General features: G+C 73.6%; 49 protein-coding genes (1 of these 49 cut by a window edge). 34 read left to right on the forward strand and 15 right to left on the reverse strand.

The features are described 5' to 3' along the window. The first annotated feature begins 148 nt into the window (after positions 1-148). The gene (locus RZ50_RS23580; protein ID WP_374199994.1) at positions 149-1,060 is read left to right on the forward strand and encodes a glutaminase; all 912 of its coding nucleotides are present in this window, start codon (positions 149-151) and stop codon (positions 1,058-1,060) included. Between the two features lie 168 nt (positions 1,061-1,228). Here RZ50_RS23580 and glmS read toward each other — a convergent pair whose 3' ends face one another. Further along, positions 1,229-3,055, reverse strand: a complete 1,827-nt coding sequence (gene glmS, locus RZ50_RS23585) for a glutamine--fructose-6-phosphate transaminase (isomerizing) (protein ID WP_196951655.1) — start codon at positions 3,053-3,055, stop codon at positions 1,229-1,231. A 107-nt stretch (positions 3,056-3,162) separates the two neighbouring features. Then, positions 3,163-3,438 carry a hypothetical protein gene (locus RZ50_RS23590; RefSeq protein ID WP_196951654.1) on the reverse strand — a complete coding sequence of 92 codons (276 nt, stop codon included), beginning with the start codon at positions 3,436-3,438 and terminating at the stop codon, positions 3,163-3,165. A 250-nt stretch (positions 3,439-3,688) separates the two neighbouring features. Between RZ50_RS23590 and asnB the strand changes: the two genes are divergently transcribed. From asnB to RZ50_RS23605, 3 genes are all read left to right on the forward strand, one after another. Continuing rightward, a complete protein-coding gene (asnB, locus tag RZ50_RS23595; RefSeq protein ID WP_196951653.1) occupies positions 3,689-5,539 on the forward strand; it encodes an asparagine synthase (glutamine-hydrolyzing) in 1,851 nt (616 codons plus the stop codon). A gap of 212 nt (positions 5,540-5,751) precedes the next feature. Beyond that, entirely contained in the window at positions 5,752-6,888 is a 1,137-nt protein-coding gene (locus RZ50_RS23600; protein ID WP_196951652.1) for a hypothetical protein, read from the forward strand. A 169-nt stretch (positions 6,889-7,057) separates the two neighbouring features. Beyond that, a complete protein-coding gene (locus RZ50_RS23605; protein ID WP_196951651.1) occupies positions 7,058-8,482 on the forward strand; it encodes a pyridoxal-dependent decarboxylase in 1,425 nt (474 codons plus the stop codon). A 254-nt stretch (positions 8,483-8,736) separates the two neighbouring features. On the opposite strand, the gene RZ50_RS23610 is transcribed toward RZ50_RS23605, so the two are convergent. Beyond that, positions 8,737-8,952: a hypothetical protein gene (locus RZ50_RS23610; RefSeq protein ID WP_196951650.1), complete on the reverse strand. Its 216-nt coding sequence runs from the start codon at positions 8,950-8,952 to the stop codon at positions 8,737-8,739. Between the two features lie 259 nt (positions 8,953-9,211). Here RZ50_RS23610 and RZ50_RS23615 point away from each other — a divergent pair, with 259 nt between their 5' ends. The 8 genes from RZ50_RS23615 to RZ50_RS23650 all read left to right on the forward strand — a co-directional run bounded on the left by RZ50_RS23615 (position 9,212) and on the right by RZ50_RS23650 (position 19,928). Further along, positions 9,212-9,928 (forward strand): GNAT family N-acetyltransferase, encoded by a 717-nt coding sequence (locus RZ50_RS23615; protein WP_196951649.1) that lies wholly within the window; start codon positions 9,212-9,214, stop codon positions 9,926-9,928. Between the two features lie 261 nt (positions 9,929-10,189). Further along, positions 10,190-11,452, forward strand: a complete 1,263-nt coding sequence (locus RZ50_RS23620) for a MurT ligase domain-containing protein (protein WP_196951648.1) — start codon at positions 10,190-10,192, stop codon at positions 11,450-11,452. A gap of 46 nt (positions 11,453-11,498) precedes the next feature. Continuing rightward, positions 11,499-12,227, forward strand: a complete 729-nt coding sequence (locus RZ50_RS23625; protein WP_196951647.1) for a type 1 glutamine amidotransferase — start codon at positions 11,499-11,501, stop codon at positions 12,225-12,227. A gap of 352 nt (positions 12,228-12,579) precedes the next feature. After that, entirely contained in the window at positions 12,580-13,605 is a 1,026-nt protein-coding gene (locus RZ50_RS23630; RefSeq protein WP_196951646.1) for a 6-phosphofructokinase, read from the forward strand. A 286-nt stretch (positions 13,606-13,891) separates the two neighbouring features. Beyond that, positions 13,892-15,004, forward strand: coding sequence for a hypothetical protein (locus RZ50_RS23635; protein WP_196951645.1), 1,113 nt, complete (start codon positions 13,892-13,894; stop codon positions 15,002-15,004). A 155-nt stretch (positions 15,005-15,159) separates the two neighbouring features. Then, positions 15,160-16,155 (forward strand): 2-hydroxyacid dehydrogenase, encoded by a 996-nt coding sequence (locus RZ50_RS23640; RefSeq protein WP_196951644.1) that lies wholly within the window; start codon positions 15,160-15,162, stop codon positions 16,153-16,155. A 406-nt stretch (positions 16,156-16,561) separates the two neighbouring features. After that, complete coding sequence (gene abc-f / locus RZ50_RS23645) at positions 16,562-18,196, forward strand: ribosomal protection-like ABC-F family protein (RefSeq protein WP_196951643.1); 1,635 nt, start codon at positions 16,562-16,564, stop codon at positions 18,194-18,196. 79 nt (positions 18,197-18,275) lie between these two features. Then, positions 18,276-19,928 carry an ABC-F family ATP-binding cassette domain-containing protein gene (locus RZ50_RS23650; RefSeq protein ID WP_196951642.1) on the forward strand — a complete coding sequence of 551 codons (1,653 nt, stop codon included), beginning with the start codon at positions 18,276-18,278 and terminating at the stop codon, positions 19,926-19,928. A 28-nt stretch (positions 19,929-19,956) separates the two neighbouring features. Here RZ50_RS23650 and RZ50_RS30200 read toward each other — a convergent pair whose 3' ends face one another. Continuing rightward, positions 19,957-21,051, reverse strand: coding sequence for a helix-turn-helix transcriptional regulator (locus tag RZ50_RS30200; protein WP_196951641.1), 1,095 nt, complete (start codon positions 21,049-21,051; stop codon positions 19,957-19,959). 131 nt (positions 21,052-21,182) lie between these two features. On the opposite strand from RZ50_RS30200, the gene RZ50_RS29950 reads away from it, so the two are divergent. Then, positions 21,183-23,594, forward strand: coding sequence for a LuxR C-terminal-related transcriptional regulator (locus RZ50_RS29950; RefSeq protein ID WP_196951640.1), 2,412 nt, complete (start codon positions 21,183-21,185; stop codon positions 23,592-23,594). Here the strand turns inward: RZ50_RS29950 and RZ50_RS23665 are convergent. Both RZ50_RS23665 and RZ50_RS23670 read right to left on the reverse strand, forming a co-directional pair. Beyond that, complete coding sequence (locus RZ50_RS23665) at positions 23,584-23,751, reverse strand: hypothetical protein (RefSeq protein WP_196951639.1); 168 nt, start codon at positions 23,749-23,751, stop codon at positions 23,584-23,586. The two genes, RZ50_RS29950 and RZ50_RS23665, sit on opposite strands and share 11 nt — an antisense overlap. Before the next feature lie 45 nt (positions 23,752-23,796). Further along, the gene (locus RZ50_RS23670; RefSeq protein ID WP_196951638.1) at positions 23,797-23,973 is read right to left on the reverse strand and encodes a hypothetical protein; all 177 of its coding nucleotides are present in this window, start codon (positions 23,971-23,973) and stop codon (positions 23,797-23,799) included. Between the two features lie 266 nt (positions 23,974-24,239). Here RZ50_RS23670 and lxmK point away from each other — a divergent pair, with 266 nt between their 5' ends. The 4 genes from lxmK (at position 24,240) to RZ50_RS23690 (ending at position 30,612) form a co-directional block, all read left to right on the forward strand. Continuing rightward, positions 24,240-25,421, forward strand: coding sequence for a class V lanthionine synthetase subunit LxmK (gene lxmK / locus RZ50_RS23675; protein ID WP_196951637.1), 1,182 nt, complete (start codon positions 24,240-24,242; stop codon positions 25,419-25,421). Beyond that, positions 25,418-26,500 (forward strand): T3SS effector HopA1 family protein, encoded by a 1,083-nt coding sequence (locus tag RZ50_RS23680; RefSeq protein ID WP_196951636.1) that lies wholly within the window; start codon positions 25,418-25,420, stop codon positions 26,498-26,500. The genes lxmK and RZ50_RS23680 overlap by 4 nt, the downstream gene beginning before the upstream one ends. A 5-nt stretch (positions 26,501-26,505) precedes the next feature. Next, a complete protein-coding gene (locus tag RZ50_RS23685) occupies positions 26,506-27,516 on the forward strand; it encodes an LLM class flavin-dependent oxidoreductase (RefSeq protein ID WP_196951635.1) in 1,011 nt (336 codons plus the stop codon). 159 nt (positions 27,517-27,675) lie between these two features. Further along, on the forward strand, positions 27,676-30,612 hold the full coding sequence (locus RZ50_RS23690; RefSeq protein ID WP_196951634.1) for an AfsR/SARP family transcriptional regulator: 2,937 nt from the start codon (positions 27,676-27,678) through the stop codon (positions 30,610-30,612). A gap of 33 nt (positions 30,613-30,645) precedes the next feature. Here RZ50_RS23690 and RZ50_RS23695 read toward each other — a convergent pair whose 3' ends face one another. The 3 genes from RZ50_RS23695 to RZ50_RS23705 form a co-directional block, all read right to left on the reverse strand. Next, positions 30,646-32,457, reverse strand: a complete 1,812-nt coding sequence (locus RZ50_RS23695) for a serine/threonine-protein kinase (RefSeq protein WP_217680808.1) — start codon at positions 32,455-32,457, stop codon at positions 30,646-30,648. Positions 32,458-32,741: 284 nt separating this feature from the next. Further along, positions 32,742-33,644: a UTP--glucose-1-phosphate uridylyltransferase gene (locus RZ50_RS23700; RefSeq protein ID WP_196952807.1), complete on the reverse strand. Its 903-nt coding sequence runs from the start codon at positions 33,642-33,644 to the stop codon at positions 32,742-32,744. A gap of 193 nt (positions 33,645-33,837) precedes the next feature. Next, complete coding sequence (locus RZ50_RS23705) at positions 33,838-35,331, reverse strand: MFS transporter (RefSeq protein WP_196952806.1); 1,494 nt, start codon at positions 35,329-35,331, stop codon at positions 33,838-33,840. Between the two features lie 194 nt (positions 35,332-35,525). Here RZ50_RS23705 and RZ50_RS23710 point away from each other — a divergent pair, with 194 nt between their 5' ends. Together RZ50_RS23710 and RZ50_RS23715 are read left to right on the forward strand one after the other, a co-directional pair. Next, positions 35,526-35,897, forward strand: coding sequence for a YciI family protein (locus tag RZ50_RS23710; RefSeq protein ID WP_196952805.1), 372 nt, complete (start codon positions 35,526-35,528; stop codon positions 35,895-35,897). Continuing rightward, complete coding sequence (locus tag RZ50_RS23715) at positions 35,894-37,114, forward strand: RNA polymerase sigma factor (protein WP_196952804.1); 1,221 nt, start codon at positions 35,894-35,896, stop codon at positions 37,112-37,114. The genes RZ50_RS23710 and RZ50_RS23715 overlap by 4 nt, the downstream gene beginning before the upstream one ends. A 17-nt stretch (positions 37,115-37,131) precedes the next feature. Here RZ50_RS23715 and RZ50_RS23720 read toward each other — a convergent pair whose 3' ends face one another. Then, on the reverse strand, positions 37,132-38,115 hold the full coding sequence (locus RZ50_RS23720; RefSeq protein WP_196952803.1) for an NAD(P)-dependent oxidoreductase: 984 nt from the start codon (positions 38,113-38,115) through the stop codon (positions 37,132-37,134). Between the two features lie 223 nt (positions 38,116-38,338). Between RZ50_RS23720 and RZ50_RS23725 the strand changes: the two genes are divergently transcribed. The 3 genes from RZ50_RS23725 (at position 38,339) to RZ50_RS23735 (ending at position 40,907) form a co-directional block, all read left to right on the forward strand. Then, entirely contained in the window at positions 38,339-39,352 is a 1,014-nt protein-coding gene (locus tag RZ50_RS23725; protein ID WP_217680961.1) for a cytochrome c oxidase assembly protein, read from the forward strand. 108 nt (positions 39,353-39,460) lie between these two features. Next, entirely contained in the window at positions 39,461-40,099 is a 639-nt protein-coding gene (locus tag RZ50_RS23730) for a YdcF family protein (protein ID WP_196952802.1), read from the forward strand. Positions 40,100-40,181: 82 nt separating this feature from the next. Beyond that, positions 40,182-40,907, forward strand: coding sequence for a hypothetical protein (locus RZ50_RS23735; protein WP_196952801.1), 726 nt, complete (start codon positions 40,182-40,184; stop codon positions 40,905-40,907). Between the two features lie 74 nt (positions 40,908-40,981). Here the strand turns inward: RZ50_RS23735 and RZ50_RS23740 are convergent, their stop codons facing one another. Beyond that, entirely contained in the window at positions 40,982-43,201 is a 2,220-nt protein-coding gene (locus tag RZ50_RS23740; RefSeq protein ID WP_196952800.1) for an NADP-dependent isocitrate dehydrogenase, read from the reverse strand. Between the two features lie 378 nt (positions 43,202-43,579). On the opposite strand from RZ50_RS23740, the gene RZ50_RS23745 reads away from it, so the two are divergent. Together RZ50_RS23745 and RZ50_RS23750 are read left to right on the forward strand one after the other, a co-directional pair. Further along, on the forward strand, positions 43,580-43,891 hold the full coding sequence (locus tag RZ50_RS23745) for an SAV_915 family protein (RefSeq protein WP_196952799.1): 312 nt from the start codon (positions 43,580-43,582) through the stop codon (positions 43,889-43,891). Further along, positions 43,888-44,235, forward strand: a complete 348-nt coding sequence (locus RZ50_RS23750) for a hypothetical protein (protein ID WP_196952798.1) — start codon at positions 43,888-43,890, stop codon at positions 44,233-44,235. Before RZ50_RS23745 ends, RZ50_RS23750 begins: the two co-directional genes overlap by 4 nt. Positions 44,236-44,278: 43 nt before the next feature. Here the strand turns inward: RZ50_RS23750 and RZ50_RS23755 are convergent, their stop codons facing one another. Together RZ50_RS23755 and RZ50_RS23760 are read right to left on the reverse strand one after the other, a co-directional pair. Then, positions 44,279-44,536: a hypothetical protein gene (locus RZ50_RS23755; protein ID WP_196952797.1), complete on the reverse strand. Its 258-nt coding sequence runs from the start codon at positions 44,534-44,536 to the stop codon at positions 44,279-44,281. Between the two features lie 71 nt (positions 44,537-44,607). Continuing rightward, entirely contained in the window at positions 44,608-45,465 is an 858-nt protein-coding gene (locus tag RZ50_RS23760) for a DMT family transporter (protein WP_196952796.1), read from the reverse strand. 459 nt (positions 45,466-45,924) lie between these two features. Here RZ50_RS23760 and RZ50_RS23765 point away from each other — a divergent pair, with 459 nt between their 5' ends. After that, positions 45,925-47,586, forward strand: a complete 1,662-nt coding sequence (locus RZ50_RS23765) for an APC family permease (RefSeq protein ID WP_256463758.1) — start codon at positions 45,925-45,927, stop codon at positions 47,584-47,586. Positions 47,587-47,649: 63 nt separating this feature from the next. Here the strand turns inward: RZ50_RS23765 and RZ50_RS23770 are convergent, their stop codons facing one another. Next, on the reverse strand, positions 47,650-49,275 hold the full coding sequence (locus RZ50_RS23770; RefSeq protein ID WP_196952795.1) for an FAD-dependent monooxygenase: 1,626 nt from the start codon (positions 49,273-49,275) through the stop codon (positions 47,650-47,652). Positions 49,276-49,578: 303 nt separating this feature from the next. Between RZ50_RS23770 and RZ50_RS23775 the strand changes: the two genes are divergently transcribed. From RZ50_RS23775 to RZ50_RS23815, 9 genes are all read left to right on the forward strand, one after another. Further along, complete coding sequence (locus RZ50_RS23775; protein WP_196952794.1) at positions 49,579-50,745, forward strand: SchA/CurD-like domain-containing protein; 1,167 nt, start codon at positions 49,579-49,581, stop codon at positions 50,743-50,745. 31 nt (positions 50,746-50,776) lie between these two features. Further along, entirely contained in the window at positions 50,777-51,202 is a 426-nt protein-coding gene (locus tag RZ50_RS23780) for a cupin domain-containing protein (RefSeq protein ID WP_196952793.1), read from the forward strand. Next, a complete protein-coding gene (locus tag RZ50_RS23785; protein ID WP_196952792.1) occupies positions 51,199-52,455 on the forward strand; it encodes a beta-ketoacyl synthase in 1,257 nt (418 codons plus the stop codon). Before RZ50_RS23780 ends, RZ50_RS23785 begins: the two co-directional genes overlap by 4 nt. Before the next feature lie 5 nt (positions 52,456-52,460). Continuing rightward, positions 52,461-53,702 carry a ketosynthase chain-length factor gene (locus RZ50_RS23790; protein ID WP_196952791.1) on the forward strand — a complete coding sequence of 414 codons (1,242 nt, stop codon included), beginning with the start codon at positions 52,461-52,463 and terminating at the stop codon, positions 53,700-53,702. A gap of 139 nt (positions 53,703-53,841) precedes the next feature. Then, positions 53,842-54,102 (forward strand): acyl carrier protein, encoded by a 261-nt coding sequence (locus tag RZ50_RS23795; protein WP_196952790.1) that lies wholly within the window; start codon positions 53,842-53,844, stop codon positions 54,100-54,102. 1 nt (position 54,103) lies between these two features. Then, the gene (locus RZ50_RS23800) at positions 54,104-54,559 is read left to right on the forward strand and encodes an SRPBCC family protein (protein WP_196952789.1); all 456 of its coding nucleotides are present in this window, start codon (positions 54,104-54,106) and stop codon (positions 54,557-54,559) included. A gap of 32 nt (positions 54,560-54,591) precedes the next feature. Continuing rightward, entirely contained in the window at positions 54,592-54,885 is a 294-nt protein-coding gene (locus tag RZ50_RS23805) for a TcmI family type II polyketide cyclase (protein ID WP_196952810.1), read from the forward strand. 425 nt (positions 54,886-55,310) lie between these two features. Then, entirely contained in the window at positions 55,311-55,847 is a 537-nt protein-coding gene (locus RZ50_RS23810; RefSeq protein WP_196952788.1) for a hypothetical protein, read from the forward strand. Positions 55,848-56,222: 375 nt separating this feature from the next. Then, complete coding sequence (locus RZ50_RS23815) at positions 56,223-56,711, forward strand: class F sortase (protein WP_308272133.1); 489 nt, start codon at positions 56,223-56,225, stop codon at positions 56,709-56,711. 80 nt (positions 56,712-56,791) lie between these two features. Here the strand turns inward: RZ50_RS23815 and RZ50_RS23820 are convergent, their stop codons facing one another. Continuing rightward, positions 56,792-57,671: the 3' portion of a methyltransferase gene (locus tag RZ50_RS23820; protein ID WP_196952786.1), read on the reverse strand. 155 nt of this gene lie beyond the right edge of the window; the window shows 880 of its 1,035 coding nt (coding positions 156-1,035); the start codon falls outside the window, past its right edge; the stop codon is at positions 56,792-56,794.

The raw sequence follows: 57,671 nt of genomic DNA on the forward strand, positions 1-57,671 counted from the left end.
AGGCGGGCGACCGCCTGTGCCCGGGCACCTCGTGGAACACGGATAATCACTGGTCGGACCGGGTGTCGCCGCACAGCGGCGGCGCCCGGTCCCGATCATGTCCGTACCGACCACGCGTGGAGGAAGAGCCTTGTTCGATGGGGAGATCCTGGACTACCCGGTGCTGCTGGAGGCCGCCGAGGCGGCCGCCCGGGCGACCACGGGCCGGGGCCGCGTCGCCGACTACATCCCGGCCCTCGCCACCGCCGACCCGGAGGCCTTCGGCATGGCCGTGGCCACCGTCGACGGCGAACTGCACGGCGTCGGGGACTGGGAGCGGCCGTTCTCCATCCAGAGCGTCTCCAAGCTGTTCTCGCTGGCCCTGGCGCTCTCCTACGGCGGCGACGCGCTCTGGCAGGGCGTGGGCCGCGAGCCGTCCGGCAACCCGTTCAACTCCCTGGTGCAGCTGGAGACCGAGCACGGCATCCCGCGCAACCCCTTCATCAACGCGGGCGCCCTGGTGGTCACCGACCGGTTGCAGTCCCTGACCGGCGACGCCTCCGGCGCCGTACGGGAGTTCCTGCGCCGCGAGTCCGGCAACCCGCTGCTCGACACCGACCCGGTGGTCGCCGTCTCCGAGGCCGAGCACGGCCACCGCAACGCCGCGCTCGCCCACTTCATCGCCAGCCACGGCAACCTGCAGAACCCGGTCGAGACCGTCCTCGACCACTACTACGCCCACTGCGCCGTCGCCGCGAGCTGCCGCGACCTCGTCCTGGCCGGCGCGTTCCTCGCCCGCTACGGCGTGCGCACCGACGGCACGCGCCTGATGTCCCGCAGCGAGGCCAAGCGGATCAACGCCGTCCTCCTCACCTGCGGCACCTACGACGCCGCCGGCGAGTTCGCCTTCCGGGTCGGCCTGCCCGGCAAGAGCGGCGTCGGCGGCGGCGTCCTCGCGATACTCCCCGGCCGCGCGGCCGTCTGCGCCTGGGGCCCCCGCCTCGACCCGGCCGGCAACTCCGTCGCCGCCGTCACCGCCCTCGACACCCTCACCACCCTCTCCGGCTGCTCGATCTTCTGACCGCCCGCCGGCGTCCACGTCCCCGAAGCGCCTGACAACCGCCAACGGTCCCCCAACATCCCTCCCGCACAGGACAATTGACAGAACGTTCGGAGAGTTCGAGCGGGCATCGGCGCGCCGCGGGCCCCGGCCGTCCGCACAGCGACCGGGGCCCGGGGAGCGGAACCGCTACTCGACCGTGACGCTCTTGGCCAGGTTGCGCGGCTTGTCCACGTCGCGCGCCAGGGCGACGGCGGCGTGGTAGGCGAGCAGCTGGAGCGGGATGTTGAGGAGCAGCGGGTCGAGTTCGGGCTCGCTCTTGGGGACCAGGATGCAGTGGTCGGCGAGCTTCTCCTCGGGGCGGCGGTGGGCGACGGCGATGACGCGGCCGTGGCGGGCCTTGATCTCGCCGAGGGTGGTGAGGTTCTTGTCGAGCAGTTCGTCGTCGGGGACGAGGGCCACGGTGGGGAGTTCGGGGCTGATCAGGGCCAGCGGGCCGTGCTTGAGCTCGCTCGCCGGGTAGGCCTCGGCGTGGACGTAGGAGATCTCCTTGAGCTTCTGCGCGCCCTCGCGGGCCACGGGGTAGCCGCGGACCCGGCCGATGAACATCATGCCCGCCGACTCGGCGTACTCGGCGGCGAGTTCGGCGATGGTCCCGCTCTGGTCGAGGATCTCGCGGATCTGGTCCGGCAGGGCCTGGAGGGCGGCGACGATCCGGCGGCCGTCGGCGGGCGAGAGGTCGTGGATGCGGCCGAAGTGCAGGGCGAGCAGGGCGAAGGCGACGACGGTGGAGGTGAACGCCTTGGTGGAGGCGACGGAGACCTCGGGGCCGGCGTGCAGGTAGATGCCGCCGTCACACTCGCGGGCGATGGCACTGCCCACGGTGTTGACGACGCCGAGCACCCGGCCGCCCTTGCGCTTGATCTCCTGGACGGCGGCGAGCGTGTCGTAGGTCTCGCCGGACTGGCTGACCGCCACGTACAGGGTGTCGGCCTCGATCACCGGGTTGCGGTAGCGGAACTCCGAGGCGGGCTCGCTGTGCGCGGGGATGCGGGCCAGCTCCTCGATCAGCTGGGCGCCCATCTCGCCCGCGTAGTAGGCGGATCCGCAGCCGAGGATCTTGACCCGGCGGATCTCGCGGAGCTCCCGGGCGTCCAGGTTGAGGCCGCCGAGGTGGGCGGTGTTGAAGCGCTCGTCGAGCCGGCCGCTGAGGGTGCGCTCGACGGAGGCGGGCTGCTCGTGGATCTCCTTGAGCAGGAAGTGCTCGTAGCCGGCGGTGTCGTAGGAGTCGATCTCCCAGTCCACGGTGGACGGCTGGCGGTGGGTGGTGCGGGCGTCGGCGGTGAAGGTGCGGAAGCCGTCGGCGCGTACGGTGGCCAGCTCGCCGTCCTCCAGGTGGACGACCTGGCGGGTGTAGCGGACCAGGGCGGAGACGTCGGAGGCGACGAACATCTCCTTCTCTCCGATGCCGAGCACGATCGGGCTGCCGTTGCGGGCGACGACGATGCGGTCGGGCTGCTCGGCGTCGAGCACGGCGATGCCGTAGGTGCCGACCACCCGGCCGAGCGCGGCCCGGACGGCGTCCTCCAGTTCGACGCCTTCGACGGCGTGCGCGGCGATCAGGTGGGAGAGCACCTCGGTGTCGGTCTCGGAGCGGAAGACGGCGCCGTCGGCGGTCAGCTTGGCGCGCAGTTCGTCGGCGTTCTCGATGATGCCGTTGTGGACGACGGCGATCCGCTCGGCGTTGTCCAGGTGGGGGTGCGCGTTGGCGTCGCTGGGCACGCCGTGGGTGGCCCAGCGGGTGTGACCGATGCCGGTGCCGCCCTTGAACCGGGCGGGTACGGCGGCGGCGAGGTCGGCGACCCGGCCCTTGACCTTGCGCAGCTTGATCCCGCCGGTGCGCCCGGCGACGGCGACGCCGGCCGAGTCGTAGCCGCGGTACTCCAGCCGGGCCAGTCCCTCCAGCAGGAAGGGGGTCGCGTCCTTGGGGCCGATGTAGGCCACGATTCCGCACATGCGTGGGCTCCTCTTCAGATGACTTCGGGGACGGCTTCGGGTGGGACCGGGGACGGCTCCGGGCTTGTCGGGCCGGGGACAGCTCCGGGTGCCTTCGGGGACGGCGCTCAGCCGTACACGATCCGGCGCAGCTGCCGCGCCGAGAGTTCCGGCGCCGCGACGCGGCGGGCGGGCAGTTCCTCGGCGAGCCGGGCGAAGATCCGTTCGTTGGTCAGGCCGCGTGCCTGGAGCTCGGTGTGGCGGCGGCGCACGTACTCCTCGGTGCTCTCGGAGAAGTACGCCAGGACCTCCGCCACGACCCGCGCCGCCTCGCGGGGCCCGAGCGGGCTGGTCCGGGTGAGGTGGGCGAGGAGGTCTTCGTGAGGGTGGGGTGAGCTCGGCACGAGTGAGGAGCCTAGGTCGGACCGGCCATCGAAGCCAAGGATCTTGCCCGAATTCGGGCAGACTTCGCCAATTTCGATCCACGCAGCCCCTCCACCCCCTCCCGCCCCCCTTCTCCCGCAGCTGAGAAGCGGCCCTCCGCACCCCTTGTAGTGGCACCGGCTCCACACGTAGCGTGACCCCCGGAACACGAAGCGGAAGAAAACGCGGAAGAAACCGAAGCGGAAGCAGCGGAAGACCGGAGGCTTGCGGATGTGCGGGATCACCGGATGGGTCGCCTTCGAGCGCGACCTGACCTCCGAACGGGGCGTCCTCGACGCGATGACGGACACTCAGCTCTGCCGCGGCCCGGACGCCGGGGGCGTCCACCTCCAGCCGCACGCCGCGCTCGGCCACCGCCGGCTCGCGGTGATCGACATCGAGGGCGGCGTCCAGCCGATGACGGTCGAGCAGGACGGCCGGCTGCTGGCCGCGCTCACCTACAGCGGCGAGGTCTACAACCACCGCGAGCTGCGCGCGGAACTGGAGGCGGCCGGGCACCGCTTCCGCACCCGCAGCGACACCGAGGTCGTGCTGCACGCCTACCTGGAGTGGGGTGCGGGCCTGGCCGAGCGGCTCAACGGCATGTTCGCCTTCGCGATCTGGGACGCCCGGAGCGAGGAGCTGCTGCTGGTCCGCGACCGGATGGGCGTCAAGCCGCTGCACTACCACCCCACCCCTGACGGCGTGGTCTTCGGTTCCGAGGTCAAGGCCCTCCTCGCCCACCCCGCCGTGCGCCCGGTGGTCGACCTGGACGGGCTGCGCGAGCTGCTCGGCTTCACCCGCACCCCCGGCCTCACCCCGTACCGGGGCATCCGCGAGGTCCGGCCCGGGCACGTGGTGCGGGTGCGCCGCGGGGGCCTCTCGGAGCACCGCTACTGGGCGCTGGAGGCGCGCGAGCACGCCGACAGCCTGGAGGCCACGATCGCCACCGTGCGGGCGCTGCTGGACGACATCGTCCACCGCCAGCTGGACTCCGACGTACCGCTCTGCTCGCTGCTCTCCGGCGGCCTGGACTCCAGTGCCGTCACCGCCATCGCCGCCAAGGCGCTGCGCGACGCCGGCGCCGGCCCGGTGCGCTCCTTCGCGGTGGACTTCGCCGGCCAGAGCGAGAACTTCCACGCCGACGGGGTCCGGCAGACCGAGGACGGCCCGTACGCCCGGCTGCTCGCCGACCACGTCGGCGCCGACCACAGCGTGATCGAGCTGGACGCCGCCGAACTCTCCGACCTGTCCCAGCGCTCCGTCGCACTGCGCGCCCGCGACCTGCCGAACGGCGTCGGCGACATGGACATCTCGCTGCTGCTGCTCTTCCGGGACGTGCGCCGCCAGTCCACCGTCGCGCTGTCCGGCGAGTCCGCGGACGAACTCTTCGGCGGCTACCGCTGGTTCCACGACCCGAAGATCATCGCCACCGAGGACTTCCCCTGGGTCGACGGCCTCACCAGCATCGCCGGCGGCGGCGCCGCCCCGCGCGAACACCTGCTCGACACCGACCTGCTCCGCAAGCTCGACCTGGACGGCTACCGCCGGGCCCGCTACCGCGAGGCGATCGCCGAGGTCCCGCACCTGGACTCCGCCGACCCGCTGGAACGCCGGATGCGCGAGATCTCCTACCTCAACCTGACCCGCTTCGTCAGCATCCTGCTCGACCGCAAGGACCGGATGAGCATGGCCAACGGGCTGGAGGTACGGGTGCCGTTCTGCGACCACCGGCTCGTCCAGTACGTCTTCAACACCCCCTGGGCGATGAAGAGCTTCGACGGCCGGGAGAAGAGCCTGCTGCGCGCCGCCGTCAGGGACGTGCTGCCGGCCGCGGTCGCCGATCGGGTGAAGAGCCCGTACCCCGTGACGGCGGACCCGCACTACCCGGCGGCGCTGCGCGCCGAACTCACCCGGCTCGCCGCCGCCCGGAAGTCCCCGGCGCTGGACCTGCTGGACGGGCGGCGCCTGGCCGACGCACTCGCCCCGACCACCGACCCGCAGTCCGTGCGGCTGGCCGTCGACCTCGCCCTGGACCTCGACCTCTGGCTGAGGGAGTACCAGGTGACGCTGGAGCTGTGAGCCGCCCCCGGACGGTGCGGCGAGCGGCAGGCCGCCGGGCCGCTGCGCCGTCCGGGTGAACACCGGGACCCCCTCCCGCCCCGTCGGCGCGCCACGCCGATGCGATAGCGTCGCCGACACCTCCCGAATGGCGGGCGAAAACGCGGCGTCAAGCCCCCGCGCCGTCACGATGGGAGTGAACCGTTCACGTCGATCCGCCGGGGGATCCCGTCATGCAGCCGCGACTGTTCGCGATTCTCACCGCCCTGCTCCTGGGCGTCCTGGGCCTCGGTTCGGTGGCCGTCACCGACTGGTCGCCCGCGGTGGCCACCGCGACCCCGGACGGGTCGGCCGTGCAGGGAACGCCCGCCGGAGCCCGGCCGGCCGTCGCGGGCGCCCCGGGCGCTCCAGGCGCTCCGAGCGCCACCCCGACCGGCGACCCGGCGGTGTGGACCCGCTCGACGCTGCGCAACAAGCTGATGGCCGAGATGGACGCCACCGACCCCGGCGTCGCGCTCGCCGACCTCGACCGGATCACCAAGGAGAAGCCGTACACCGTGCGCTTCTGCCACCCGATCGCACACGAGCTCGGCCACGCGGCGGTCAAGCGCTTCAACGCCGACTTCCAGAAGGTCATCTCCTTCCCGCACGAGACCTGCGCGGCCGGCTACCTGCACGGCGCGGTCGAGGAGATGCTCAACGCCTCCTCCCAGCCCGAGGTGGACCTGCTCAAGCTGTGCGCCCCCCAGAACACCGGGCCGTGCATCCACGGCGTCGGCCACGGCACGATGTTCGTGGTCAAGCAGGACGTCGCCAAGGCGCGCGAGCTGTGCAACAAGTTCCCCAGCGACCAGAACAGGATCCGCTGCTCCGAGGGCCTGTTCATGCAGTTCTTCGGCCCGGACGAGGAGGACGAGCAGGCCAAGGCCAACCTGCCCGCCGACAAGCTCGCCCAGGACCCGCTCTACCCGTGCAAGGACCAGCCCTCCCTGTTCCAGGCGGCCTGCTACTTCTACGCCCCGACCTTCTACCTGTCCTCGCACGACTACCCGAACCACCCCGAGGTGTACGCGGACGCCCTCAAGTGGTGCCTCAACGGCAAGGGGAACGGCGGGGCGGTGGACTGCAGCCGCGGCGTCGGCTCGCGGACCATGAAGTACAACCTGGACCGCGAGGACTGGGCCGCCCAGCAGTGCGCCACCGCCGCCGACGGCTGGCAGCGCAAGGCCTGCGCCGAGGGGCTGGTCAGCTACTACACGGTCAACTACACCGACGGCGGCGCGGCCGGACGGCTCTGCGCCAAGATCACCAACAAGGAGATGCAGGGCTACTGCCGCTCCGCAGGCGGACTGTCCAAGTCGCTGGACTGACTCACCCGACCGACTCACCCCGACTGGTTCACCGAACCGACCCACCGGACGGAGCCGTCCGGTCTCACGATCAGGGCCCGCGCCGCACGGTGCGGGCCCTTTCCGTAGGATCACCAAACCACGGTGCGCCAAGGAGGCCGCGCCTCCTCCGGCCGCACTGGAGCACGTCATGACCGCTGAGGACTTCCGCGGCGCCGCCCACGCCACCGCCGACCTCGTCTCCGACTACCTCGCCGAACTGCCCGCCCGCCCGGTCTGGCAGCCGATGGACGAGTCCGCCCGGCAGGCCCTGCTGGACGCCCCGCTGCCCGCCGAGGGCCGCCCGCTCACCGAGCTCCTGGACGCCATCGGGCAGGACGTCCTCCCCCACCCCATGGGCAACGGCAACCCCCGCTTCTTCGGCTGGGTCAACTCCGCACCGGCCCCCGCCGGGGTGCTCGCCACCCTCGCCGCCGCCGCGATGAACCCCAGCTCGGCCGGCGGCGACCACGCCGACGTCCACCTGGAGCGCGCCGTGGTCCGCTGGACAGCCGAGCTCGTCGGCTTCCCGCACCCGGCCGGCGGCGGGCTGCTCACCTCCGGCACCTCGATGGCGACCATCGTGTGCCTGGCCGCCGCCCGCAACCGCGCCGCCCGGCTGGCCGGCCGGGACGTCCGCGAGGACGGCCTCGCGGGCCTGCCGCCGCTGGTCGGCTACGTCACCGGCGAGACCCACTCCTGCGTCCGCAAGGCCGCCGAGCTCCTCGGCCTCGGCAGCCGGCACCTGCGCACCGTCGCCACCGGCCCGGACGGCCTCCTGGACACCGCCGAGCTGCGGGCCGCCGTCGAACGCGACCGCGCGGACGGGCTGCTGCCCTTCCTGGTGGTCGCCTCGGCCGGCACCGTCGGCACCGGCGCCGTGGACGCCTTCGACCCGATCGCGGACCTGTGCGAGGAGCAGGGCCTGTGGCTGCACGTGGACGGCGCGTACGGCGCCTTCGGCCGGCTCGACCCGGCCATCGCGCACCGCTACGCGGGCCTGGAGCGCGCCGACTCGCTCGCCCTCGACCCGCACAAGTGGCTCGGCGTCCCGGTGGACTGCGGCTGCGCGCTGGTCCGTGACACCGACGAGCTGCGCGGCACCTTCAGCCTCGTCCCGTCCTACCTGCGCGACGAGGAGGCCGGCTCGCTCGGCTGGTTCTCCGAGTACGGCACCGAGCAGACCCGCCCGTTCCGCGCCCTCAAGGTCTGGGCCACCATCGCCCACCGCGGCCGCTCCGGCCTCGCCCGCGACATCGCCCACTGCACCGCACTCGCCCGGCGGCTCGGCGAACTCGTCGAGGCAGACGGCGAGTTGGAGCTGCTCGCGGAGGTGCAGACCTCCATCGTCGCGTTCCGCCACCGCGCCCCCGGCCTGGACGAGGCCGCCCTCGACGCCCTCAACCGCGAGCTCCCGGTGGCCGTCCAGCGGCGCGGGCGGGTCTTCGTCACCGGCGCCCGCCTCGGCGGGCGCGAGATGCTCCGCGCCTGCCTGCTCAACGCCGCCACCACCGAGGAGGACGTCCGCCTACTGCTCGCCGAGGTCAAGGCGGCGGCCCGCGAGCTGCTCCCGTAGGAGCGGCGCCGATTCCGCCAACCGGCCTTCCGTTCATGGCTTCCGACTGACCGCCAGACCCACCTCCCCGGGTCGCTCGGGTGCGGCTCCAGCGCCGTCACGGCGGCCGTCGTCCAAGGCCAGAGCGGCGGGCCGCCGAGCGGCCTCTCGCGCAGCTCCTCCTCGTCCGCCCTCCGCCACCGCCGCGATCGAGCGCACGGCAACGGGCGCCCACCCCCGGGTGGACGCCCGTGCCAGCGGTTCTGACGCCCCGTTCAGCCCTTGCTCGGCGCCTGCGGCACGCAGGCCGTGTTCGCGAGCAGCGACCCGAAGCCCCCGAGCAGCGCACCGACCACGCTCCGGCAGGCGGCGGCCTGCTCGGGGGTGGTGATGTTGCCGTCGTCGGCGGCGGCCGGCTGGGCGAGAGCGATCGGTGCGGCGAGCAGCAGGGCGCAACAGGCGGTCGCCAGCGCGGAGTTCATCCTGGACATGCGGAGCCCCTTCGGACGGGAGGGAGGAGACGGGATCGGCGCGAAGCCGAGCCATCCCTATCCGAAGGGGCCGCCGCGCTCACGGAGGCTGGGCCATCCGTGAGCGTGTCCGCGTCAGCCGGTCGGGAGCCGGCCGGCCTCCCGACCGCAGGGGGCACCGGTCTGGACCTGTTCCGGCCACAGGCCCCACCACCCTGGGCATTCGCCCGTTCACGATCACGTAACCGGCCGGAAGCGAGCCGTCGGTAGCGTCGGCGGCATGACGGCATCACGCACTCGCCCGGAACGGCTCTGGCACCGGCCCTTCCGGAGGTCCGATCGCAGGTGCGCGGCGCCCGACGGCCAGGCCACCCGGCTGCCGGCGCTCACCGACGGCCCCTACCGCCTCGCCCGCCCGCACCCGGCCCCCACTGTCCCGGCCACCCCGGCCGACCCTGCCGGGCCGGCCGCCGGGGCGGTGTCCCGGCTGTCCCTGCCGGACGGGATCGAACTGCTGCTGCGCCCCGCCGGGCCGGGCGACAAGGCGGCGGCGCTGGCGATGCACGGCCGCTGCTCCCCCGCCGCGCTGCGGCTGCGCTACCACGGCCCGGTCCGCGACGCCGACCGCTACCTGGACCACCTGCTCGACCCCCGGCACGGCCACAGCCTCGCGGCGGCCGCCCCCGACGGCCGGATCCTCGCCCTCGGGCACCTGATGTGGGACGACGGCGAGGCAGAGCTGGCCGTGCTGGTCGAGGACGCCTGGCAGCGGCGCGGGCTGGGCCTGGCCCTGCTGAAGCGGCTGACGGCGGCAGCCCGGGCGGCCGGGATCGGCACGGTGTACGCGGTGACCCACGCCGGCAACACCGGGATGATCGCCTCGATGCGCGCGCTGGCCGCACCCCTGGACGTCCACGCCGAGGACGGCACCCTGGTGATCACCGCCACGCTCACCACGGGAACCGCGCCCGCCCCCGCACCCGCCCCGGGCCGCTGATCAGTTCTTCACCACATCCTCACGGGTCACCCGGGGAACCCGGCGACCCCGGCGGAGCGTCGTGAGTCGGTGAACGGTCCCTCCGTACACCGCCCTCCTTGACGGACTTTCAGCGGCTCCGGCGACCGCGTCACAGCAGGCGGCGTGGGGTCCGGATCGTCCGGTCGAGCGACGGAGTCGGTAGGCTGACCCCGTCCCCGCCGCCCGACGGCCTGTTATCCGGCCACCGGGTGGTGCCGCAGCAAGGAGGAACCACTGAGCATGGCAGGCACCGAATCGGAGCCCACAGGCGCACGCGACGCCTCGCTGCCGGCCCGCGCCAAGATCGCGGTCACGGCCGGCCGGGTCGCCGCCGCCGTGTCGCGCAAGGCCGGGCGCGGAAGCGGCTCGGTGATCGGCGGCAAGGTCGCCCTCAGGCTCGACCCCGATCTGCTCGCCACCCTCGCCGACCACCTCGACGTGGTGCTGGTCAGCGCGACCAACGGCAAGACCACCACCACCCGACTGATCGCCGAGGCGCTGCGCGCCGCCGGCCCGGTGGTCTCCAACGCCCTGGGCGCCAACATGCCGGCCGGCATCACCTCCGCCCTGGCCGGCGGCAGCGACGCCCGCTTCGGCGTCATCGAGGTCGACGAGAAGTACCTGGCGACGGTCGCCCGCGACACCCGCCCCAAGGCGATCGCCCTGCTCAACCTCTCCCGCGACCAGCTCGACCGCGCCGCCGAGACCCGCATGATGGCGGAGAAGTGGCGCGAGGGCCTTCAGAACACCGAGGCCGTGGTCATCGCCAACGCCGACGACCCGCTGGTGACCTGGGCCGCATCCTCCTGCAAGAAGGTGGTCTGGGTGGCCGCCGGACAGGCCTGGAAGGAGGACGCCTGGTCCTGCCCCGCCTGCGGCGGTGTGATGCAGCGCCCCGGCGACGACTGGTTCTGCCAGGAGTGCGGCTTCCGGCGCCCCAACCCGCACTGGGCGCTCCAGGGCACCCACGTGATCGACCCGCAGCGCGGCGCCTGGCCGATCCAGCTCCAGCTGCCCGGCCGGGCCAACCTGGCCAACGCCACCAGCTCGGCCGCCGTCGCCGCCGTGTTCGGCGTCTCCCCGCAGGTCGCACTGGAGCGGATGCGCTCGGTGGCGGCCGTCGCCGGCCGCTACGACGTGGTCCAGTACCAGGGCCGGGACATCCGGCTGCTACTGGCCAAGAACCCGGCCGGCTGGCTGGAGACCTTCTCGCTGATCGACGGCCCGCCCGCCCCGGTGATCCTCTCCGTCAACGCCCTCGACGCCGACGGCACCGACACCTCCTGGCTGTGGGACGTCGACTACGAGCGCCTGGCCGGGCACCCGGTGTTCGTGATGGGCCAGCGCAAGCTGGACCTGGCCGTCCGCCTGGAGGTCGCCGGGCTCCAGTTCCACGTCGTGGACACCCTGGAGCAGGCCGTCCGGATGGCCCCGCCCGGCCGGATCGAGGCCATCGCCAACTACACCGCCTTCCAGCAGCTGCGGAAGGTCGTGGCCGGCTGATGCCGCGCCCGCACGCCCCTCTTTTCGTGACGGAAGGCCTTCGAGGATGAGTGAGAGCAGCCTGCGCGTGGTCTGGGTCTACCCGGACCTGCTCAGCACCTACGGCGACCGCGGCAACGCCCTGGTCGTGGAGCGCCGGGCCCGCCAGCGCCATCTCAACGTGACCCGGATCGACGTCCGCTCCGACCAGGCGATCCCCACCAGCGGGGACATCTACCTGATCGGCGGCGGCGAGGACCGCCCGCAACGGCTCGCCGCCGAGCGGCTGCGCGCCGACAGCGGCCTGGTCCGGGCCTCCGAGAACGGCGCGATCATCTTCGGCGTGTGCGCGGGCTTCCAGATCATGGGCCACGAGTTCATCAACGACCTCGGCGAGCGCGAGCCGGGCCTCGGCCTGCTCGACACCTGGACCACGCGCGGCGAGGGCGCCCGCTGCGTGGGCGACGTGCTCGCCGACGTCGACCCTCGGCTCGGCCTGCCGCAGCTGACCGGCTTCGAGAACCACCAGGGCGTCACCCACCTCGGCCAGGGCGTCCAGCCGTTCGCGACCGTCTCCGTCGGCCGGGGCAACGGCACCGGCGACGGCACCGAGGGCGCCTGGCGGGACACCGTCTTCGGCACCTACCTGCACGGTCCGGTGCTGGCGCGCAACCCCGCCGTGGCCGACATGCTGATCAAGCTGGCGCTGGACGTCAACGCCCTGCCGCCGGCCGACACCACCTGGTACGACGCGCTGCGCGCCGAGCGCATCGCCGCCACGACGCGCCCCGCGTAGTACTTCCCCACCGCCCCGCCCGGGTGACCGCGATGCGGTCACCCGGCCCGCGGGCGGCCCCGGACGTACCACAATGGGGATGCCGGCTGCACACCCTCCTCGGCAGCAGGCTGCACTTCCACGCGGGGGCGCCGACGGCGCCGCTCCCGCGTCGGCTCCTGCCCGGCCGGACCAGGGGCCGTATGCTCGACTTCACGGTCGATTTCGGACGTTCCGTCCGGATCGGCCGGTCCTTCACCCCGCGGCCACCTCCCCGCCACCACGGCGTGGGGGCGCCTCGTTACGGTGACGGCTCGTCGTCCCAGCCTGTAGTCCGGCCGTTCCTCGGTTCTGCTCGGGAGTTGCAAAGCTAATGCGTATTGGAGTGCTGACCAGCGGCGGTGACTGCCCCGGCCTGAACGCGGTGATCCGATCCGTGGTCCACCGAGGGGTGGTCGACCACGGCGACGAGATCATCGGGTTCGAGGACGGATGGCGCGGTTTCCTGGAGGGCCACCACCGCCCCCTGACCCTGGACTCGGTGAGCGGCATCCTGGCCCAGGGCGGCACCATCCTCGGTTCGTCCCGCGTCCAGCCGAGCCACCTGCGCGACGGGGTCGAGCGGGCCAAGAAGTACTGCGCCGACCTCGGCCTGGACGCGGTCATCCCGATCGGCGGCGAGGGCACCCTGAAGGCCGCCAAGCTGATGAGCGACGCGGGCCTGCCGATCGTCGGCGTGCCGAAGACCATCGACAACGACATCGCCGCCACCGACGTGACCTTCGGCTTCGACACCGCCGTCTCGGTGGCCACCGAGGCCCTGGACCGGCTGAAGACCACCGCCGAGTCCCACCAGCGGGTCATGGTCGTCGAGGTCATGGGCCGGCACACCGGCTGGATCGCCCTGAACGCGGGCATGGCGGCCGGCGCGCACGCCATCGTCGTCCCGGAGCGCCCGTTCCACATCGAGAAGCTCACCGCCGTGGTCCGCGAGCGCTTCGACCGCCAGAAGAAGTTCGCCATCGTGGTCTGCGCCGAGGGCGCCAAGCCCGAGCCCGGCACCATGCACTGGGAGGAGGGCACCAAGGACATCTACGGCCACGAGCGCTTCACCGGCATCGCCACCCAGCTCTCCCGCGAGCTGGAGCACCGCCTCGGCAAGGAGGCCCGTCCGGTGATCCTCGGCCACACCCAGCGCGGCGGCACTCCGACCGCCTACGACCGGGTGCTCGCCACCCGCTTCGGCTGGCACGCCGTGGAGGCCGTCCACAAGGGCGCCTTCGGTCACATCACCGCGCTGCAGGGCACCGACATCAACCTGGTCCCGCTGGCCGAGGCCGTCGCCGAGCTGAAGACCGTCCCGCAGGAGCGCTACCTGGAGGCCGAGACGGTCATCTGACCGCCCCGCCCCACCGCGGAGCCCCCGGTCCGTCCGACCGGGGGCTCCCGTGTGACGTCGGTTCCCGGGACCCGATCGTGGTCCTGGGGACCGACATCGTCGTTTCGGGCGGGTCCCATGCCGATCCGTCCGACCGGGGCCGGGGAGATCCCTGCGGGGCCGAGGGCGGTGCCGCGGGTCGGCACGGTCATTGGTAGCTTCTTCCCCACCTCGGGACAGCCGTCGGAGCCGTCGCGGGCGGCATCATCGGCCGGAAGGCCGGCGGCGGGGTGGGAGGACTGTCCACGTGACGGAGCTTTTGCGGGGCGCGACCCCGACGGTCGCACTGCGGGAGGGCGACGACCTGGTGGTCGCCGAACTGGAGGCGGGCGCACCGATCCGGCAGTCACGACTGCCGGGGTGCCAGTCCCATGACGTCCGGCTGTACCGGGTCCGGATGGTCCGACACGACCGGGGGATCTCGGTGATCGCCCCGGCTGTCGACGGTGGCGCTCCCGTACATGTCGCGGACGACGTGGGCGGGGAGTTCACCACCCTCCCGGCCTCGCCGGCCACCGACCCGCAGCCGGGCCAGTACCACGTGCTGCGGGACGGGACGACCGTGCTGGTCGGTGCGGTGCGCCGGCCGACGGCACTCGGCACCGTGCGCAGCGTGCACCGGCTGCCCTGGGGTGCCACGGCCTGGGAGGAGCTCTCCGTCCCGGACCTCTACCTGGTCCTGGGTGTCACCAGCACCCCGGAGGAGCCGCTGGTGCTGACCGGCGGCAGGCTGGAGGCCCCGGACCGCTCGGGCGAGCCTCGGCTGGTGCCAGTGCTGCTCACCCCGGTGCCCACCGGGGACGGGTGGCGCGAGCTGGACCTCACCGGGTGGGGCCGACCGTCGGTCGCCTGGCGTCTCAGGCTCGGTGGGGCCTTGGTCGACCCGCGCACGGGCGCGTTCGCGGAGGCGGCCGGGGCCGGTGACCTCTGGTGCGCGGCGACCGAGTTCGGCGACTGGTGGGAGCACACCCTGCTCTACGCGGCGGACGTGGCCGAACGCTCGTGGTCGTTCCTCCGCCTCTCCCACGACAGCGTCGTGGGGCGCCCCTCGGTCGCGGCGGACGGTGTCACCGCCGTCTCCGCCGCCGGGCGGCTCCTGCGCTACGCGCGGGGTGCGCGACGGTGGAGGTCCTCGGACCTGCGCCCCGTGCTGCGCGGGCTCCATCCCGACGTCTCCGCCGGAGTCACCGTCACCGACATGGCGGTGGCGGAGAACCGGCTCGTGCTCGTCGTCGGCCCGTCCGGCCAGGAGCTGCCCAGGGGGCAGGCGGTCTGTTCGCTGCCCCTGGACGGAACGTCCGCCGAGGTTCTCCTCGATACTGCGGGTTCCGACCGGGTGGTGCGTGCCCTGACGGCCTGATCGCCGGATCGCCGTCCGGGGCCCCGTCCCTCCTCCTGGAAGGGCGGGCCCCGGGGTTCCGACGGGCATGGCGAGTCCGACGGGTCTGGCGGGCGCTCGACCGACGGTCCGGATAGCGTGACCGGTGGAGCGGACCACCCACGGAAGGACAGCCGATGGAGATCCTCGCGTACGGAGTGCAGGCCGACGAACGACCGCTGCTGGAGCGGGCCTTCGCGGGCCGCCACGCACTGCGCTGCCTGGACGTGTTCCTCAACCACGACACCGCCCCGCTGGCCGCCGGGTACCCGGCCGTCAGCAGCAGCGTCAACGCCGTCCTGGACGCCGGGACGCTCGCCGTCCTCGCCGCAGGCGGCACCAAGCTGATCGCCCAGCGCTCCACCGGCTTCAACAACATCGACCTCGACGCCGCCGCCGACCTCGGCCTCACCGTCGCCCGGGTCTCCTACTACAGCCCATATTCAGTTGCTGAACACGCCTGGGCCCTCGCGCTGGCCGTCAACCGCCGCCTCACCCGCGCCGCCAACCGCACCCGCGAGTTCGACTTCCGCCTCGACGGCCTCCTCGGCCGGGACATCCACGGCATGACCGTCGGGGTCATCGGCACCGGCAAGATCGGCGAGTGCTTCACCCGCATCGCGGCCGGCTTCGGCACCACCCTGCTCGGCTGGGACATCGCCCCCAACCCGGTGTGCGAGGAACTCGGCATGCACTACACCGAACTGCCCGAACTCCTCTCCCGCGCCGACCTGATCAGCCTCCACGTACCGCTCGTGCCGGCCACCCACCACCTCATCGACACCTCCGCCCTGGCCCGGATGAAGGACGACGCCATCCTCATCAACTCCAGCCGCGGCGGCCTCGTCGACAGCGCCGCCCTCGTCGAGACCCTGCGCGCCGGGCGGCTGTCGGGCGTCGGCCTGGACGTCTACGAGGAGGAGACCGGCGTCTTCTTCACCGACCGCTCCATCCACGGCATCACCGACGACACCCTCGCCCGCCTCGTCACCTTCCCCCAGGTCCTCGTCACCAGCCACCAGGCCTACTTCACCCACACCGCCGTCGGCCAGATCATCGACGCCACCGCCCGCAACATCGACGACTTCGCCCTCGGCCGCACCAACGAGAACACCCTCGTCCCGAAGAACTGACCCGACGGACCGGCACAGCCCTCATCGGTGGCGGCAGACGGACGCCCGAGGCGCTGGTGCAACGTCAAAGGCCAGGCAGGCGGGACCCTCACCCGACGGGCCGCGGTGAAACGGACTGCGGTGAAGGCCAGTTGTCGATCGGCCCCCACCGAGGCACACCTGCTCGCCCCCGCGGTGGCGCGCGAGGTCTGTTACAGTCGGCGTGACCTTTATTCGTGTGATCGAGGAGTGGCAGACGTGGCGGGTGACGACGACATCTCCGGGTGAGATCCGGATCTGACGGCCACCGGCCGGTGCTTCACGAGCGCCGCAGCCGAAGTGGTCCGCATCGTCGTGCCCCTTTCCCCACATCTGCCCGGGGCAGAGGTCTACCCTCCTGCCCTCGCTCTTCTTCGAGGTCATCTCCATGTCCGACGCTGCCGTCGTCTGCTCCAACCTCTCCTTCGCCTGGCCCGACGACACCCCGGTCTTCCACGACCTGTCCTTCGCCGTGCCCGCCGGCCGTACCGGCCTGGTCGCCCCCAACGGCTCCGGCAAGAGCACCCTGCTCAGGCTGATCGCCGGCGAACTCAAGCCCGCCACCGGCTCGGTGACGGTCACCGGAAGGCTCGGCCACCTCCGCCAGAGCCTGCCCCTGAGCTCCGACCTCACCGTCGCCGAGGTCCTCGACGTCGCCGGGATCATCCGGGCCATCGACGCCGTGGAGTCCGGGGACGTCGACGAACGGCACTTCACCACCATCGGCGACGACTGGGACATCGAGGAGCGCACCCGCGCCCAGCTCGACCGCCTCGGCCTGGCCGACCTCACCCTGGACCGCGGTCTGAGCACGCTCAGCGGCGGCCAGATCGTCTCCCTCGGCCTCGCCGCCCAACTGCTCAAGCGCCCCGACGTGCTGCTGCTCGACGAGCCGACCAACAACCTCGACGCGGAGGCCCGGCACAAGCTCTACGACGTGCTGGCCGACTTCAACGGCTGCCTGCTGCTGGTCAGCCACGACCGCGCGCTGCTCGACCGCATGCAGTCCATCGCCGAACTCGGCACCAGCGAACTGCACTTCTACGGTGGCAACTTCACCGCCTACGAGGAGGCCGTCCGGGCCGAGCAGGAGGTCGCCGAGAAGAACGTCCGCAACGCCGAACAGGAACTCAAGCGGGAGAAGCGGGAGATGCAGCAGGCCCGCGAACGCGCCGAGCGCCGCCAGAGCAACGCCGCCCGCAACCTCAAGAACGCCGGCCTGCCCCGCATCTTCGCCGGAAACATGAAGCGCGGCGCCCAGGAGTCCGCGGGCCGCGCCGGCCAGATGCACGCGGCGCGGGTCAGCGAGGCCAAGGCCCGGCTCGACGAGGCCGGTCGCGCCCTGCGCGAGGAGCAGCGCCTCTCCCTGGAGCTGCCCGACACCCAGGTGCCCGCCGGGCGCAACCTCTTCCTCGGCGAGGGCATGCAGGTGCTCCACGCCGGTCGGCCGGTGTTCGCCGACGGCGGCGTCGACCTGAGCGTCCGCGGCCCCGAGCGGATCGCGCTGACCGGGCCCAACGGCGCCGGGAAGAGCACCCTGCTGCGCCTGGTCACCGGCGAACTCGCCCCGGACGGCGGGGAGATCACGCGCAACGACGGTCGGATCGCCTACCTCTCGCAGCGCCTGGACCTGCTGGACCTCGACCGCACCGTGGCGGAGAACTTCGCCGCGTTCGCCCCCGAGCGGCCCGAGACGGAGCGGATGAACCTGCTCGCCCGCTTCCTGTTCCGCGGCGCCCGCGCCCACCTGCCGGTCAAGGTCCTCTCCGGGGGCGAGCGGCTGCGCGCCACCCTGGCCTGTGTGCTGTGCGCGGAACCCGCCCCGCACCTGCTGCTCCTCGACGAACCGACCAACAACCTCGACCTCGTCAGCGCCGGCCAGCTGGAGAGCGCCCTCAACTCCTACCAGGGCGCCTTCCTCGTCGTCAGCCACGACGAGCGCTTCCTCGCCGAGATCGGTGTGAACCGCTGGCTCCGGCTGGCCGACGGCGCGCTGAAGGAGACCGCGGCCCCCGAGGTGTGACCCGCCGACGTGTGAACGGGCCCGCGCCCGAGGCTCCGTGCCCGGCGGGCCCACCCCCCCTCACCCCGGAAGGCACCCCGTGCTCCAGCACGCCCTGCTCGCCCATGACGTCGTCCGCAACCTCGGCGGCCGACGCGTCCTCGACGGCGTCCACCTGACCGCCTCCCCCGGCCACCGGATCGGCCTGATCGGGGAGAACGGCGCCGGAAAGTCCACCCTGTTGCGGGTCCTCGCCGGGGTGGACGAACCCGACGCGGGGAGCGTCTCGCGCCCCGCCGACCTCGGCTTCCTCCACCAGGAGATGCCCTTCGAGGCAGCCGTGACCGTCGCCGCCGTCCTGGACGACGCCCTGCGCGAGGCCCGCGAGGACCTCGCGGAACTCGATCGGCTCGGCGGCGAACTCGCCCGTGTTCCGGAGGACTCCCCCGGCCACCCGGAACTCCTGGACGCCTACGGCAGGCGGCTGGAGCAGGCCCGGTACCGGGAGGCCTGGGACGCCGACCGCCGCGCCGCCCTGGTCCTCGACGGGCTGGGCCTCGGCGCGCTCGGGCACGACCGCACGCTCGGCACCCTGTCCGGCGGTCAGCGCGGCCGGCTGGCCCTCACCGCGCTGCTCGTCCGACGGCCGTCCGCGCTGCTGCTGGACGAGCCGACCAACCACCTCGACGACGGCGCCGCCGCCTTCCTGGAGGAGCAGATCCGCGCACTGCCCGGCACCGTGGTCGTCGCCGCCCACGACCGGGCCTTCCTCGACGCCGTCTGCACCCATCTGGTCGACCTCGACCCGGCGGTGGACGGACCGGTCCGCTACGGCGGCAACTACAGCGCCTACCTCGGCGAGCAGCGCGCCGAGCGGGAACGCTGGGAGCGGCGGTACGCCGAGGAGCAGCAGGAGCTGGCGCAGCTGCGGCACTCGGCCGGCGTGACGGCTCACCTGGTCGCACCGGACCGGGGGCCGCGCGACAACGAGAAGATGGGCTACGGCCACCGGGCGGGCCGGGTGCAGAACCAGGTCTCCCGCCGGGTACGCAACGCCACCCGGCGGCTGGAGGAGCTGGAGCGCGTACAGGTCCCCGAGCCGCCGCGCCCGCTGCGGTTCACGGCCGGTGCCCTGGCCGGCGCCACCGAGGAGGAGGACACGCAGCCCCTGGTGTCGCTCCGGGACGTCCGGGTGCCCGGCCGGCTCGCACTGGACGACGTGGAGGTGTCAGCGGCCGACCGGCTGCTGGTCACGGGCGGCAACGGGACGGGCAAGTCCACGCTGCTCGCGGTGCTCGCCGGGCACCTCGCCGCCGAGGGCACGGTACGCCGACGCCCCGGGCTGACGGTCGGGCTGCTCACCCAGGACACCGTGTTCGACCGGCCCGACCGCACCGTCCGTGACACCTACCAGCGGGTGCTGGGCGCGGCACGCGCCGAGGAGGTCCCCTTGGAGTCGCTCGGTCTGCTGCACGCGGCAGACCTGGACAAGCCCGTCGGCCGCCTGTCCGTCGGACAGCGCCGACGACTCGCACTGGCGCTCCTGGTGGCCGACCCGCCGCAACTACTGCTCCTCGACGAACCCACCAACCACCTCTCCCCGCGGCTGTGCGACGAACTGGAGGACGCCCTCGGCACCGGCCCCGGCGCGATCGTCCTCGCGAGCCACGACCGCTGGCTGCGCCGACGCTGGCAGGGCCGCGAACTGCGGCTGGAGCCGGCGCTGGAGCCGGCCAGGAGCTCGTGCCGCTGACCAGTGCACGGCGGGGCTTCCGCGAGCGTCACCTCGTGGGCGGCTCCGCGACCGCAGGGAAGTGCGACATCATCATCTGCGCGACGAACTCGCGCCGGCTGCGCACACCGGTCCGGTTGAAGATCGACTTCAGGTGGTCCTGGACCGTGACCGGGCTCAGCGAGAAGCGGGCCGCCATCTCCTGGGTGCTCCGGCCGCGGAGCACCTCCAGGGCGATGTCCCGCTCGCGGGCGGTCAGGCCGAACGCGAGCAGGGCGACCGGCATCCGTTCACTCGCCGCCGCCGGGGTGACGACCACCGCGACGCTCCCGTCCGGACGGCCCTCCAGGGCGGAGGCCTGCACGACCAGCCACTGTCCTGTCGGCGTCCGGAGCAACGCCCGGGCCGCCGCGGCGGCCTGCCCGCCGACGGCGAGGCCACGGGCCTGCTTGGCGGCCGTGATGAACGCGCTGGGGATGCCGTCCGCGAGTCGCACGTCCTCGGCCAGTTCGGCGATCAGCGCGTGCGCCCGGAGATCGGCGGACACCAGGGTGTCGTTCGGCCCCAGGATCGCGACGGCCGGCCCGGCCTCCGCGGCCGGCTCGGAGTCGGGTGGTAGGTAGTAGCCGCGCAGCGCCGAGGCGACCTGGCGACTCACCCGCTCCATCAGCGCCAGCTCGGCCGGGCTGAACGCCGCGGCGCCGCCTCTGGTGCGCATGATCGCCGCCGAGCCCCACCGACCGCCCTGGAGGTCGAAGTTGACCCGCAGTTCGTCGGCGAAGCCCCAGGCGGAGAGCAGTTCCCGGTACCGGACACTGCGTTCCGGCCGCCCCTGATGACCGAGCACCATCGACCGGGTGACCTGACCGGACGCCCTGATGGCCGTGAAGGTCGTACTGTCCTCGCTCCACAGCTCCAGCTGGGCGGAGTCCCGGAAGCCCTCGACGTCGAGCCCCTCGGACACCGTCGAGGTGAGGAAGCCGGTGGCCGGATCGGCGCCGTGCCAGCACCCGGCGTCGAACGGCAGGCCCGCCCGGATGAGGGAGTTGAGCTCGCGGAACAGGTCCGCCATGCCGAGCCCGGCGGTGGACAGGTCCGTGATGTCCCCGAGCAGTCTGCGCTCGATGTCCCGGCGGTTGGCCACACATCGATCCTAACCCGGCGCCATCCCCGAAGTCTGGGATACCGCCGGGAGTTGCCGCCGTCCAGGATCAGTACAAACGATCCCTCAGGCGCACGGGCGCAGTACAGGTGGAGCCAACTCCGGAGCCGTCCATGACCATCTTGTTCGAGTCCACCGTCCCCCAGGAGGAACCCGCGGAGCACCGGGCCTTCACGGCCGAGCTGTTCGGGCGGGCACGTGAGACGGCCGAGCTGCTGCGGCTGCTCGCCGACCCCGCCGTACCGGGCGTGCTGCTGTACGGCCTTCCGGGCAGCGGCAAGACCCGGCTGGCGTCCGCGGTCGCCGAGCAGTACCGGGCGGCGGGCACGGCCGCCGGAAGTTCCTCCCCGGAGACACTGTTGACGATTGATCAGATCGAGCCGGGCGAGTACCCGATGCTGCTGGCCCGGTGTGCGTCGAGTGGCGTGAAGCTGCTCGCGACCGGTCGGCGGCCGCCCTCCGGCGCCGGCGCGGCATACCGGGTGGACCCGCTGGCCGTTCCGGTGGACTGGTCGCCGACGGATCTGGACGCCTTCTGCCGCACCCCCTCGGTGCAGGTCTTCACGGCCGCCCGGCGGACCTGGAGCCCGGGCTTCACCGTGACCTCGCGGAACCAGCAGACCGTGGGCCGGATCTGCGTGGAACTACGAGGCCTACCAGGTGCGTTGGTGCTCGCGGCTCGGGTGGCCGCGCTGGAGGGCGTCGGCACCGTGCTGGCCGCACTCGGCGGGGCCAGGGGGGACGGACCCGCGAGCGACCCTGCGGGAGGCGGGCTTCCGGAAGGCGGACTTCCGGCGGGCGGGCTTCCGGGCGCCGGGGCGGAGGCGGGCCGCGTGGTGGCCTCCCCGGTCGAGCCACCCCTCCCGCCTGCGGACCGGTCACCAGGCCAGTCGCCGGACCTGTTACCGGGACGATCGGCGGGGCGCCCCTCAGGACGGTGCGGCCCGCTCGGCGCCGACGAGGCGCGACTGATGTCCTGCACCCCCCTGTTCGTCGGCGGCTTCGGAGCCGAGGCGCTCCGGGCGGTGTCCGGGATCGCGCCGAACGCCTTCCCGGCGGCGCTGGAAGCCCTGCTCGATCGGCAGTCGCTGACGCTTGAGGACCGGCCGTCCGGCCGACTGGACGGTACGGCCGAGACACGGCTGCACGTCCCGTTCGGCGACCTGCCCGAGGCCCGGCCCGCCGACGGTCCGTTCGCCAGCCTCACGCTCCGCCATGCGCGCTACTACGCCCGGCTCGCCGCCGGGGCCCGTCGGCGGCTGGCCTCCGGCGACCAGTCGACGGCCCTGCTCGCCCTGCGCGTCGAGGAGGCCAACCTCCGGCGGGCGGTCGACACACTGACCGGCCACGGGCTCACCGCCGAGGCCCTCGACCTGATGGAACAGCTACTCGCCCACGCCCGAGTCGTCGGCCTCGGCCCGGACTGGACCGACCGGCCCACCGCGCCGCTCGGCGCCGCCCGTCCCATCGGCATCACCGATGAGCGGGCACGGGCCCGGCTCGCGCTGATCCGCGCCGAGGCCCGGCTGCTCGACGGCGACCACGAGTCGGCGACCGCCCTGCTGGACGAGGCCGAGGCGGCCTCACCCGCGCCCGACCGGCCCCGGAGCATGCCCGATGAACCCGCCACGGCGGCCCGACTCCTGCGGCTGCGGGGCCTGACCGGGGTCGACCGGGACCCCGCCCGGGCCCTCACCGCGCTCACCGCGGCGGCGGAACTCCTCCACGCGGGCGACGACGAACCGGAGGCCCTGCGCGTCGAGCTGGAGGCCGCCCTGGCCTCGCTTCGACTCGGCCGTACCGGGCCCGCCGGCGCACTGGCGGGCCGGGTGTTGACCGCGGCGCGGCACCGGGGGGACGTGCTGCTGGTCGGCACAGCCCTGCTGCATCTGGGCCTGCTCGCCGCCGCCGACGGCGATCCGTCCTCGGCCCGCGCCCACTACGCCGAGGGGCTGGCCCATCTGCGCCCACTCGGCGCGGTCGCCACGCTCGGCGCGCTGGTCGGCCTGGTCGCGAGCCCCCTGCGCCCCGCATCGGCGCGGGCGACCGACGCCGCCCGGCTGCTGGGCAGCTTCCATGCGGAGCGATCCGGCATTCCCGGTGATCCCACCGATCCCGATCTGGCCACCGCCCGGATGCTGCCCGGCATCCGCCGCCGGCTCGCCGAGGACGATTTCACCCACGCGCTGGCGGCCGGTGCGGCCACTGCGCTCCTGGACCTGCTCTGCTCCCTCGCCGGGTCGAGCTCCACCGGAACGGCACCGAAACAGCAGTTGACCAGTCGTCAACTGGAGGTCTCCCTCCTGGTGGCCGACGGGCTGAGCAACCACCAGATCGCACGCCGCCTGGGCATCTCGGAGTGGACGGTGGTCAACCACCTCCGCGAGGCGATGCGACGGTTGCAGTGCTCCTCGCGGGTCGGCGTCGCCGGCTGGGTGCACCGCTCGGGCCGCCGTCCGGGCCCCGCTCGCGGCACGCGGCGGGGCCCGGACGACGCGCCACTCGGCGAGTCCGTCAGCCGATGACGGCGATCGTGACGAGCGAGAGGATGACGAGCGTGACGGTCGGGGTGACCTCCACCTCGGCCGAGACGTCGGCGACGCCGGTGGTGGCGAGCTCCTGGATCGCCGCGTTCGGGGTGGTGTAGGCGGCGTAGCCGCCCATCAGATCGGCAGAACTCATGTCGAACTCCCGTGAGATGAAGGGGGAATCGGGTCTGTGAACAGATCAGAGCTGGGCGGTGATGGTGACCACGATCACGGAGATCGTCTCGGTCCACGGGGTGGCCGTGAGGATCGGGGTGGACTCCACCTCGGCCGCGACGCCGGTGCTGGCGAGCTCCGCGATCGCCGCGTTCGGAGTGGTGTAGGCGGCGTAGCCGCCCATCAGGTCAGCAGAACTCATGATCATCCTGTCGACTCGTCGGATTCGGGCTCGTATCGGGCCCGGGTCCGGACTCGGATTCGGGCTCGGGTCCGAACTCGGGTTCGGGTTCGGGTTCGGACTCGGATTCGGGCGAGGAGCGAACTCCTCGACCTCCTTGAGCAGATCAGCCTTTCGCCGTCAGTGCCCAGTAGCAGGAAAGTGGGGGCGTCCTACCCCTTGCCCCCTCGGACCTGACAGGTTCCTGCCCGTGGTCACCGCCGATCGGCATCCCTAGCGTGGCCGCCATGGCAGCGACAGTCTCGACCCCACCAGCAAGGCCGGCAGCCGACCGGGTCGGCCCCGACCGCACCCCGGGGCTCTTTGAGTACGCACCCGAAGTCCCGGTGGCACTGGCCGCGTTGGGCTTCGCCCCCCTGGACCCGGACAGTGTGGTGAGCCATCTCGGCCGCAACGACTCGTGGGCGGGGCGCACCACGGACGGCACCGGCGTCTTCATCAAACGGCTCGACGGCCAGGCTCCGGACGGAGCCGACCGCTACGACCGCTCCTGCGCCTTCGAGTCGGCCCGGGCCGGGGCCGGCGCACTCTCCTGGGAGTCGCCGGCGCTGCTCGGCGGCGATCGGAAGCGGTTGGTGCTGGTCTTCGACCTGCTGGTGGACGCCGTCACCGGGAACACCCTCGCCGACGACGGGGGCTTCGACACCGAACTCGCCCGGCGGGCCGGCCGGGCGCTCGCCGAGCTGCACGGCTTCCGGGCTGCCGACGTCCGACCGAAGCCCCGTTCCGGTACGAGCACCGGCCGCCGGCTGGCCGCGCTGACCGTGGCCGAGTACGCCGCCAGCAGCGGCGCCGAACTGGCCCTCTGGGGGCTGCTCCAGCAGGACCGCCGACTGCACGGCGCCCTACGGGAGTTGAACGCCCGATCGGCCGCCGCCGACCACCGTCCGGTCCACGGCGACTTGCGGCTGGACCAGTTCCTGCTCTGCGACGGCACGCTCCAGCTGACCGACTGGGAGGAGTTCCAGCTCGCCGATCCGGCGATCGACCTCGGCGGCTTCGTCGGGCAGTGGCTGTACCGTACGGCGAGCCGGATGTTCACCGGTGTCGACACCGACGAGGTCGCGACCGACCCCGACCCCGACCCCGGACTCACCGACGCCGACGGCGGCCACCCCGCCGACGCCCACGGCACCCTCATGCGCAGCGGAGAGCGCGAACTCGCCGCCGTCCTACCGGTGATCAGTGCCTTCTGGCAGGGCTACCGACAACACGCCGACCGCCTCGATCCCGAGCTCGCCGAGCGGGTGGTCGGGTACGCCGGCTGGCACCTCTTCGACCGCACCATGGCCACCGCCAGCGTCCAGCCCACGCTGAGCGCGGTTCAGCGCGGCATCGCCGGCGTGGGACGCGGGGCACTGCTCGCCCCGGACCGGTTCATCGAGGCGATCGGGCTGGTGGCGTCGTGACCCACCTGTCCGAGCAGCTCGCGGCCGCACTCACCGACATCGATCTCACCGAGTACCCGCAGGCCGTCACGGTGGACGGTCACCGCATCACCGCCGACTCACCGCGCGGCCTGCGGATCGCCCTGGGCACGGCGCTCTACGAGCAGTGGCACGCCGGCATCGACCGGGCGCGCCACGACCGGGCGCGCGCCGCCACTCGACTGCCCCGCCGTGACGTGGAGTTCGAACGGCGGCTGATATCGGCGACACCGCACTCGACGACGCTCGCCCCCGCCCGGCTGCGCACCGCCGTCCCGTCCGAGACCGGAGCCGGGGCCGGGGCCGGGGACGCCGCCGCGGAGTTCACGGTCGAGCTGAGCGGCGTGACGGTCCGCGTCCCGGCCTCCGCCGTCCGGAGCGACGGCCCGCGACCGGCGGACACGCCCGTGACCGTCGAGCTGCCCGCCGTCCGCCCCGCGGTGTCCCCCGGCTTCCTGCTGGTGGACGGGCCGTACGGCGGGCCGACCGAGGGCGAGTCGCTGCGGCGGCTCTACCTGCACGTCGAGGACCCCACCGCCGCGCCCGCGCTCTGGTCGGCGCTGCTCCGGGAGCTGGCCGCCCGCTCTCTGCGGTACCGGGCCAAGGTGCTCTCCCGGCCCTGGTCGTACCCGCGTCGCGACGCGGTCGTGCTCTACCTCCCCCAGGCCCACACCGGCGAGTTGGAGGCCCTGGCGGCGGCGCTGCGCGACCTGCCCGGCCTCGGCACGCGGACCTCGGTCTTCGCCCACGCCCTGGGGCCGGGCATCGCCACCGCCGACGAGCCCGGCGACACCAGGGCCGGGTGGCGCGGCCGGAGCTTCGGCCAGCACCGGGCGGCGGCGGTGGCCGAAGGAGTGCTCCGTCACGCGGCCGCCCCGAACGGCCCGAACACACCGGACGGCCCGGACGGCCCGAACACACCGGACGCCCCGGACGGCCCGGACGGCCCGGACGGCCCGGATCGGCAGGGCGGTCCCATCGCATCGGCGCTCGCCGCCTCGGTCGCCCGATCGCTGCGCGACGCGGCCGCCGACCCCACCGACCCGTCGCGCAACGGCTGAACGGCATGCGGATCTCCGTCCTCTTCCCGCACGCCCTCCGCGACCAGGCCGACCTCACCGCGCTGACGGCGCTGGCCTCGCTGGTGGGCGGCGGCGCGGCCGACCGGCTCTGGCTCGGGCAGTCCCTGACGGTGGAGAGCCACCAGGCGCTGGCCTGGCTGGCCGGCACCGGGCGGCGGATCCCGGTCGGTCTCTCGGTCACGCTGGCCGCCCTGCGGCACCCCTTCGAGGCGGCCGCCCAGGCCCGGTCCTTGGCCGTGCTCACCGGACACCGGCCGGTGATCGGCTACGGCGCGGGCGAGCCCTCTTTCGTCGGCGGCCTGCTGGGCGCCCCCTACGCCCGGCCGGCCGCGGCCGTCGCGGACTACGTCGGGGCCGTCCGCACGCTGTTGGACGACCAGCCGGTCGCGCCACTCGCGCCGGACCTGCCTTCCGCCGCGCCCCGGCTCCGGCTCCCTCACCGGGAGCACCCGCCGGCGGTCGAGCTGGGCGCGGGCGTCCTGCGGCCCGCCATGGCCCGTGCGGCCGGGCGGGTCGCGGACGTCGCGATCACCTGGATGACTCCACCCCGGTACCTGGCCGAGGTCCTCGTCCCCGCCCTGGCCGAAGGCGCGGCGGCGGCCCGGCCGGCGACCCCGCCGAAACCGGCGGCCCCGCCGAGAGTGGTGACCGTGGTGCACGCCGCCGTCGCCCGGCCGGACCGCCACCCGATGGTGCTGGCCCAGAACGGCGCCGGCCGGCACCTGCGCGCGCCGCACTACGCCGACATGCTCCGCCGCGCGGGCCTGCACCTGGACACCCGTGACCCGGTGGCCGGCGCCCGCGAACTCGTCGAGTCCGGTGTCTTCCTCTACGGCTCGCCCGAGGTGCTGGCGACCGAGCTCGCCGCCTACGGAAAGGCGGGAGTCGACGAGGTGGTGTTGAACCCCGCCGGCGTGGTGCTGACCCACGGGTGGAACGCCGCGCTGACCGACCTCACCGAACTCCTCACCCACGTGGCACCGCGGATCGGCTGAGGCGCCCGCCCCACCGCGACGTGGGCCCGGCTCACCGGCCGACCACGCGTCGTCAGGAGCCCCGTGCCGCCCGCGCCGCCGGGCACGGGGCTCCTGACCAGGGGTGATGCGGTCGGTATCATGCGCCCGGGGGGTTTTGCGGGCGGAGGGGGACGGCCGGTGGGCGGGTTGCGGTTCGCGGTGCTGGGGCCGGTGCGGGGGTGGCGGGACGGCGGCGAGCTCGCCCTCGGGTCACCGCAGCAGCGGAGCCTGCTGCTCTCGCTGCTGCTGAGGGCCAACCACCCCGTGTCGACCGGCCGGCTCGTCGACGACCTGTGGGGCGAGGAGCCGCCCGCCAGGTCGACCGCCGTGGTCCGGACGTACGTCCACCGCCTGCGCCGCGTCCTCGGGCCCGCCGCACTGGCCTCGGTCGGCGGCGGCTACCTGCTCGCCGTGGACCCCGGCGGGCTGGACACCCACCGCTGCGAGGAGCTCGTCGGCCAGGCGAAGGAGTTCCGCGGCGCCGGGGAGCACGCCCAGGCCGCGGCCACGCTCCGCTCGGTGCTGGCCCTCTGGCAGGGCGAGCCGATGTCCGGGCTCTCCGGCCCCTACGTCGAGCGGCAGCGCGGCGAGTGGACCGAACGCCGGGTGACCGTCCTGGAGTCGTGTCTGGAGGCCGAGGTCGAGGCCGGACCGTCCGGTGAGGTCGTCGCCGAACTGACCGCGGTCGCGGCCGAACACCCGCTCCGGGAACGGTTCTCCGAACTGCTGATGCTCGCCCTCTACCGGACCGGCCGGCAGTCCGAGGCCCTGAACGTGTACCGCGCGGCGGACCGGCGGCTGCGGGCGCAGCTCGGCGTCGCCGCCGGGCCCGGCCTGCGCGAGCTGCAGCGCCGGATCCTGACCGCCGACCCCGCCCTCGTGGCGCCCGCGCCGCCCCGGCCGTTCACCGCCGCGGCCCGCCCGCCGTACCGGACACCGGTGCGCCCGACCCAGGTCCCGGCCGACCTCGCCGACTTCACCGGCCGCGAGGCGCAGACCGCGGCGCTGCGGACCGCCCTGCTCGCCCCCCGCACCGTGCCCGTGGCCACCGTGTCGGGCCTGGGCGGCGTGGGCAAGACGGCCCTGGCCGTCCATGTCGCGCACGGGCTGGCCGCCGACTTCCCCGACGGCCAGCTCTACCTCGACCTGCACGGGGCCGACGGCCGCCCGACCCGGCCGGAGGAGGCGCTGGGCGCCTTCCTCCGCTCCCTCGGTGTGCCGGCGGACGGGCTGGCCCCCGGGCTCGCCGAACGCTCCGCCCAGTTCCGCTCGCTGCTCTCCGGCCGACGCGTGCTGGTGGTCCTCGACAACGCCCGGGACGCCGAACAGATCAGGCCGCTGCTGCCCGGCAGGCCCGGCTGCGCCGTGCTCGTCACCAGCCGGGCGAGGCTCGGGTCGCTTCCCAACGCGCACGTCGTCGAGCTGCCCGCCTTCGCCCCGGAGGAGGCCCTCGGCCTGCTCGGCCAGGTGGTCGGCGGGCAGCGGCTGCGGGCCGAGGCGGACACGGCCAGGGAGCTCGTCCGGCTCTGCGGCCACCTCCCGCTGGCCGTGCGCATCCTCGCCGCCCGCCTCGCCTGCCGGCCGGGCTGGACCATGGCCCGGCTGCTCGACAAGCTGTCCGAGAACCGTCGCCGGCTGGACGTGCTGCGCACCGGGGACCTCGACGTCGAATCGGCTTTCCGCTTCGGCTACGACCAGCTGACGCCCGAACAGGCCCGCGCCTTCCGGCTGTTGGCCGTGCCGGAGGTGCCCGATCTGTCGCCGGGCGCGGTCGCGGCGGTGCTCGGCCTGCCCGGGCACGAGGCCGAGGAACTGGCCGAGTCGCTGGTCGACTGCTCGATGCTGGAGACCACACCGCCGGACCGCTACCGGTACCACGACCTGCTGCGCGCCTTCGCCCAACGGCTCGTCCCCGAGACGGAGGCGGAGGAGGACCGCCCGGCCGCCGTCCTCACCCGCCTGGCGCTCCTCCACCACGCCGAGACCGTCGCGGCCCTCGGCCCGTCCGCCACCCGTGCCGCCCTGCCCGGCACCGGTGCGCCGCACGCTCCCGACTCCCGCGCGGCGGCCCGCGGTCGCGCCGAGTACCAGGGGATCGGCGCGCTGGTCGGCCAGTACGCCGGGCTCCCCGAACCGACCCGGCTCGATCTGGTGGCCGAACTGCTGCTCGGATGCAGCCTGTTGTGCGAGACCGGCCAGGCCACCCGGCCGCTGGGGCACGCGGCGAAGGTCCTGCTCCAAGCCGCCCTCCGACTGGGCGACCGAACCGCCGAGGCCAGGGCCCGACTGGTGCTCGGACGGCTGCTGACCGAGGTCGGCTCCGAACCGGCGGCCCTCGCCGAGCTGCTCAGGTCCCGGGACCTGTGCGCCGCCCACGACCTGCCGGGGCCGCTGCTCGCTCTGGCCCACGCCTCCCTGGCCGCCCTGTTCGTCCAGGTCGGCCGGCCGGGCGACGCGGTCGACGGCTTCACGGCGGCGATCTCGGTCTGGGAGCGGCTCGGCGACCGGCGCTCGGTCGCGGGTGAACTGCTCAACCTGGCGGGCGCGTTCACCGAACTCGGCCGGTTCGAGGCGGCGGTCCGCGTCGTCGACCAGTCCCTGCTGATCTGCCACCGGCTCGGCGACCACGGGCTCCAGGCGCTCGCGCTCGACTCGCTGGGGACGATCGCCCACGATCGCGGCGAGTTCGAGCAGGCCCTGCGCCACCACCGCGACGCCCTCGCCCTGCTGCGGCCGGACGACCGGCGCCGGACGGGCCGTACACTCCTGCGGCTCACCGAGTCGCTGCGCGCCGTCGGCCGCACCGACGAGGCGGTGGAGGCGGCCGACCGGGCGGTCGAGGTGCTGACGCTCGACGGCGACCGCCGGGGGCGGGGGCTGGCCCTGGCGGCGCTCGGCGACGCGCTCGCCGAGCGCGACCCCACCGAGGACGCGGCCCGGGCCTGCCGCTCCGAGGCCTACGACATCCTGGCCGCCATCGGCTCCCCCGAAGCCGACCGGCTGCACGCCCTGATCGGCCCCGGCCGGCCCGCCGACCGGCCCCGTCGGCAGTGGCCGTCCTGGCTGCCCGCGTGACCCCGGGGTCCGTTCGGCCGCCGCTGCGACGGCTCAGGAGAACGTCCACACCTGGCCCTCCGCGTCCGAGCAGGCCGCCACCCTCACGAAGTAGCCGGGTCCGTCGGACGTCAGGCACTGCTTGGTGGCGTGGTTGACGACCTGGTAGCCGTCCGGATCCGGCACGAGGGACCAGACCTGGTTGTCGCGGTACGGCGGGCCCGTCCAGATCTGCACGATCCCGGTGGGCTCGTCCAGGTCCAGCACCCTGGTGAAGTTGGTGGCGCCGCTTTGCAGGAGGTAGTTCCCCTCGGAGACCTTCAACAGCCCCCACGTCTGCGCCATCGAGCCGTTGACGGGGTAGGTGGCGACCCGGTTGCCGTTCCTGTCCGCGGAGAGGTAGTCGTCCAGCACCGCGCCACGGCTGGTGATCTGCGCGCGGGTGGGCAGCTGCGGCTTCGGCTGAGGCTGCGGTGTGGGCTGCGGGGGCTGGGTCGGCGTCGCGGGCGCCGTCGGCGTGGCGGTTTCGCGGGGCGCGGGCTGGGCCGGAGGGGCGGCGGTCGGCGCGGGCGGGGCGGGGTTCTGGACGGCGGGGTTCTGGACGGCGGGAGGCGTGGCGGGAGTCTGCGCGGGCGCGACTGGGGCCGGGGCGGGCGCATCGGGCCGCACGGGCGCGGCGGAGGTCCGGCCGGCGACCGGCTCGGGCGTGGCACCGGGCGTGGGGCTCTCGCCCGCTCCCGGTCCGGCGGACGGCGTCGGAAGCGCCGCCGGGGCGGACTCCTGGGCGGCGAGCGGGCGGGCGACCTCCACCGGCGGGGGCGCCCCGGGCCCCGCGCGATAGGTCGTCGGCTCGGCCACGACGACGACGGCGCCATCGGGCGCGTCGTCCCGGCCGGACCGGATCGCCATCGCTCCGTCGGCCCCGACCACGCAGAGCATCGCCAGCACCGTCACGCCGACCAGTGCGCGCAGGCGGAGCCCGGCCCTCGGTGAGCGTCCGGCGACCGGCCGGGGCCGGACCGGGGCCCGCGGCGCCTCCCCCTCCGCCGAGGCGAGAGCGCCCCGCACCGCCGCGGCCATCGTCGCCGCGTCGGGCCAGCGCTCGCCGGGCTCCTTGGCCATCGCCCGCTCGACCAGCGCCCACACCGGCGCGGGCACGTCCTCGGGAAGCGGCGGCGCGGGCTCCGTCAGGTGCTTGAGGATCACCTCCAGGGCGGTCTCCCCGTCGAAGGGCAGCCTCCCGGCGAGGCACTCGTAGAGGACCACGCCGAGCGCGTAGAGGTCCGCCGAGGCGGTGACCGCGCCGGTGGAGGCCTGTTCCGGCGCCTGGTAGGCGGCGGTGCCGAGCACCATCCCCGGTACGGTCAGCCGGGCGTCGCAGCCGGGCCGGGCGATGCCGAAGTCCGCGATCACCGTCCGGTCGCCGCGGACCATCAGGTTGGCCGGTTTGATGTCCCGGTGGACCACTCCGGACTCGTGAGCGGCCTCCAGCGCCTCCAGCACCTGGAGCGCCATCCGGAGGGTCTCCTCCACCGGCAGGGCCCCGCGGCGCTCCAGCACGGCGCTCAGCGGCTCCCCGTCGATCAGTTCCATGACCAGGTAGCCGACCGAGTGCCGCCCGTCCGCAGCGCCGTGCCCGTAGTCGTACACGCCGACGATGCCCGGGTGCCGCAGCTGCGCCATGACCCTGGCCTCGGCGTGGAAGCGCTCGGCGAAGCCCGACTCCTCCAGCAGGGCCGGCTTCACCACCTTGACCGCCACCCGGCGGCCCAGGACCTCGTCCTCCGCGAGCCACACGTCGCCCATCGACCCGCCGCCCAGCCAGTCCACCAGCCGGTAGCGGTCGGCGAGCACGGTGCCACGCATGGTTCCCCCTGAATCAGGCCCGAGGACCGGAGCGAATCCGGGAAGCGGCCCGGATTCCTGGGCGCGCCCTGGTCCGGGGCGCCCTCCGAGGATCATGACACCGGCAAATAACTACTGACTCGTCATCATATGAACCACGCCCGACTCAAGCCATTCCCGCCCCGCCGTCTCCCCCGCCCCGCCCTCGGCCGCCGGCGAACGGCGGGCGAACGGCGCCGCCCGCCACGACAGCGGGAGGCGTGTCGCGGCGGGCGGTTCGTCGGCGTGGAGCGGCGATCCTCGCGCTAGTCGGTCGGGGCGAGTTCGGCGGCGAGCCGGCGCAGTTCGGGCCCGTAGTCGGGGTTGGCGAGGGCGGCGGCGAACTGGGCGCGCAGGTAGGCGGCGGGGTTGCCGGTGTCGTACCAGGTGCCGTCGATGACCTGGCCGTAGACGGCGCGGCGGGCGGCGTAGGCGTTGATGGCGTCGGTCAGGTAGACCTCGTCCTCGGGCTTCTCGTGCCAGCGGCGGGTGAGTTCACGCAGTTCGTCGACGATGCCGGGGGTGATGACGTACCCGCCGATGGCGGCGTACGCGGAGGGCGCGTCGACCGGCTTGGGCTTCTCGACCAGGCCGGTGATCCGCAGCGAGCCGCCGCCGAGGTCCTCCTTCACCACCGGGACGCCGTAGCGGTAGGAGTCCTCGGGCGCCATCGGCATCAGTGCGAGTACCGGCGCGTTGGTCTGCTCGTACGCCCTGATCAGCTGCTGCGCGCGGGGCACCTCGGCGACGTACACGTCGTCCGGCCAGAGCACCAGGCAGGGCTCGTCGCCGAAGTGCCGGGCGGCGTTGAGCACCGGGGTGCCGTTGCCGTACGGGCCGTGCTGGTACAGGTAGCTGATGTGCCCCTTGCGGGACAGCTCCCCCACCTCCTCGACCGCGTCCGCGAAGGCCGTCTTGCCGTCCCGCCGCAGCTGCTCGACCAGCACCGGGTTGGGCCGGAAGTGCTCCTGGATCAGGCCCTTGTCGCCGTTGACGACGATGGTGATGTCGGTGATGCCGCTGTCGATCAGCTCACGGACGGTGTGCTCGATCACCGGCTTGTCGCCGACCGGCAGCATCTCCTTCGGGGTGGCCTTGGTCAGCGGCAGGAGGCGGGAGCCGAGCCCGGCGGCGGGGATGACGGCTCGGCGGATGGTCCTGGGGGCCATGTGATGCCCTCTCATCTCAGCGTTGCTGCGCCGCAGTTGGTCGGCACGGTGACGACGCTACCAAGGTTCGCGGCGCGACCGACCGACGCGGCGGGTTGGACATTCTCCGTACGAAGAGCCTCCACCCGACGGACATCTCCGCACACCCGGACGCCGCCCCGCACCCGGACCGCACCCGGACCGCACCCTGCCCCTACGAGTGCACCGTCTCCCGCAGGGCCTCCGGCTCGGGCCGCTCCGCCGGACGCAGGGCCAGGGTGAGCACGGCCAGCCCGGCGAAGAGCAGCGCGGCGATCAGGCCGGTGACGTGCACCCCGGCCGTGAACGCCGCCCGCGCGGTGCGCAGCAGTTCGGCGCCCTGCGCGGCGGGCAGGTGCCGGGCGGCCTCGACCGCGCCCGCCAGCGAGTCGGAGCCGCCGCCCGTCCGGTCGCGGTAGACGGCGGCGGCCACCGTGCCGAGCAGCGCGAAGCCGAGCGTGCCGCCGAAGTAGTTTCCGGTCTCCGACATCGACGCCGCCGAGCCCGCCCGCTCCGGCGGCACCGAGCCGAGGACCAGCCCGGTGCCCAGGGCGAACAGCGGACCGGTGCCCAGCGCGAGCACCGTGATGCCGGTCATCACCAGCGGCAGCGAGCCCGCGCCGTCGGCTCCGACGCCGACCAGCAGCAGGGCGCCGACCGCCGAGCAGGCCAGGCCGCCCGCGATAGCGGTGCCCGCCGCCATCCGGCGGGCCAGCCGGGGCGCGGCCATGGTGCCGGCCGCCACGCCCAGGCCCATCGGGGCGAACAGCACGGCGGAGGCGAACGGCGAGTGGCCCAGCACGCTCTGCAGGTACTGGGTCACCAGCAGGCCCGTCCCGGCCATCGCGACCCCGGCGAGCACCAGCGCGACCAGGACGGCCGTGAACAGGCGGCCGCGCAACAGCCGCAGATCCAGCAGCGGCTGCTCCATGCGCAGTTGGCGGCGGACGAACAGGTACCCGAGGCCGGTGCCGGCGAGCAGCGCGAGCACCGGGACCAGCGGCGCTCCCCCGACGGGCAGCTCCTTGACGCCGTACAGCACCAGCAGCACCGCCACCAGTGACAGCCCGACGCCGGCCGGGTCCAGCCGCCCGGCCGCCTCGCTGCGGAACTCCGGCAACAGGAAGGGCCCGGCGAGCAGCAGCACCGCCATCGCCGGGACGGCGGCCAGGAACACCGACCCCCACCAGAAGTGCTGGAGCAGGAACCCGGCCAGGACGGGCCCGAGCGCGCCTCCCGCGAACTGGCAGGTCGCCCAGACGGCGATGGCCTGCCCGCGCTGCTTCCCGTCCGGGAACATGGTGGTGATCAGCGCGAGCGTGGACGGCGCCAGCGTCGCGCCCGCGACGCCCAGCAGGGCCCGCGCCACGATCAGCATCAGCGGGTCCACGGCGAAGGCGGCGACCACCGACAGCACCGCGAAGGCGGCCGCTCCGGTCAGCAGCAGGCGTCGGCGGCCGATCCGGTCGCCGAGCGTGCCCATGGTGATCACCAGGCCCGCCACCATCAGCCCGTAGCTGTCGCTGATCCACAGCTGCTGGACGCCGCTCGCGCCGAGGTCCGCGCTCAGCCTCGGCAGGGCGAGCATCAGTGCCGTCAGGTCCATCGCGACCAGCAGCGTCGGCAGCGTCAGGAGGGCCAGTCCCAGCCGTGCCCGGTTGACTCGCATCTCGGAAACTCCCTGTCTCGTCGAGCCTTGTACCGGGCGGTCGGAGCGGCCGGAGACTTCTTGACATCGGTGGCCGGTGTGACGGACGAGAACTCGTGGGAAATTGCTCGCGGAGGGACGTCAAGACGGCGCGGTCGGCTCCGACCGGAGGTCGAAGGGCCCCGCCGGGACCCGCGCACGAGGAGGAGTACACGATGAAGTTCCTGATCAGCCTGCACATCAACCCGGCCGTGCTGGACGCGCTGACGGACGAGGAGAAGGCCGCGATCGGCACCGGGCACGGCCGGTTCATCGAGGACCTGAAATCCTCCGGCGAGCTGATCATCACCCAGGCGCTGGTCGACCCGTCGCAGGCCGCCGTGGTGACGGTGCGCAACGGCCAGCCGGCCGTGACCGACGGCCCGTTCCTGGAGGCCAAGGAGTTCCTGGGCGGCTTCTACCTGATCGACTGCGAGGACCGGGAGCGGGCGATCGAGCTCGCGGCCCGGATCCCGGACGCCGCGATCGAGGGTCTGGGCGTCGAGGTGCGCCAGGTGATGTTCTCCGACGGACACTTGGACGCATGACAGCGACAGCACCGGGCTTCGAGGACCTGCTGCGTGACCTCACGCCGCAGGTCCTCGGCACGTTGGTACGGCGGTACGGCCGGTTCGAGGGCTGCGAGGACGCCGTCCAGGAGGCCGTCCTCGCCGCCACCGTGCAGTGGCCCCGGGAGGGCGTGCCGGACAACCCGCGCGGCTGGCTGGCGACGGTCGCCTCCCGTCGGCTGGTCGACCAGATCCGCAGCGACCACGCCCGCCGGGAACGCGAGTCGGCCACGACGGCCGCCGAGGTGGTGCCCGAGGACGTCCCGGACACCGACGACACCCTGCTGCTGCTGTTCCTGTGCTGCCATCCGGCGCTGACAGCCGCCTCCCAGACCGCCCTCACCCTGCGTGCGGTGGGCGGCCTCACCACGGCCGAGATCGCCCGCGCCTTCCTGGTGCCGGAGGCCACCATGGCGGCCCGGATCAGCCGGGCCAAGCAGCGGATCCGGGCGGCCGGCAGCGCGTTCACCCTCCCCGAGGGCGCGGAGCGCGAGGAACGGCTGCGGGTCGTCCTGCACGTGCTCTACCTGATCTTCAACGAGGGCTACACGGCCTCCTCCGGCAGCGAGCTGGACCGGGCCGACCTCGCCCGCGAGGCGATCCGGCTGGCCCGGACGGTGCACGCCCAGCTCCCCGAGGACGGCGAGGTGACCGGCCTGCTGGCGCTGATGCTGCTCACCCACGCCCGCCGGGCGGCCCGGACCACCGCCTCGGGCGACCTGGTGCCGCTGGCCGAACAGGACCGCACGGCCTGGGACGGCGCGCTGCTCGCCGAGGGCACCAGGCTGGCCAGGACGGCGCTGGCCGGTCCCGCGCTGGGCCCGTACCAGCTACAGGCCGCCATCGCCGCCACGCACGCCGACGCCGCCACCGCCGAGGAGACCGACTGGGCGCAGGTGCACGCCCTCTACCTGATCCTGGAGCGGATCGCGCCCAACCCGATGGTCACCCTCAACCGCGCCATCGCCCTCGCGGAGGTGGCCGGCCCGCGGGCCGGTCTCGACCTGCTCGCCCGCCTGGACGAGGACCAGCGGATGGCCGGGCACCACCGCCTGCTCTCCGTCCGCGCCCACCTGCTGGAGCGCACCGGCGACACCGCCGGGGCGTACGAGCACTACCGCCGTGCCACCAGGGCCACCGCGAGCCTCGCCGAGCAGCGCCACCTCCAGGCCCGCGCGGCCCGGCTGCGACCCTAGCCGTACGGATCGGGCCGTCAGCCGCCGAGCCCGAGCACCGACCGGTACCAGGGTGCCGCCTCCGCGAGGCGGGCCAGCGGGCCGGGGCCGGGCGGGCAGTCGGCGAGGCGCCAGATCTCCTCGCTGCGGTACCAGTGGTCGCGGGCGACCATGGCGAACTGGCGCTCGGAGACCCGCCCGGGGGCGGCGGCGAGCGCACGGCGGCACTCCTCCCAGGTCAGCGCCGGGCCGCCCGGGGCGGGCAACAGGCCGAGGCCGGCCAGGGCGTCGAGCAGCTCGCCGCTGCGGACCGGCTCGGGGTGGGAGGCGTGGTGGACGGCCGGCGCCGCGGCGTGCCCGTCCAGGGCGAGCGCGGTGATCAGCCGCGCCAGGTCCGCGCGGTCGACCAGGGAGAGCCGGGGCCTGCCGCCCTCCCAGCGGCCCGGCACCCGTCGGGCCAGCTCGGCCAGGGCGGGCACCACCCAGCGGTCGCCCGGCCCGGTGACCAGACCTGGGCGCAGCACCAGGGCGCCCGCCGCCAGGGCGTGGCGCTCGCCGAGCAGCCTGGTCCGGCTGGCCTCGGAGCACGGCGCGCACGGCACGCCGTCCACGGCGATCCCGGTGTGCGGGCCCTCGCCGTACACGGCCGTGGTCGACAGGTGGACGATCCGGCGGACTCCGGCCCGGGCGGCCGCCGCCATCACCGCCGCCGTGCCCCGGTCGTTCACCGCCGCGCACTCCTCGGCCGGGCCGCCGACCCGGGAGGCCAGGTGGAGCAGCACCTCGGCGCCCGCGCAGAGCTCCTCCAGCGCCTCGGGGGCCGCCGGGTCGGCGAGGTCGCCGCGCACCGCCGTGAGGTCGCCGCCGAGGTCGCCGTCGACGGCGGGCCGCGTACGGCGCACCAGCACCCGCACCCGTGCGTCCCGGGCCGCGAGGGCCGTCAACACCGCGGAGCCGATGAAGCCGGTCGCCCCGGTGAGCGCGACGGTGGTCCGCACCGCGGGCCGTGGTGCCGCTGCCATGACTGCTCTTCCTCCCTGCCGGCCGGTCGGTCAGTCCGAACCGGCCGGTCAGTCTAGCCAGCGGGCGCCCCGGCGGACGGACACCCGTACGGAGGGGGTGGGGGCACCCGCCGAGGTAAGGCCCACCTAGGCTGTATGCCAAGCAAAACGGGCGAAGCGGACCCGCACCAGGGACCACGAGGACGGAAAGCAGGACCCGCCGATGGGCGACGGAATGTCAGGAATGCACCACCACGGCGGGATGGCCCCACTGGGCCCGTTCACCCTCTCCAACGTGTGGACCTGGTCCCCCGACTGGGTGTTCCTGCTCGGCGGCCTCGTCGCCCTGGGCCTGTACCTGGCGGGCGTGGTCCGGCTGTACCGGCGCGGCGACCGCTGGCCGATCGGCCGGATCGTCGGCTGGGTGACCGGCATCGGCAGCCTGCTGCTGGTCACCTGCTCCGGGCTGAACGACTACGGCATGGTGCTGTTCAGCGCGCACATGATCCAGCACATGGTGCTGTCCATGCTGACGCCGATCCTCCTGCTGCTCGGCGCCCCGATCACGCTGTCGCTGCGCGCGCTGCGCCCGGCGGGCAAGGGCCGTCCTCGCGGGCCGCGCGAGCTGCTGGTGGCGCTGCTGCACAGCCGGTACGTCAAGGTGATCTCGCACCCGGCGTTCACCATCCCGATGTTCATCGCGAGCCTGTACGGGGTCTACTTCACCCCGCTGTTCGACACCCTGATGCAGTACCGCCTCGGGCACATCTTCATGATGGTCCACTTCCTCTTCACCGGTCTGACCTTCTTCTGGCCGATCATGGGCGTGGACCCGGGCCCGCACCGCCCCGGCCACGTGATGCGGATCATCGAGCTCTTCATGGGGATGCCGTTCCACGCCTTCTTCGGCGTGGCGGTGATGATGGCCAGCCACCCGCTGGTCAACACCTTCACCGTCCAGGGCGCGCCACCCGGGACGGACCTGCTGGAGGACCAGAAGCTGGCCGGCGGCATCACCTGGGCGTTCGGAGAGATCCCGACGGCGATCGTGCTGATCGCGCTGGTCTACCAGTGGATGGGCTCCGAACAGCGGCAGGCGGCCCGCCGTGACCGCGCCGAGGAGCGCTCGGGCGACGCCGAGCTGGCGGCGTACAACGCCTACCTGGCCTCGCTGCACAAGCGCGACCGGCGACCGGGCTCCCCTGCGGCTCCGGCTGCCCCGGCGACTCCCGCGGCTCCGGCGGCCGACGCGGGCTGAGCCCGCCGGCCGAGACCGTGAGAACCCCCGTTCCGCCCGCGGAACGGGGGTTCTCGGCATCTCCGGCCCCTTCCGGAACGGTCGTTCCGTCGGACTCGTTCGAAGGTCATGCACGCCCTGTTCCTCGTCCCGGTGCTGCTCGTCGGGTACGTCCTGCTCTGGCTGCTCGGCTTCCTCGGCTGCGCGCTGGTCCAGCGCCGCCGGCCGGTGCCCGCCGGGTCGGACTACCTGGTGGTCCTGGGCGCCGCGCTGGACGGCTGCGAGCCCGCGCCGCCCCTGGCGGCCCGGCTGGACGCGGCGCTGGAACGTTTCGCCGCCGAGCAGGCCGCCGGACACGCCCCACTGCTGCTGGTGACCGGCGGCAAGGGCCCGCACGAGCGGTGCACCGAGGCCGCCGCGATGGCCCGCTACCTGATCGCCCGGGGCGTCCCGGCCGAGCGGATCCGGCGCGAGGAGCGGGCCGTGAACACCGTCGAGAACCTGCGCTTCAGCGCCGCCCTGATGGCCGCCGAGCACCCCGGCTACCGCTGCACGGTGGTCACCAGCGGCTTCCACTCCGTCCGCTCCGCTCTGGCCGCCCACCGGGCCGGCGCCCCCGGCCGGGTGCTCGGCGCGGACGGACTGCTCGCGCACGGCCCGTACGCCCTGCTGCGCGAGGCGATCGGCACCGCGCTCGCCCTGCCGCGCGCCAACGGCGCCGCCCTGCTGGTGCTCACCGGGACCGGGATGGTGCTCGGTCTGGCCTGAACGGGCCATTGGATCATGACGCCGCCACCGTCAGTATGAGAACCGACCCGGGGAACGGAACCGAGCGCGGAGGGGGCGGCCGTTGACAAGGGCGAAGTCGAGGCAGTGGAGCGAATTCCAGCGGACCGGCGCCGCGATCAGCGCGGTCGCCTTCGCGACCGCGGTGGTGGTGGCCGGCCGGTCGGCCCTGGCCTGGGCGCTGGACGACCCGGCCTGGCTCGGCTCCACCCCCTGGGTGGTCGGCCTGGCGCTGCTGGTGGGCGTGCTCGGCCTGCTGCCGCTGCGGTACGACCTGGCCCTGGGCCCCACCCTGATGGTGTACGCCCTCTTCGCGGTGCCGGCCGTCGTCGGCACCGCGGCGACCACGGGTGCCGTCCAGGACATCCGTCAGTGGCTGCGCACCGACGAGCAGGTGACGGTCACCCTCAGCGGCTGCCACCACTCGGGCCGCAGGACGGCCGTGGTCAACGACACCCCGGTGGCGGGCGACCTCTACACCTGCACCTACTCCTGGTCGGCAGGCGGCCGGAGCCGGTCCCAGGTGCGGGAGACCGAACAGAACCACAGGAGCGGCTACGAGACCAGGATGTGGGCGGACCGGTCGAGTGGTGAGCTCGCCGAGCACGACATCGTCCGCACGGCCTTCCTCGTCTTCCTCGCCGGCGGCGTCGACCTGACGGCCCTGGTCTTCGGCGGCTTCACCACCTACCTGGCGCACGACTCCCGGCTGTTCCGCTGGGCCGAGCGGGAGGACGCCGGCGACCTCGACGCCGAGGACTTCGACACCGACGACTTCGAGACGGCCTGACCTGACACGAGGGGAGGCCCCCGGATCCGCGATCACGGACCCGGGGGCCTCCCGGTGGCTCGACCCGGCTGCTGTCAGCCGAGGTTGGCGAGCGCCTCGTTGAAGGTCTTCGACGGGCGCATCACGGCCGCGGCCTTGGCCGGGTCCGGCTGGTAGTAGCCGCCGAGGTCGACCGCCGAACCCTGGACGGCGATCAGCTCGTCCACGATGGCCGTCTCCTGCTCGGTCAGCGCCTTGGCCAGGCCCTGGAACGCCTGGGCCAGCTCGGCGTCGGCGGTCTGCTTGGCCAGCTCCTGGGCCCAGTAGGTGGCCAGGTAGAAGTGGCTGCCGCGGTTGTCGATGCCACCGAGGCGGCGGCTCGGCGACTTGTCCTCGTTGAGGAAGGTGCCGGTGGCGCGGTCCAGGGTGTCGGCCAGCACCTGGGCGCGGGCGTTGCCGGTGGTGGTGGCCAGGTGCTCGAAGCTGGCGGCCAGCGCGAAGAACTCGCCCAGGCTGTCCCAGCGCAGGTAGTTCTCCTTGACCAGCTGCTGGACGTGCTTCGGGGCGGAGCCGCCGGCGCCGGTCTCGAACAGGCCGCCGCCCGCCATCAGCGGGACGACCGACAGCATCTTGGCGCTGGTGCCCAGCTCCAGGATCGGGAACAGGTCGGTCAGGTAGTCACGCAGCACGTTGCCGGTCACCGAGATGGTGTTCTCGCCGCGGCGGATGCGCTCCAGCGAGAACTTGGTGGCCTCGACCGGGGACTTGATCTCGATCTGCAGGCCGGTCGTGTCGTGCTCCGGCAGGTAGGTCCTGACCTTCTCGATCAGCACGGCGTCGTGGGCGCGGCTCTCGTCCAGCCAGAACACCGCCGGGTCGCCGGTGGCGCGGGCGCGGGTGACGGCCAGCTTGACCCAGTCCTGGATCGGCAGGTCCTTGGTCTGGCAGGCGCGGAAGATGTCGCCCGGCTGCACGGCCTGCTCCAGCACCACGTTGCCCTCGGCGTCGACCAGGCGGACGGTGCCGGCCGCCTCGATCTCGAAGGTCTTGTCGTGGGAACCGTACTCCTCGGCCTTCTGGGCCATCAGGCCGACGTTCGGGACCGAGCCGATGGTGGCCGGGTCCAGGGCGCCGTTGGCGCGGCAGTCGTCGATGACGGCCTGGTACACGCCGGCGTAGCTGTGGTCCGGCAGCACGGCGAGGGTGTCGGCCTCCTGACCGTCCGGGCCCCACATGTGGCCGGAGGTGCGGATCATGGCCGGCATCGAGGCGTCGACGATGACGTCGCTCGGCACGTGCAGGTTGGTGATGCCCTTGTCGGAGTCGACCATGGCCAGGGCCGGGCCCTCGGCCAGCTCGGCGTCGAAGGAGGCCTTGATCTCGGCGCCGTTCGACAGCTTGTCGAGGCCGGCGAGGATGCCGCCGAGGCCGTTGTTCGGGTTCAGACCGGCGGCGGCCAGCGCCTCGCCGTACGCGGCGAAGGTCTTCGGGAAGAAGGTGCGGACGACGTGGCCGAAGATGATCGGGTCGGAGACCTTCATCATGGTGGCCTTGAGGTGCACCGAGAACAGCACGCCCTCGGCCTTGGCACGGGCGACCTGGGCGGCCAGGAACTCGTTCAGGGCGGCGGCGCGCATCACCGAGGCGTCGACGACCTCGCCGGCCAGCACCGGGACCTTCTCACGCAGCACGGTGGTGGTGCCGTCCTGGCCGACCAGCTCGATGCGCAGGGCGCCGTCGGCGGCGATCACGGCGGACTTCTCGGTGCTCGCGAAGTCGTTCTCGCCCATGGTGGCGACGTTGGTCTTGGACTCGGCGGTCCAGGCGCCCATGCGGTGCGGGTGGGTCTTGGCGTAGTTCTTGACCGACTGCGGGGCGCGGCGGTCCGAGTTGCCCTCGCGCAGGACCGGGTTGACGGCGCTGCCCTTGATCTTGTCGTAGCGGGCGCGGACGTCCTTGTCCTCGTCGGTCTGCGGGTCGTCCGGGTAGTCCGGCAGGGCGTAGCCCTGGGCCTGCAGCTCGGCGATGGCGGCCTTCAGCTGCGGCACGGAGGCCGAGATGTTCGGCAGCTTGATGATGTTGGCGCTCGGGGTCTTGGCGAGGTCGCCCAGCTCGGCCAGGGCGTCGCCGATCCGCTGGGCCTCGGTCAGACGCTCCGGGAAGCTGGCGATAATGCGCCCGGCCAGGGAGATGTCACGGGTCTCCACCCGCACGCCCGCCGTCGAGGCGTACGCCTGGACCACCGGCAGGAACGAGTAGGTCGCCAGGGCCGGAGCCTCGTCGGTGTGCGTATAGATGATGGTCGAGTCAGTCATCGGTACTCCGCTTCACGTCTCCAACGTCTTGACGTCAAGATATCTCGTCCCGAGCCCTTATCTCCACCTCCCCCCGCCCCGGAGCGCGCGCCGGTCGGATCAGGGGGGCGCGGTCCCGGCCGAGACGGCGTCCGGGTCCACCGTGGTCCCCGGACGGGCGGGAGGCAAGCCGGGCGCCCACCGGCCCGTTCGGACCGCACGGATCGCGCGGCCGGGGAACTGGTATAGGCCACTTGGGTGAGTCGGGCGTCAGGGGTGCGTCAACGCACCACCGCATTCGGTCAACGCCGCGTCAGGACCGGCTCCGCCCGGGGCGAGCGGACCTAGCGTCGAGGGAGCAGTTCCGGCAGGCCCACCACCCCACTCGGGAGCATCCGCATGGCCCGCTTCGTCTGGCACGTTCCGGTCACCACCACCAGCACCGGAAGCACCACCGCCCTCCGCCTGTTCCGCTTGCGCGACGGCCGCCGGTGCGCGGTCGGATTCTCCAGCCCCGGGGCCCTCGCCGCCCTCCTCGGACCGGACCAGGCCTACACCGAGCTCGGCGAGCCCGCCCTGCGCGGCCTCACCGCCCCGCTCGGGGTCGACACCCTGGTCCTGGACCCACGGCTGGTCGCCCCGCCCGTCGGCTCCCCCACCGCGCCGCCCGCTCAGGCCCCGACCCCGACCGCACAGCTCCAGCACCGGTGAGCGCCCCGCTCCAGCTGGTCCCGGGCGGCCCCGATCCGGAGCCCCTCCATCCGTCCCGTCCCGCCCACCCCGGCCGAGCCCGGCCCCTGCACGCGATCGCCCGGATCAGCCACGGGCCCGTCCCGCTCGACTTCGACCGCCTCGCGGCCGAGCACCCCGCGATCCAGAGCGGCCTCGCCCTCGCCGGGGACGCCGACCTGGAGCTCCGGCTCGCCTGCACCGGCCCGGAGGAGCTGCGAACCGTCACCGCCGCACTGCACCGCGCGGGCGCGGCACGGATCCGCATCGACCTCGTCCTGCGCGCCCTGACCCCCGCCCCCGTCACCCTGCGGCCGGTGCCCTGAGCCGACGCCGACACCAGTTCCGGAAGAGCCGGGCTCAGCGCCCTCAGTCCTCCTCACCGGGGCGCGGGTCCGGGTTGATCGCCTGCGCGTCGATGGGTTCGCCCCAGGCGTCCTCGCCCTCCGCGTCGACGCAGTAGCCGCTGCCCTCGACGTGGCCGCCCGCGGCGCGGCACTGCTCAGCGGTGACGTCGCGCCGCCCGGACGCCCCTTCCGCGGACGCGGCGGAGCCGACCGGGGCGGCGGCGAGCAACAGGACGGTCGCGGCGGTGACGGCCGCTCGGGCCGGAAATGTGCTGTTCATGCGGCCCACCACAGCACGGCGGCGCCACCCGGGCGAGCACAGCGCGCCCGCCCGGGTGCACGCCCCGCGCCCTACGCCCGCGCCAGCGCCGCGATCGCGGCCAGCAGCAGCGCCGAGCCCGCCACCAGCCCCGCCGTGAACGGCTCGCCGAGGAACAGCACCCCGATCAGCGCGGCCGTCGCCGGCTCCAGCAGCACCAGCACCGAGGCGGTGGTGCCCGGGACGGCGGTCAGCCCGCTGAAGTACCAGCGGTACGCCAGCAACGTGGGCACCGTCCCGAGGAAGAGCAGTGCTCCCCCGGTCAGCGCCGGGTCCCCGGCCGTCGGCAGCACGCCCTGGACCGCCGCGAACGGCAGCAGGCAGAGCAGTCCGGTCGCGAAGGCGCCGGTACTGGCCCGGGCCGAGCCGCCCCCGCGCGCCCACAGGGTCAGGCCGCTCTGGCCGGCTCCCGCGAGCACCGCGAGGCCGACGCCCAGCGCCGGGCGCGGTCCGGCGGCCGGCGCCGCGACCAGCAGCGCGAGCCCGGCCAGCGCCAGCACGACGGCGGACACCGCGCGGCGGGTGAGCCGCTCGCCGAGCAGCAGGTGCCCGCCGAGGCTGGTGAACACCGGCCCGGCGCCGATGGTGATCAGGGTGCCCAGCCCCAGGCCCGCGTACTGCACGGAGCCGAAGTAGGCGCACTGGCTGACGGCCAGGCCGAGCCCGGTCAGTACGGCCGCGCCCCGGCGGGTGCCGCCCCGGTCGGCCGTGGGCAGCAGCGCCAGGCACAGCGCCGCGACGCCGAAGCGCCAGCAGGAGACGGCCACCGGGCCGAGCCCGCTGGTGCGCAGCAGCAGCGCGGCCACGGCCCCGCCCACGCCCCAGGCGACGGCGGCGGCGGAAATGGACAACAGGCCGTGCCGGAAGGGCACGGCGGCAGATGAGGTCATGCGTCGGGACTCCACGATGAGGTGCCGGTTCGGATCCGCGGAATGCGCGGGCGGCAGTCATCGCCCCGGCGACGAGCGGGCGGTCCCGCTCGGCCGGGTCGGGTGGAGTTCGCCGCCCGCTAGCGGGCCGGCGGCGGGAGGATCACGAAACGCATGGAGCCAGCCTACGCCCGAGTGCGTCGGCATGGCTATGCGATAAAGGTCATCCCTATTACCACACGGATGGCCCATATCATCGGATCCGGATAGCGCGCCTCAATTTCCGCTCAAATACTGGACACACCCCGCCGATCGCGTAACGAGCCCGCATTAAGACCGCCCCCTACCTGCACGGACATCCGGTAAAGAACGTAAACATTCAGTAATGAAATCTGTGCAGACCTCTATGAATAGACCTACTGTGTGGCAACTCTCCGCGCTCCGCCCACCTCGGAGCCCCCACCCACAGAGAGATCGTTCATGGCTTCCCTCAACCAGATCTCGCCGCCCGACCAGGGCACCGGCTCCTCATCCGGGACCACCCAGCGGTCGCTGCGCCGCCACGTCGGCCTCGTCGGCCTCATGTGGGCCTCGGTCGGGTCGATCATCGGCTCCGGCTGGCTGTTCGGCGCGAAGGAGGGCGTCGTGGCGGCCGGGCCGGCCGCCGTCCTGTCCTGGGGCGTCGGCACGGTCGCGATCGTGCTGCTGGCACTCGTGCACGCCGAACTCGGCAGCATGTTCCCGGTCTCGGGCGGCACCGCGCGCTACCCGCACTACGCCTTCGGCGGTCTGGCGGGCATGTCCTTCGGCTGGTTCTCCTGGCTCCAGGCGGCCACCGTCGCGCCGATCGAGGTCGAGGCGATGATCGGCTACGCCCGGCACTGGCCCTGGGCGGGTGGCCTGCTCAACGACAACAACACCCTCACCGCCAGCGGTTTCGCCGTGGCCACCGTGCTCATGGCGGTGTTCGTCGCCGTCAACTTCCTCGGTGTGCGCGTCCTCGCCCGCACCAACAACATCGCCACCTGGCTGAAGATCTTCGTCCCGCTGTTCACCATCTTCGTGCTGGCCGTGACCAACTTCCACGGCTCCAACTTCACCTCGCACGGCTTCGCGCCGTTCGGCGCCAAGGGCGTGCTCGCGGCGATCAGCACCAGCGGCATCATCTTCGCCCTGCTCGGCTTCGAGCAGGCCATCCAGCTCGCCGGTGAGAGCCGCAACCCCAAGCGCGACATCCCCCGCGCCGTGCTCGGTTCCGTCGCCATCGGCGCCGTGATCTACACCCTGCTCCAGATCGTCTTCATCGGCGCCCTGCCGGTCAGCGCCTTCGCCAACGGCTGGGACAAGCTCGACTTCCCCGGCATCGACGGCCCCTTCGCGGGTCTCGCCACCGTGGTCGGCCTCGGCTGGCTGGCCTGGGTGCTGTACGCCGACGCCGTGATCTCCCCCGGCGGCAGCGGCCTGATCTACACCACCTCGACCTCGCGCATCTCCTACGGCCTGAGCCGCAACGGCTACGCCCCGCAGAGGTTCGAGGAGCTGGACAAGAACGGCGTGCCGTGGTTCGGCCTGGTCATCGCCTTCGTCACCGGCGTGATCTGCTTCCTGCCCTTCCCGAGCTGGCAGGAGCTGGTCGGCTTCATCACCTCCGCCAGCGTGCTGATGTACGCCGGCGCCCCGCTGGCCTTCGGGGCGATGCGCCGCCGGCTGCCCGGACAGGAGCGCCCCTACCGGCTGCCGGCGGGCGGTCTGATCTCCCCGGCCGCGTTCGTGGTCTCCAGCCTGATCATCTACTGGTCGGGCTGGCACACCCTCTCCCGCCTGGGCATCGCGATCGTGCTCGGCTACGTCCTGCTGGGGAGCTACGCCGCGTACGCGATCAGGAAGGGCCTGCCGAACGCGCCCCGGCTCAGCTGGAAGTCCGCCCAGTGGCTGCCGCCCTACCTGGTGGGCCTCGGCGTGATCTCCTGGCAGGGCGGCTTCGGCGACGGCACCGGCCGGATCCCGATGTGGTGGGACATGGCCCTGGTCGCGGTGTTCTCGCTGTTCATCTACTACTGGGCGATCCGGGTGGCACTGCCGGCCGAGGCGATCGAGCAGGAGATCGCGGACGTCGAGGTGGTCGACGAGGGCGGCCACTGACCGACCCCGCACACACCAGGACGGGCCCGCCGGCCGTGCGACCGGCGGGCCCGTCCGCGTGCGTCAGAGGCTGAGCACCGCCCGCAGGACGGCCTCGGCCTCGGCCTCCGGGTCCGGGGCGGGGCCGGGCGAGCGCCAGGCGACGAAGCCGTCGGGGCGCACCAGCACCGCGCCGTCCGGCCCGATGCCGTGCAGGGCGGCGAAGTCCGTACCCGGCTCGGGGGCCAGGTCGTCCTCGGCGCCCTCGCCGATCCGGTACGCGTCCAGCGGCACGGCCAGCCGGTCGGCCGCCCGCCGGGCGCCGTCCTGCCAGGCCCCGCCGCCGGGGCCGGTGAGCAGCACCATCGCCTGTTCGTACAGGTCGAGCGTGGACAGCCGCACGCCCGCCCGCAGCAGCCACTGGTGCGGGGCGCGGCTGCCGGGCTCGCCGGCCGACTCGAACTTCTCCGGGACGACCGCGCCGGACGGGTCGGCGCCGAGCACCGCGCCCCGCGGGTAGCGGTAGCCGAGCGCCACCGCCAGCACGCCCGCCTGCCGGCCCGCGCCCGGGACGACCGCGTAGCCGGGGTGGCTGTGCTCGGCGGATCGGGCCGAGGCCCGCTCGCTGGTGACCTGGGCGACCGGGCGGCGCTCCTGCCCGTACGTCTCCAGCAGGCCGGGGCCGGCCCAGCCGCACAGGACGGCGGCGATCTTCCAGGCCAGGTTGTGGGCGTCCTGGATGCCGGTGTTGGAGCCGAAGGCGCCGGTCGGGGACATCTCGTGGGCGGAGTCCCCGGCGAGCAGGACCCGCCCCGCGCCGTAGCGCTCGGCGACCCGCTCGGCGGCGTGCCACGGCGCCCGGCCGGTCACCTCGACGTCCAGGTCGGGCATGCCGACGGCGGCGCGGATGTGCCGCGCGCAGCGCTCGTCGGTGAAGGCCTCCAGCGGCTCGCCGTGCTCGGGGTGCCAGGGCGCGTGGAAGACCCACTCCTCCTGGTTGTCCACCGGCAGCAGCGCGCCGTCCGCCTCGGGGCTGGTCAGGTAGCAGGCGATGAAGTGCCGGTCGCCGACCACCTCGGCCAGCCGCTTGGCGCGGAAGGTGATGCTGACGTTGTGGAACAGCTCGCCCTTGCCGGTCTGGCCGATGCCCAGGCGCTCGCGGACCGGGCTGCGCGGACCGTCCGCGGCGACGAGGTACTGCGAGCGCACGACCCGCTGCTCGCCGGTCTCCCGGCTGCGCAGCACCGAGGTGACGCCCCCGGCGTCCTGCTCGAAGGAGACCAGCTCGGTGCTGAAGCGGACGTCTCCGCCGAGCCCGCGGGCCGCCCGCAGCAGCACCGGCTCCAGGTCGTTCTGGCTGCACAGGCACCATGAGCTGGGGCTGAACCGGGCCAGCGTCCCGCCCGGGTCGATCTCCCGGAACAGCCACTCCTGCTCCTCACCGGTCAGCGAGGGTGCCTGCAGGATGCCGTGGTTGGGGGCGAGCACCGACGCCGCCTCGCGGATCGCCGGCTCGATCCCGGCCACCCGGTACAGCTCCATCGTGCGGATGTTGTTGCCTCGCCCGCGCGGGTGATGCGAGGTGTCGGCGTGCTTCTCGACCAGCAGGTGCCGGACACCCAGCCGGCCCAGGAAGAGCGATGCCGACAACCCGACCAGGGAGCCGCCCACGATCAGGACCGGCACCCGGTCGTCAACCTTCGGATTCATCAATTGCTCCACCCTGTAAGGGGATTCCGCGGCCCGGCGACTGGACTCGGCGCCGCCCTCGACGGGCCCGCTCAGCCGGGGGCCCCGCTCTTCCATCCCCCGCCCGAAGGGGGCTGTGCCGCCCCTTCCCCCGGATGGCCCGCAAATCTCGCGCCGCGCCCGGGGCGCCGCTGACGATCGACCTCAGGCCTGGCACCGATGGCCGGGCCGACCGCCACCGCAGCGCCCTCCCCCAGCCCGGGAGCACCCGCCGGACGCGGCCGTCACGGCCCGCCGCGTGCGGCCCAGAGCAGAAAGTGGATCATGACAACTCTGTCCGAACCGCACCCGAAGCAGCACGAAGAGTCCGACACCCGGCTGAGGGTGGTGCTGATGCTGGAGATCCAGGACGGCGCCCAGCAGCGTTTCCTCGACGTCTACGAGCAGCTGCGCCACCAGGTGGCCTCGGTTCCCGGCCATGTCAGCGACCAGCTGTGCCAGTCGATCAACGACCCCCGCCAGTGGCTGATCACCAGCGAGTGGAAGGACCAGGAGACCTTCCTGGAGTGGGTGGACAGCCCGGCCCACCGCGAGATGGTCAAGCCGATGCACGGCTGCGTCAGCGACAACTTCCGCTCGCTGCGCTACGCCGTGCTGCGCGAGACCTCGGCGGCCGGCTCCACCGGCACCCGGGCCCCGATGGAGGTCCCGCCCGGGCTGCCGCGCAGCGAGCCCGCCGGGCACGTCGGTCCGCCGAAGGCCGAGCCGGGCCCGGACGGCGTGGTGCGCCACGCCCTGACCTTCACCGTGAAGCCCGGCAGCGAGCCCGCGGTGGCCCGGATCCTGGCCGGCTACACCTCGCCCCGGGCCGAGGTGGACGAGTACACCCGGCTGCGCCGGACCTCTCTTTTCATGCTCGGCAACCGGGTGGTCCGCGCGGTCGAGGTGGTCGGCAACCTCGGCGACGCGCTGCGCCACGTGGCGATGCAGCCCGAGGTGCGGGCGGTCGAGGAGGAGCTCAACCCGTACCTGGAGGAGGACCGTCAGCTGGGCGACCCGCAGGCCGCGCGCGCCTTCTTCGCCAGGGCGGCGCTGCCCGCCAAGCACCAGGCGATCGCCAGCTCCCCGGCCTCCGGGCGGCTGCACCGGCACGCCGTGCTCTACCCGGTCCGCCCGGGCGGGGGGCAGGCCGTCGCCGAGCTGCTGGCCGACCACGACAACCTCGCCACCGCCGACCCGACCGGCCCGGTCGCGGCGGCCGTCGTCTTCCAGCGCGAGGACACCGTGGTGCGCCTGGCCGACCTCCGGGTCCCGGCCGAGGCCGACCCGGCGGCGGCCCTCGGGGTGGCGGGCGAGCACGAGGCGGCCGAGCTCGCCCGGCTGCTGAACCTCGGCCCGAACGGCGACCTGCGCACCGTCGCGGGCCTGAGCGCGTTCCTCGCCGCGCGCTCCATGAACCCGGTCACCGACCGCAGTTCGCAGACCGACTGACGTTCCGCACCAAGCCCGGAGGAAGCACACCATGACCACGCACTACCCACGGATCGTCAACGTCGACGAGGCCCCGGAGAACCGCCGCCACGGCGCCGAGCTGCGCACCATGCTCACTCCGACCACCTGCGGTTCGACCAGCGGCTTCATGGGCCTGGCGATCGTCCGACCCGGCGAGCGGATCAACGAGCACTACCACCCGTACTCCGAGGAGTTCGTGTTCGTCGTCTGCGGCGACCTGGAGGTGGACCTGGACGGGGAGGCCCGGCCGCTCAAGCCGAACCAGGGCCTGATGATCCCGATCAACATGCGGCACCGCTTCCGCAACGTCGGTGACACCGAGGCCCGGATGGTCTTCCAGCTCGGCCCGCTCGCCCCGCGCCCCGACCTCGGCCACGTGAGCACCGAGGAGTCCGCCGCATCAGGCCCGCCGGAACACGCCAAGGTGGGCTCGTGACACGGCGCGTCGCCGTCACCGGGATCGGTGTGGTCGCGCCCGGAGGGATCGGCATCCCGGCGTTCTGGGACCTCCTGACGGCCGGCCGCACCGCCACCCGGGGCATCTCGCTCTTCGACCCGACCGGGTTCCGCTCCCGGATCGCGGCCGAGTGCGACTTCGACCCGGCGGACCACGGCCTGACCCCGGCGGACGTCCAACGGGCCGACCGCTACGTGCAGTTCGCGATGGTCGCGGCCGACGAGGCGATCGCCGACGCCGGCCTGGACCTCGCCGCCGAGGACCCGTGGCGGGTCGCCGTCTCGCTCGGCACCGCCGTCGGCGGCACCACCCGACTGGAACACGACTACGCCCTGGTCAGCGCCGCCGGCGCGCGCTGGGACGTGGACCACCGGCAGGCCGAACCCCAGCTGCACCGGGCGTTCGCGCCCAGCACGCTGGCCTCCACGGTGGCCGAACGGGTCGGCGCGCACGGCCCGGTGCAGACCGTCTCGACCGGCTGCACCTCCGGCCTGGACGCGATCGGCTACGGCTTCCAGGCGGTCGAGGAGGGACGTGCCGACATCTGCGTCGCCGGCGCCTCCGACTCCCCGATCTCGCCGATCACCGTCGCCTGCTTCGACGCCATCAAGGCCACCAGCGAGCGCAACGACGACCCGGCGCACGCCTCCCGCCCCTTCGACGCCGGTCGGGACGGCTTCGTCCTCGGCGAGGGCGGCGCCGTCCTGGTCCTGGAGGAGCTGGAGCACGCCCGCCGCCGCGGCGCGCGGATCTACGGCGAGATCGGCGGCTTCGCCACCTTCGGCAACGCCTACCACATGACCGGCCTCACCAAGGAGGGGCTGGAGATGTCCAGGGCGATCGACCACGCCCTCGACCACGCCCGGGTGAACCGCACCGACGTCGACTACGTCAACGCGCACGGCTCGGGCACCAAGCAGAACGACCGCCACGAGACCGCCGCGGTCAAGCGCTCGCTGGGCGACCACGCCTTCGAGACGCCGATGAGCTCGATCAAGTCGATGGTCGGGCACTCGCTCGGCGCGATCGGCGCCATCGAGGTGGTCGCCTGCACCCTGGCACTGGCCCACGGCGTGGTGCCGCCGACGGCCAACTACGAGACTCCGGACCCGGAGTGCGACCTCGACTACGTGCCGCGCACCGCGCGTGAGCTGCCGCTGAGCCACATCCTCTCGGTCGGCAGCGGATTCGGCGGATTCCAGTCCGCCGTCGTGCTCAACAGAACGGGGTGAGTTCCATGACGTCACGTCAGCAGGGCCACCGGGCGGTGGTCACCGGCCTCGGCGTGGTGGCGCCGAACGGTGTCGGTGCCGATGCCTTCTGGAAGGCCACCAGGCAGGGCGTGAGCGTCCTCGACCGGATATCCCGCGAGGGCTGCACCGAGCTGCCGCTCAAGGTCGCGGGCGAGGTGAGGGGCTTCGAACCGAAGTCCGCGATCGACAGCCGCTTCCTCGTGCAGACCGACCGGTTCACACACTACGCGATGGCCGCCGCCGACCTGGCGGTGGCGGACGCGGGATTCCAGCCCGACCCCGAACAGCCCTTCGCGGTCGGCGTGGTGACCGCGGCCGGCTCCGGAGGCGGCGAGTTCGGCCAGCGCGAACTCCAGCAACTCTGGGGCCAGGGGCCGAAGTTCGTCGGCCCGTACCAGTCCATCGCCTGGTTCTACGCGGCGAGCACCGGCCAGATCTCGATCCGCGGCGGCTACAAGGGCCCCTGCGGGGTGGTCGCCAGCGACGAGGCCGGCGGCCTGGACGCCCTCGCGCACGCGGCCCGCTCGATCGGGCGCGGCACCGACGCGGTGGTGGTCGGCGCCGCCGAGGCGCCGCTGGCGCCGTACTCGATGGTCTGCCAACTCGGCTACCCGGAGCTGAGCCTGGCCGAGCTGCCCGAGGCGGCCTACCTGCCGTTCACCGCGCAGGCCTGCGGCTTCGCCCCCGCCGAGGGCGGCGCGATGCTGCTGCTGGAGGACGAGCGGGCGGCCCGGCGGCGCGGCGCCAACGTCCGGGCGCAGCTGGCCGGGCACGGTTCCACCTTCACCGGAGCCTCCCGCTGGGAGGAGTCCCGGGAGGGACTGGCCGCCGCGATCCGGATCGCGCTGGACGAGGCCCGGATCGCGCCCGAGGAGATCGACGTGGTCTTCGCGGACGCGCTCGGCGTCCCCGCCGCCGACCGGGCCGAGGTCCTGGCGCTGGCCGACGTGCTCGGCCCGGCCGCCGAGTCCGTCCCGGTCACCGCGCCCAAGTCCGGCACCGGACGGGCGTACTGCGGTGCGCCGATGCTGGACGTGGCCGCGGCCGTCCTGGCCATGGAGGACGGCGTGCTGCCGCCCACCCCCAACGTCACCGAGGTCTGCCACGACCTCTCCCTGGTGACCGACCGCGCCCGCCCGGCCGAGCTGCGCACCGCGCTGGTGCTCAGCCGCGGGCTGATGGGCTCCAACTCCGCACTGGTGCTCCGACGCGGGGAGCAGCCCTGATCCGTCGGCCCTGCGCCGCCGACCCCGATCCGTCGGCTCCGATCCGTCGGCCCCGATCCGTCGGTCCTGGGCCACGGCCATGAACCACCGGCCACGAACCGCCGGCCGTGAACGACATCCACGAGAAAGGCACGATCCCGTGAGCAACCCCCTCAGCTATCCCGAGCTGGCCGCCCTGCTTCAGGCCCGGGCCGGCGTCACCGTCGCCCCCGGCGAGCTGGAGCAGCCCGGCGCGCAGTTCGACGAGTTCGGCGTCGACTCGCTCGGACTGCTCGGCATCGTCGGCGAGTTGGAGAACCGGCACGGCTTCAAGGTCACCACCGGCGCCGAGTCCGCCAAGACCCCGGCCGAGTTCCTCGAACTGGTCAACTCCTCCCTCGTCACGAAGGCTGGTGCCTGAGATGCCCGGACACACCGACAACGAGATCGTCATCAACGCTCCGCTCGACCTGGTCTGGGAGATGACCAACGACCTGGAGAACTGGCCGGAGCTGTTCAGCGAGTACGCCTCGGTGGACGTGCTGGAGCGCGACGGCGACACCGTGCGGTTCCGGCTCACCATGCACCCGGACGACAACGGCCAGGTGTGGAGCTGGGTCTCCGAGCGCACCACCGACCGGTCCTCGCTCGCGGTGCGCGCCCGCCGGGTCGAGCCCGGCCCCTTCGAGTTCATGGAGATCCGCTGGGAGTACGCGGAGGTCCCGGCCGGCACCAGGATGCGCTGGATCCAGGACTTCGCGATGAAGCCCACCGCGCCGGTGGACGACGACGGCATGGTCACCCACATCAACAGGAACTCCCGGATCCAGATGCAGCTGATCCGCGAGAAGGTCGAGAAGCGGGCGGCCGACCAGTGAACACGACGCACCGCGCCCTGATCGTCGCCCGGATGAAGCCGGAGGCCGCTCCGGACATCGCCGAGGTGTTCGCCGAGTCCGACCGGGGCGAACTGCCCCACCTGATCGGCGTCACCGGCCGCAGCCTCTTCCAGTTCGGCGACGTCTACCTGCACCTGATCGAGGCCGACCGCCCACCGGGCCCGGCCGTCGCCAAGGTGGTCGGACACCCGGAGTTCCGGAGCGTCAGCGACCGCCTGACCGCCTTCGTGCAGGCCTACGACCCGGCGACCTGGCGTGAGCCCAAGGACGCCATGGCACGCGAGTTCTACCGCTGGGAGCGCTGACTCCCGCTCCCGCATGGGCCCGCCCCCGGCACACCGCCGGGGGCGGGCCCATGCGCACGCCGTCCACCTGTTGGCCCAACACCCCCCACCTGTTGGCCCATCAGCCCCCACCTGTTGAACCATCAGTCGGGCCTGCTGATCCGTCAGCCAAGGCCCGCTGGGCCGCCCCGGCCGGCCTGTCGACCCGTCAGCACCTGTCGGTTCGTCAGCCCCGCGCGACAGCGAATTCACCCGAACCCCCGAAGCAGACGAGTGAACAAGCCCTGGACTCCACCCGAAGGGAGCACTTTCCGTAGCGACACGGCCACTCTCCGGTGGCGAGCGGTCGCGCCGTGGTTGACGGTGGATCAGGCGCCACTTCCCACGATTACCTGACCGGCACCGTGCCGGCGGTCGTGGGTCCGCGCGTCGGAAGGATCATCCTCATGCGTTCTGCACGCACGATGCTCGCCGGGGCGGCCGTCGCCGCCGTCCTGACCGTCGGTACCCCGCTGGCCTTCGCCGACGGCGCCCTCGACCAGGGCAAGAACCTCACCTGGCAGGAGAAGGGGGACAACAACTCGAAGGGCGGCGACGAGGGCCGTGGCGGCGACCACGGCGGCCGCGGCGGCGACGAGCACGGCCGTGGTGGCGACGAGGGCCGTGGCGGCGACCACGGCGGCCGCGGCGGCGACGAGGGCCGTGGCGGCGACCACAAGGGCTCCGACGAGGGCCGTGGCGGCGACAAGGGCGGCGAAGGCCGTGGCGACAAGGGCGGCGAGGGCCGCGGTGAGGGCCGCGGTGAGGGCCACGGCCACGGTGGCGAGGGCCACCGTCCGCACGGCGGCGTCCACGCCGGCGGCGGCGGCATGGCGTCGAACAACAGCGGTATCGGGGCCGGCGCGGTGATGCTGCTCGGCGGCCTCGGGGCCGGCGCGTACGCGCTGCGTCGTAACCGTCGCGCCTCCGGCGCTGCCATCTAACATCCGCCACCGCCGCCTCTGGGCGCCTCCCCCGACCCGGGTGGGGCGCACAGAGGCGGCGGGCCTTTGCGGATCAGATCGAACTACCGAAACAGCGGAACAGGAGCGGAGAACAGGATGACTGACGGTCCCGCCTCCGGAATGCCCCGACTGCTGCGCGTGGGGTTGGGCGCAGCGGCAATCGGTGTACTGATGATCTACAACTCGGTCGGCAGCGGGCCGGGCGCCGGCCCGGTGGCCGTTCAGGCCGCGCCCCCGGCGTTCACCCCGATCACCATTCCCGGGCCGGCAGACGCCGGTTCCGGCCCCGCGGCCGGCCCTGTGGCCGAACCCGCCGCGACGCCTGCGGGCCCCGCGGCCGTACCGGCACCTCCGGTGGCCCCCGCGTTCCCGTCGCTCGCGCCCTCCAAGCCGACCCGGCTGCGCATCCCGCAGATCTCCGTGGACGCGCCGTTCACCGAGCTGACCCTCAATCCGGCCGGCCAGCTCAACGCGCCGCCGCCGGACGACAAGAACCTGGTCGGCTGGTACCGGGACGGCGTGAGCCCGGGTGAGCTCGGCGCCGCGGTCGTCGCCGGGCACGTGGACACCAAGACGGGCCCCGCGGTGTTCCTGTCGCTGAGCCGGCTGCGGCCGGCCAGCAGGGTCGAGGTGACCCGCGAGGACGGCACCGTCGCGGTGTTCTCCGTCGACTCGGTGCAGGCCTTCGCCAAGGACGCCTTCCCCGACCAGAAGGTGTACGGGAACACGCCGGACGCGCAGCTGCGGCTGATCACCTGCGGCGGCGCCTACGACAGGCAGAAGAAGGACTACGTGGAGAACGTGGTGGTCTTCGCCCACCTGGAGTCCTCGCACCCGGCCTGAGTGCCGGGCCCGGACGCCCGGCCCGAACAGCGGACGGCCGCTGCTCCCCAGGGAGCAGCGGCCGTCGGCGTGAGGCGGGGTCAGCCCCGCACCGTCGCCTCGAAGGCGTGCAGGTACGGGTTGACCGGGCGGACGGCGGAGACCGCCAGCCCGGCCTCCTCCATCAGCTGGACCATGCTCTCCTCGGAGTGCTTGGCGCCGCCCACGTTGAGCATCAGCATCAGGTCCATCGCGGTGGTGAAGCGCATCGACGGGCTGTTGTCGACCAGGTTCTCCACCACCACGACCCGGGCGCCGGGGCGGGCCGCGAGGACCACGTTGGCGAGGGTGCGGCGGGTGCTCTCGTCGTCCCACTCCAGGATGTTCTTGATGATGTAGAGGTCGGCGCGCACCGGGATCTCCACCCGGCAGTCGCCCGGCACCAGGCGGGCACGGGCGGAGAAGGCGCCGCCGTCCTGCAGCCGGGGGTCGGCTCCGGCGACCACCTTGGGCAGGTCCAGCAGGGTGCCGTGCAGCGCCGGGTGCTTCTCCAGCAGGCTGGCCAGGACGTGACCCTGGCCGCCGCCGATGTCCGCCACCGAGTCGATGCCGGTGAGGTCGAGGTAGTCGGCGAAGTCCTGGGCGGACTGCCGGCTGGAGGTGGTCATCGCCTTGTCGAAGACCTTCGCCGAGTCGCCCGCGTCGCTGTGCAGGTACTCGAAGAACTCCTTGCCGAACAGGTCGGGGAAGACGTTGCGGCCGGAGCGGACCGCCTCGTCCAGCTTCGGCCAGGCCTCCCAGGTCCACGGTTCGGTGCACCAGAGGGAGATGTAGCGCAGGGAGTTGGGCGCGTCCTCGCGCAGCAGGCGGGACATCTCGGTGTGCTCGAAGCGGTCCGTGGAGGTCTCGGTGAAGATCCCGTAGCAGGTGAGCGCGCGCAGCAGCCGGCCCAGCTGGCGGGGCTCGGTGTTCAGCGTCCCG

Source organism: Kitasatospora sp. SUK 42 (genome assembly GCF_015776785.2).
Classification (GTDB): Bacteria; Actinomycetota; Actinomycetes; order Streptomycetales; family Streptomycetaceae; genus Kitasatospora.

Bases quoted from the DNA above. Each gene is read 5' to 3' on its own strand.
- glmS (WP_196951655.1), bottom strand. From the start codon at position 3,055: ATGTGCGGAATCGTGGCCTACATCGGCCCCAAGGACGCGACCCCCTTC.
- asnB (WP_196951653.1), top strand. From the start codon at position 3,689: ATGTGCGGGATCACCGGATGGGTCGCCTTCGAGCGCGACCTGACCTCC.
- RZ50_RS23600 (WP_196951652.1), top strand. From the start codon at position 5,752: ATGCAGCCGCGACTGTTCGCGATTCTCACCGCCCTGCTCCTGGGCGTC.
- RZ50_RS23605 (WP_196951651.1), top strand. From the start codon at position 7,058: ATGACCGCTGAGGACTTCCGCGGCGCCGCCCACGCCACCGCCGACCTC.
- RZ50_RS23610 (WP_196951650.1), bottom strand. From the start codon at position 8,952: ATGTCCAGGATGAACTCCGCGCTGGCGACCGCCTGTTGCGCCCTGCTG.
- RZ50_RS23615 (WP_196951649.1), top strand. From the start codon at position 9,212: ATGACGGCATCACGCACTCGCCCGGAACGGCTCTGGCACCGGCCCTTC.
- RZ50_RS23620 (WP_196951648.1), top strand. From the start codon at position 10,190: ATGGCAGGCACCGAATCGGAGCCCACAGGCGCACGCGACGCCTCGCTG.
- RZ50_RS23625 (WP_196951647.1), top strand. From the start codon at position 11,499: ATGAGTGAGAGCAGCCTGCGCGTGGTCTGGGTCTACCCGGACCTGCTC.
- RZ50_RS23630 (WP_196951646.1), top strand. From the start codon at position 12,580: ATGCGTATTGGAGTGCTGACCAGCGGCGGTGACTGCCCCGGCCTGAAC.
- RZ50_RS23640 (WP_196951644.1), top strand. From the start codon at position 15,160: ATGGAGATCCTCGCGTACGGAGTGCAGGCCGACGAACGACCGCTGCTG.
- abc-f (WP_196951643.1), top strand. From the start codon at position 16,562: ATGTCCGACGCTGCCGTCGTCTGCTCCAACCTCTCCTTCGCCTGGCCC.
- RZ50_RS29950 (WP_196951640.1), top strand. From the start codon at position 21,183: ATGACCATCTTGTTCGAGTCCACCGTCCCCCAGGAGGAACCCGCGGAG.
- RZ50_RS23665 (WP_196951639.1), bottom strand. From the start codon at position 23,751: ATGAGTTCTGCCGATCTGATGGGCGGCTACGCCGCCTACACCACCCCG.
- RZ50_RS23670 (WP_196951638.1), bottom strand. From the start codon at position 23,973: ATGAGTTCTGCTGACCTGATGGGCGGCTACGCCGCCTACACCACTCCG.
- lxmK (WP_196951637.1), top strand. From the start codon at position 24,240: ATGGCAGCGACAGTCTCGACCCCACCAGCAAGGCCGGCAGCCGACCGG.
- RZ50_RS23685 (WP_196951635.1), top strand. From the start codon at position 26,506: ATGCGGATCTCCGTCCTCTTCCCGCACGCCCTCCGCGACCAGGCCGAC.
- RZ50_RS23695 (WP_217680808.1), bottom strand. From the start codon at position 32,457: ATGCGTGGCACCGTGCTCGCCGACCGCTACCGGCTGGTGGACTGGCTG.
- RZ50_RS23700 (WP_196952807.1), bottom strand. From the start codon at position 33,644: ATGGCCCCCAGGACCATCCGCCGAGCCGTCATCCCCGCCGCCGGGCTC.
- RZ50_RS23705 (WP_196952806.1), bottom strand. From the start codon at position 35,331: ATGCGAGTCAACCGGGCACGGCTGGGACTGGCCCTCCTGACGCTGCCG.
- RZ50_RS23710 (WP_196952805.1), top strand. From the start codon at position 35,526: ATGAAGTTCCTGATCAGCCTGCACATCAACCCGGCCGTGCTGGACGCG.
- RZ50_RS23715 (WP_196952804.1), top strand. From the start codon at position 35,894: ATGACAGCGACAGCACCGGGCTTCGAGGACCTGCTGCGTGACCTCACG.
- RZ50_RS23720 (WP_196952803.1), bottom strand. From the start codon at position 38,115: ATGGCAGCGGCACCACGGCCCGCGGTGCGGACCACCGTCGCGCTCACC.
- RZ50_RS23725 (WP_217680961.1), top strand. From the start codon at position 38,339: ATGCACCACCACGGCGGGATGGCCCCACTGGGCCCGTTCACCCTCTCC.
- RZ50_RS23730 (WP_196952802.1), top strand. From the start codon at position 39,461: ATGCACGCCCTGTTCCTCGTCCCGGTGCTGCTCGTCGGGTACGTCCTG.
- RZ50_RS23740 (WP_196952800.1), bottom strand. From the start codon at position 43,201: ATGACTGACTCGACCATCATCTATACGCACACCGACGAGGCTCCGGCC.
- RZ50_RS23745 (WP_196952799.1), top strand. From the start codon at position 43,580: ATGGCCCGCTTCGTCTGGCACGTTCCGGTCACCACCACCAGCACCGGA.
- RZ50_RS23755 (WP_196952797.1), bottom strand. From the start codon at position 44,536: ATGAACAGCACATTTCCGGCCCGAGCGGCCGTCACCGCCGCGACCGTC.
- RZ50_RS23760 (WP_196952796.1), bottom strand. From the start codon at position 45,465: ATGACCTCATCTGCCGCCGTGCCCTTCCGGCACGGCCTGTTGTCCATT.
- RZ50_RS23765 (WP_256463758.1), top strand. From the start codon at position 45,925: ATGGCTTCCCTCAACCAGATCTCGCCGCCCGACCAGGGCACCGGCTCC.
- RZ50_RS23770 (WP_196952795.1), bottom strand. From the start codon at position 49,275: ATGAATCCGAAGGTTGACGACCGGGTGCCGGTCCTGATCGTGGGCGGC.
- RZ50_RS23775 (WP_196952794.1), top strand. From the start codon at position 49,579: ATGACAACTCTGTCCGAACCGCACCCGAAGCAGCACGAAGAGTCCGAC.
- RZ50_RS23780 (WP_196952793.1), top strand. From the start codon at position 50,777: ATGACCACGCACTACCCACGGATCGTCAACGTCGACGAGGCCCCGGAG.
- RZ50_RS23790 (WP_196952791.1), top strand. From the start codon at position 52,461: ATGACGTCACGTCAGCAGGGCCACCGGGCGGTGGTCACCGGCCTCGGC.
- RZ50_RS23800 (WP_196952789.1), top strand. From the start codon at position 54,104: ATGCCCGGACACACCGACAACGAGATCGTCATCAACGCTCCGCTCGAC.
- RZ50_RS23805 (WP_196952810.1), top strand. From the start codon at position 54,592: ATGAAGCCGGAGGCCGCTCCGGACATCGCCGAGGTGTTCGCCGAGTCC.
- RZ50_RS23810 (WP_196952788.1), top strand. From the start codon at position 55,311: ATGCGTTCTGCACGCACGATGCTCGCCGGGGCGGCCGTCGCCGCCGTC.